52 protein-coding genes, 10 tRNA genes, 4 rRNA genes and 2 other annotated features (2 of these 68 cut by a window edge) are annotated in these 57,671 nt (G+C 53.0%); all 66 genes read left to right on the forward strand.

Going from position 1 to position 57,671, the window contains the following annotated elements:
• On the forward strand, positions 1-664 hold the 3' portion of the coding sequence (locus tag GC56T3_RS00275; RefSeq protein WP_012820445.1) for a ribose-phosphate diphosphokinase. 284 nt of this gene lie to the left of the window's left edge; only the last 664 of its 948 coding nucleotides appear in the window; its start codon lies off the left edge, out of view; the stop codon is at positions 662-664.
• 77 nt (positions 665-741) lie between these two features.
• Positions 742-1,374, forward strand: a complete 633-nt coding sequence (locus GC56T3_RS00280; RefSeq protein ID WP_012820446.1) for a 50S ribosomal protein L25/general stress protein Ctc — start codon at positions 742-744, stop codon at positions 1,372-1,374.
• Between the two features lie 60 nt (positions 1,375-1,434).
• Positions 1,435-1,995, forward strand: a complete 561-nt coding sequence (gene pth / locus GC56T3_RS00285) for an aminoacyl-tRNA hydrolase (protein WP_013143964.1) — start codon at positions 1,435-1,437, stop codon at positions 1,993-1,995.
• A 111-nt stretch (positions 1,996-2,106) separates the two neighbouring features.
• Positions 2,107-2,337 carry an anti-sigma-F factor Fin family protein gene (locus GC56T3_RS00290; RefSeq protein WP_011229562.1) on the forward strand — a complete coding sequence of 77 codons (231 nt, stop codon included), beginning with the start codon at positions 2,107-2,109 and terminating at the stop codon, positions 2,335-2,337.
• 89 nt (positions 2,338-2,426) lie between these two features.
• On the forward strand, positions 2,427-5,960 hold the full coding sequence (mfd, locus tag GC56T3_RS00295) for a transcription-repair coupling factor (protein ID WP_013143965.1): 3,534 nt from the start codon (positions 2,427-2,429) through the stop codon (positions 5,958-5,960).
• Between the two features lie 207 nt (positions 5,961-6,167).
• Entirely contained in the window at positions 6,168-6,704 is a 537-nt protein-coding gene (gene spoVT / locus GC56T3_RS00300) for a stage V sporulation protein T (protein ID WP_011229564.1), read from the forward strand.
• Between the two features lie 273 nt (positions 6,705-6,977).
• The gene (locus GC56T3_RS00305) at positions 6,978-8,528 is read left to right on the forward strand and encodes an oligosaccharide flippase family protein (protein WP_013143966.1); all 1,551 of its coding nucleotides are present in this window, start codon (positions 6,978-6,980) and stop codon (positions 8,526-8,528) included.
• 6 nt (positions 8,529-8,534) lie between these two features.
• Positions 8,535-9,995 carry a nucleoside triphosphate pyrophosphohydrolase gene (gene mazG / locus GC56T3_RS00310; protein ID WP_012820450.1) on the forward strand — a complete coding sequence of 487 codons (1,461 nt, stop codon included), beginning with the start codon at positions 8,535-8,537 and terminating at the stop codon, positions 9,993-9,995.
• Positions 9,996-10,008: 13 nt separating this feature from the next.
• Positions 10,009-10,290, forward strand: coding sequence for an RNA-binding S4 domain-containing protein (locus tag GC56T3_RS00315; protein WP_012820451.1), 282 nt, complete (start codon positions 10,009-10,011; stop codon positions 10,288-10,290).
• A 122-nt stretch (positions 10,291-10,412) separates the two neighbouring features.
• Entirely contained in the window at positions 10,413-10,718 is a 306-nt protein-coding gene (yabP, locus tag GC56T3_RS00320; protein WP_012820452.1) for a sporulation protein YabP, read from the forward strand.
• On the forward strand, positions 10,715-11,347 hold the full coding sequence (yabQ, locus tag GC56T3_RS00325) for a spore cortex biosynthesis protein YabQ (RefSeq protein ID WP_012820453.1): 633 nt from the start codon (positions 10,715-10,717) through the stop codon (positions 11,345-11,347). The genes yabP and yabQ overlap by 4 nt, the downstream gene beginning before the upstream one ends.
• 16 nt (positions 11,348-11,363) lie before the next feature.
• Positions 11,364-11,735, forward strand: coding sequence for a septum formation initiator family protein (locus GC56T3_RS00330; RefSeq protein ID WP_012820454.1), 372 nt, complete (start codon positions 11,364-11,366; stop codon positions 11,733-11,735).
• Positions 11,736-11,853: 118 nt separating this feature from the next.
• On the forward strand, positions 11,854-12,252 hold the full coding sequence (locus GC56T3_RS00335) for a S1 domain-containing RNA-binding protein (protein WP_011229571.1): 399 nt from the start codon (positions 11,854-11,856) through the stop codon (positions 12,250-12,252).
• A 173-nt stretch (positions 12,253-12,425) separates the two neighbouring features.
• Positions 12,426-12,502, forward strand: a tRNA-Met gene (locus tag GC56T3_RS00340).
• A gap of 12 nt (positions 12,503-12,514) precedes the next feature.
• Positions 12,515-12,586 (forward strand) — tRNA-Glu (locus tag GC56T3_RS00345).
• Positions 12,587-12,783: 197 nt separating this feature from the next.
• Positions 12,784-15,264 carry a stage II sporulation protein E gene (gene spoIIE, locus GC56T3_RS00350; RefSeq protein WP_012820456.1) on the forward strand — a complete coding sequence of 827 codons (2,481 nt, stop codon included), beginning with the start codon at positions 12,784-12,786 and terminating at the stop codon, positions 15,262-15,264.
• Between the two features lie 29 nt (positions 15,265-15,293).
• The gene (locus GC56T3_RS00355; RefSeq protein WP_020754013.1) at positions 15,294-16,070 is read left to right on the forward strand and encodes a VWA domain-containing protein; all 777 of its coding nucleotides are present in this window, start codon (positions 15,294-15,296) and stop codon (positions 16,068-16,070) included.
• Positions 16,033-17,007: a serine/threonine protein kinase gene (locus tag GC56T3_RS00360; protein WP_011229574.1), complete on the forward strand. Its 975-nt coding sequence runs from the start codon at positions 16,033-16,035 to the stop codon at positions 17,005-17,007. Before GC56T3_RS00355 ends, GC56T3_RS00360 begins: the two co-directional genes overlap by 38 nt.
• 67 nt (positions 17,008-17,074) lie before the next feature.
• Positions 17,075-18,469: a tRNA lysidine(34) synthetase TilS gene (gene tilS / locus GC56T3_RS00365; protein ID WP_013143967.1), complete on the forward strand. Its 1,395-nt coding sequence runs from the start codon at positions 17,075-17,077 to the stop codon at positions 18,467-18,469.
• Between the two features lie 12 nt (positions 18,470-18,481).
• Positions 18,482-19,027, forward strand: a complete 546-nt coding sequence (hpt, locus tag GC56T3_RS00370; RefSeq protein WP_012820458.1) for a hypoxanthine phosphoribosyltransferase — start codon at positions 18,482-18,484, stop codon at positions 19,025-19,027.
• Positions 19,028-19,121: 94 nt separating this feature from the next.
• Positions 19,122-21,020 carry an ATP-dependent zinc metalloprotease FtsH gene (ftsH, locus tag GC56T3_RS00375; RefSeq protein ID WP_012820459.1) on the forward strand — a complete coding sequence of 633 codons (1,899 nt, stop codon included), beginning with the start codon at positions 19,122-19,124 and terminating at the stop codon, positions 21,018-21,020.
• A gap of 126 nt (positions 21,021-21,146) precedes the next feature.
• The gene (locus GC56T3_RS00380) at positions 21,147-21,923 is read left to right on the forward strand and encodes a type III pantothenate kinase (RefSeq protein WP_011229578.1); all 777 of its coding nucleotides are present in this window, start codon (positions 21,147-21,149) and stop codon (positions 21,921-21,923) included.
• 14 nt (positions 21,924-21,937) lie between these two features.
• The gene (hslO, locus tag GC56T3_RS00385) at positions 21,938-22,822 is read left to right on the forward strand and encodes an Hsp33 family molecular chaperone HslO (protein ID WP_025039044.1); all 885 of its coding nucleotides are present in this window, start codon (positions 21,938-21,940) and stop codon (positions 22,820-22,822) included.
• 86 nt (positions 22,823-22,908) lie between these two features.
• Positions 22,909-23,835, forward strand: a complete 927-nt coding sequence (gene cysK, locus GC56T3_RS00390; RefSeq protein WP_011229580.1) for a cysteine synthase A — start codon at positions 22,909-22,911, stop codon at positions 23,833-23,835.
• Between the two features lie 114 nt (positions 23,836-23,949).
• Positions 23,950-25,371 (forward strand): aminodeoxychorismate synthase component I, encoded by a 1,422-nt coding sequence (pabB, locus tag GC56T3_RS00395; protein WP_013143968.1) that lies wholly within the window; start codon positions 23,950-23,952, stop codon positions 25,369-25,371.
• A gap of 5 nt (positions 25,372-25,376) precedes the next feature.
• Positions 25,377-25,952 (forward strand): aminodeoxychorismate/anthranilate synthase component II, encoded by a 576-nt coding sequence (gene pabA, locus GC56T3_RS00400; protein ID WP_013143969.1) that lies wholly within the window; start codon positions 25,377-25,379, stop codon positions 25,950-25,952.
• Between the two features lie 5 nt (positions 25,953-25,957).
• Complete coding sequence (gene pabC, locus GC56T3_RS00405) at positions 25,958-26,833, forward strand: aminodeoxychorismate lyase (RefSeq protein WP_013143970.1); 876 nt, start codon at positions 25,958-25,960, stop codon at positions 26,831-26,833.
• The gene (gene folP / locus GC56T3_RS00410; protein ID WP_011229584.1) at positions 26,833-27,684 is read left to right on the forward strand and encodes a dihydropteroate synthase; all 852 of its coding nucleotides are present in this window, start codon (positions 26,833-26,835) and stop codon (positions 27,682-27,684) included. Before pabC ends, folP begins: the two co-directional genes overlap by 1 nt.
• Positions 27,647-28,036, forward strand: coding sequence for a dihydroneopterin aldolase (gene folB, locus GC56T3_RS00415; RefSeq protein ID WP_014194586.1), 390 nt, complete (start codon positions 27,647-27,649; stop codon positions 28,034-28,036). Before folP ends, folB begins: the two co-directional genes overlap by 38 nt.
• Positions 28,037-28,564: a 2-amino-4-hydroxy-6-hydroxymethyldihydropteridine diphosphokinase gene (folK, locus tag GC56T3_RS00420; RefSeq protein ID WP_013143972.1), complete on the forward strand. Its 528-nt coding sequence runs from the start codon at positions 28,037-28,039 to the stop codon at positions 28,562-28,564. It abuts the gene before it with no gap.
• Positions 28,516-28,737 carry a helix-turn-helix domain-containing protein gene (locus GC56T3_RS00425; RefSeq protein ID WP_011229587.1) on the forward strand — a complete coding sequence of 74 codons (222 nt, stop codon included), beginning with the start codon at positions 28,516-28,518 and terminating at the stop codon, positions 28,735-28,737. The genes folK and GC56T3_RS00425 overlap by 49 nt, the downstream gene beginning before the upstream one ends.
• A gap of 16 nt (positions 28,738-28,753) precedes the next feature.
• Positions 28,754-29,755, forward strand: a complete 1,002-nt coding sequence (gene dusB / locus GC56T3_RS00430; protein WP_011229588.1) for a tRNA dihydrouridine synthase DusB — start codon at positions 28,754-28,756, stop codon at positions 29,753-29,755.
• A gap of 90 nt (positions 29,756-29,845) precedes the next feature.
• Positions 29,846-31,330: a lysine--tRNA ligase gene (lysS, locus tag GC56T3_RS00435; protein ID WP_011229589.1), complete on the forward strand. Its 1,485-nt coding sequence runs from the start codon at positions 29,846-29,848 to the stop codon at positions 31,328-31,330.
• Between the two features lie 182 nt (positions 31,331-31,512).
• Complete coding sequence (locus GC56T3_RS00440; RefSeq protein ID WP_013143973.1) at positions 31,513-32,145, forward strand: carbonic anhydrase; 633 nt, start codon at positions 31,513-31,515, stop codon at positions 32,143-32,145.
• Positions 32,146-32,353: 208 nt separating this feature from the next.
• Positions 32,354-32,470 (forward strand): 5S ribosomal RNA (gene rrf / locus GC56T3_RS00445).
• 8 nt (positions 32,471-32,478) lie between these two features.
• Positions 32,479-32,554 (forward strand) — tRNA-Val (locus tag GC56T3_RS00450).
• Positions 32,555-32,703: 149 nt separating this feature from the next.
• A tRNA-Lys gene (locus tag GC56T3_RS00455) sits at positions 32,704-32,779 on the forward strand.
• A 10-nt stretch (positions 32,780-32,789) separates the two neighbouring features.
• Positions 32,790-32,874, forward strand: a tRNA-Leu gene (locus tag GC56T3_RS00460).
• An 11-nt stretch (positions 32,875-32,885) separates the two neighbouring features.
• Positions 32,886-32,960 (forward strand) — tRNA-Gly (locus tag GC56T3_RS00465).
• Between the two features lie 16 nt (positions 32,961-32,976).
• Positions 32,977-33,062: transfer RNA gene (locus GC56T3_RS00470), tRNA-Leu, on the forward strand.
• Between the two features lie 3 nt (positions 33,063-33,065).
• Positions 33,066-33,139 (forward strand) — tRNA-Arg (locus GC56T3_RS00475).
• Between the two features lie 4 nt (positions 33,140-33,143).
• Positions 33,144-33,217: transfer RNA gene (locus GC56T3_RS00480), tRNA-Pro, on the forward strand.
• A 12-nt stretch (positions 33,218-33,229) separates the two neighbouring features.
• Positions 33,230-33,302 (forward strand) — tRNA-Ala (locus GC56T3_RS00485).
• Between the two features lie 631 nt (positions 33,303-33,933).
• A 16S ribosomal RNA gene (locus GC56T3_RS00495) occupies positions 33,934-35,491 on the forward strand.
• A gap of 670 nt (positions 35,492-36,161) precedes the next feature.
• Positions 36,162-39,091, forward strand: a 23S ribosomal RNA gene (locus GC56T3_RS00500).
• Positions 39,092-39,332: 241 nt separating this feature from the next.
• Positions 39,333-39,449, forward strand: a 5S ribosomal RNA gene (gene rrf / locus GC56T3_RS00505).
• Together the 16S, 23S and 5S rRNA genes with 8 tRNA genes alongside form the textbook arrangement of a ribosomal RNA operon.
• Before the next feature lie 264 nt (positions 39,450-39,713).
• Positions 39,714-40,175 carry a transcriptional regulator CtsR gene (gene ctsR / locus GC56T3_RS00510; protein WP_011229590.1) on the forward strand — a complete coding sequence of 154 codons (462 nt, stop codon included), beginning with the start codon at positions 39,714-39,716 and terminating at the stop codon, positions 40,173-40,175.
• Between the two features lie 15 nt (positions 40,176-40,190).
• Positions 40,191-40,739 carry a UvrB/UvrC motif-containing protein gene (locus GC56T3_RS00515; RefSeq protein WP_011229591.1) on the forward strand — a complete coding sequence of 183 codons (549 nt, stop codon included), beginning with the start codon at positions 40,191-40,193 and terminating at the stop codon, positions 40,737-40,739.
• Between the two features lie 5 nt (positions 40,740-40,744).
• Positions 40,745-41,836 (forward strand): protein arginine kinase, encoded by a 1,092-nt coding sequence (locus GC56T3_RS00520; RefSeq protein WP_011229592.1) that lies wholly within the window; start codon positions 40,745-40,747, stop codon positions 41,834-41,836.
• Entirely contained in the window at positions 41,833-44,265 is a 2,433-nt protein-coding gene (clpC, locus tag GC56T3_RS00525; protein WP_011229593.1) for an ATP-dependent protease ATP-binding subunit ClpC, read from the forward strand. The genes GC56T3_RS00520 and clpC overlap by 4 nt, the downstream gene beginning before the upstream one ends.
• A 77-nt stretch (positions 44,266-44,342) precedes the next feature.
• Complete coding sequence (radA, locus tag GC56T3_RS00530) at positions 44,343-45,716, forward strand: DNA repair protein RadA (protein WP_013143974.1); 1,374 nt, start codon at positions 44,343-44,345, stop codon at positions 45,714-45,716.
• A 308-nt stretch (positions 45,717-46,024) separates the two neighbouring features.
• Positions 46,025-47,119, forward strand: coding sequence for a PIN/TRAM domain-containing protein (locus GC56T3_RS00535; RefSeq protein WP_012820471.1), 1,095 nt, complete (start codon positions 46,025-46,027; stop codon positions 47,117-47,119).
• Positions 47,120-47,140: 21 nt separating this feature from the next.
• On the forward strand, positions 47,141-47,827 hold the full coding sequence (ispD, locus tag GC56T3_RS00540; protein WP_013143975.1) for a 2-C-methyl-D-erythritol 4-phosphate cytidylyltransferase: 687 nt from the start codon (positions 47,141-47,143) through the stop codon (positions 47,825-47,827).
• Positions 47,828-47,841: 14 nt separating this feature from the next.
• A complete protein-coding gene (ispF, locus tag GC56T3_RS00545; RefSeq protein ID WP_013143976.1) occupies positions 47,842-48,318 on the forward strand; it encodes a 2-C-methyl-D-erythritol 2,4-cyclodiphosphate synthase in 477 nt (158 codons plus the stop codon).
• Between the two features lie 202 nt (positions 48,319-48,520).
• Complete coding sequence (gene gltX, locus GC56T3_RS00550) at positions 48,521-49,993, forward strand: glutamate--tRNA ligase (RefSeq protein ID WP_041468629.1); 1,473 nt, start codon at positions 48,521-48,523, stop codon at positions 49,991-49,993.
• Positions 49,994-50,065: 72 nt separating this feature from the next.
• Positions 50,066-50,301: a binding site (T-box leader), on the forward strand.
• Entirely contained in the window at positions 50,299-51,036 is a 738-nt protein-coding gene (gene cysE / locus GC56T3_RS00555; protein WP_074043608.1) for a serine O-acetyltransferase, read from the forward strand. Its footprint overlaps the feature before it by 3 nt.
• On the forward strand, positions 51,014-52,414 hold the full coding sequence (gene cysS / locus GC56T3_RS00560; RefSeq protein WP_013143978.1) for a cysteine--tRNA ligase: 1,401 nt from the start codon (positions 51,014-51,016) through the stop codon (positions 52,412-52,414). Before cysE ends, cysS begins: the two co-directional genes overlap by 23 nt.
• A 6-nt stretch (positions 52,415-52,420) precedes the next feature.
• Positions 52,421-52,846: a Mini-ribonuclease 3 gene (locus tag GC56T3_RS00565; protein ID WP_012820476.1), complete on the forward strand. Its 426-nt coding sequence runs from the start codon at positions 52,421-52,423 to the stop codon at positions 52,844-52,846.
• The gene (rlmB, locus tag GC56T3_RS00570) at positions 52,846-53,583 is read left to right on the forward strand and encodes a 23S rRNA (guanosine(2251)-2'-O)-methyltransferase RlmB (RefSeq protein WP_011229602.1); all 738 of its coding nucleotides are present in this window, start codon (positions 52,846-52,848) and stop codon (positions 53,581-53,583) included. Before GC56T3_RS00565 ends, rlmB begins: the two co-directional genes overlap by 1 nt.
• Positions 53,584-53,586: 3 nt before the next feature.
• The gene (locus GC56T3_RS00575; RefSeq protein ID WP_012820478.1) at positions 53,587-54,099 is read left to right on the forward strand and encodes an NYN domain-containing protein; all 513 of its coding nucleotides are present in this window, start codon (positions 53,587-53,589) and stop codon (positions 54,097-54,099) included.
• Between the two features lie 36 nt (positions 54,100-54,135).
• The gene (gene sigH, locus GC56T3_RS00580; protein WP_013143979.1) at positions 54,136-54,819 is read left to right on the forward strand and encodes an RNA polymerase sporulation sigma factor SigH; all 684 of its coding nucleotides are present in this window, start codon (positions 54,136-54,138) and stop codon (positions 54,817-54,819) included.
• A gap of 93 nt (positions 54,820-54,912) precedes the next feature.
• Positions 54,913-55,062: a 50S ribosomal protein L33 gene (rpmG, locus tag GC56T3_RS00585; RefSeq protein ID WP_012820480.1), complete on the forward strand. Its 150-nt coding sequence runs from the start codon at positions 54,913-54,915 to the stop codon at positions 55,060-55,062.
• A 40-nt stretch (positions 55,063-55,102) separates the two neighbouring features.
• Entirely contained in the window at positions 55,103-55,285 is a 183-nt protein-coding gene (gene secE, locus GC56T3_RS00590) for a preprotein translocase subunit SecE (RefSeq protein ID WP_012820481.1), read from the forward strand.
• Between the two features lie 112 nt (positions 55,286-55,397).
• The gene (nusG, locus tag GC56T3_RS00595) at positions 55,398-55,931 is read left to right on the forward strand and encodes a transcription termination/antitermination protein NusG (RefSeq protein ID WP_012820482.1); all 534 of its coding nucleotides are present in this window, start codon (positions 55,398-55,400) and stop codon (positions 55,929-55,931) included.
• Positions 55,932-56,166: 235 nt separating this feature from the next.
• Positions 56,167-56,592, forward strand: coding sequence for a 50S ribosomal protein L11 (rplK, locus tag GC56T3_RS00600; RefSeq protein ID WP_011229608.1), 426 nt, complete (start codon positions 56,167-56,169; stop codon positions 56,590-56,592).
• A gap of 181 nt (positions 56,593-56,773) precedes the next feature.
• Entirely contained in the window at positions 56,774-57,475 is a 702-nt protein-coding gene (gene rplA / locus GC56T3_RS00605; protein ID WP_012820483.1) for a 50S ribosomal protein L1, read from the forward strand.
• A 47-nt stretch (positions 57,476-57,522) separates the two neighbouring features.
• Positions 57,523-57,671, forward strand: a sequence feature (ribosomal protein L10 leader region) (it continues 15 nt past the right edge of the window).

Consider the following 57,671-nt stretch of genomic DNA (forward strand, 5'->3'; position numbering starts at 1 on the left):
TTACGGCTATGCCCGTCAAGACCGGAAAGCGCGTTCGCGCGAACCGATTACAGCGAAGCTGGTCGCCAACTTGCTCGAGACGGCCGGAGCGTCGCGCGTCATCACGCTTGATTTGCATGCCCCCCAAATTCAAGGATTTTTCGATATTCCAATCGATCATTTGATGGGTGTGCCCATTTTGGCGGATTATTTCAAAAGCAAACAATTGGAAGATATTGTCGTCGTCTCTCCGGACCATGGGGGTGTCACAAGGGCGCGCAAGCTCGCCGACCGCTTGAAAGCGCCGATTGCCATTATCGATAAGCGCCGGCCGAAGCCGAACGTGGCGGAAGTGATGAACATTGTCGGGCAAGTGGCGGGGAAAACGGCCATTTTGATTGATGACATTATCGATACGGCCGGCACGATTACGCTCGCGGCCAACGCTCTAGCGGAAAGCGGAGCGAAGGAAGTGTACGCGTGCTGCACCCATCCGGTGCTGTCTGGTCCAGCGATCGAGCGCATTCAAAGTTCCAAAATTAAGGAACTGGTCGTCACCAATTCAATTGCCTTGCCAGAAGAGAAAAAAATTGATAAAATTGTAGAGCTGTCGGTGGCTCCGCTTATTGCTGAAGCGATTACGCGCGTGTATGAAATGAAGTCTGTCAGCGTCCTGTTCGACTAACGCAAGAAAACATGTTTAGCCCTTCTTGTTTTAGGATAAAGTAGTCAATAGATTCTAATTCAGGAAGGTGAAGAAACATGGCGATTGTGTTGGAAGCGAAAGAACGCACAGACAAAAAACGTTCGACATTGCGGCGTATTCGTTCGCAAGGCGGCATTCCAGCGATTTTGTACGGCAAAAAAGTCGAAAACAAAATGATTTTCGTCAGCGCCGCTGAGCTGGAAAAAGTGCTTCGTGAAGGCGGACGCACAAGCTTGCTGACGCTGAAAGTCGGCGGCGAGGACTACTCGGTGTTGCTGCGCGAGATGCAGCGCGATCCGTTGCGTGGCGAGCTGCTTCACGCCGATTTTCAAGCGGTTGATCTATCGACAGAAGTTGATATTGACGTTGAAGTTCGCTTAGTGGGCGAGGCGCCTGGCGTGAAGGATGGCGGCGTGTTGCAGCAAAACTTGCATGAGCTGTCCATCCGCGTCCTGCCGGCGAACATTCCTCCAGTGATCGAAGTGGACATTTCCGGACTGCAAGTCGGTGATACCGTCACCGTTGGCGACGTGCAAACGGACGGCAAATTTGAAATCAATCATGAACCCTCCGAAGTGATCGCCACGATCTTGCCGCCGCAACAAGAGGAAGAAATCGATAGCGGCGAACAGCAAGAGGCAGGGCAGCCTGACGCTGCGGAAGGAAGAGAAACGACGCCAGAAGAGTGACAGACGTAACCGTTTCGGTTACGTCTTTTGTAGTATCATGCAAAGAGAGGAGCGCGAGGATTGAAGCTGTTTGTCGGGCTCGGCAATCCGGGCGAGGAGTATGAGCAAACAAGGCACAATGTCGGCTTTTTCGTCATCGACGAACTGGCGAAGCGCTGGAATGTATCGTTAAAAACCGCTAAATTTCGCGGCTTGTTCGGAACGGCGTCCGTTTCTGGCGAAAAAGTAGCATTATGCAAGCCGTTGACATATATGAATTTATCAGGAGAATGTGTTCGCCCACTTATGGATTACTACGACATTGCCATCGATGATGTCATCGTCATTTACGATGACCTCGATCTCCCGCCAGGGAAAATCCGCCTTCGCTTAAAAGGGAGTTCTGGCGGCCATAACGGCGTCAAATCGCTCATTCACCACCTTGGCACTGAGCAGTTTAAGCGCATCCGCATCGGCATCGGCCGGCCGACCGGCGGTCAGCCGGTCACGGACTACGTGCTTGGCCGCTTTACGGAAGAGGAGAAACCGGCGGTGGACAAAGCGGTGCTGCGGGCTGCCAATGCGTGTGAACAGGCGGTGAAGGCGCCATTTATTCAAGTGATGAATGATTTTAACGAGTGAATATTTTCCTCTGAACTGGTGCACAATGTGAGTACGGGAGGCGGTCGAAGCGTCGGCTTCGCCTGCCTTGTGGACGGAACAGCCCGGTGCCCAGTGAGGAGGTTGGCTTGAATGGCGCTACATTACTATTGCCGCCATTGCGGTGCAAAAGTCGGAACGATTGAGCAAATGCCGATATACAGCGAGAAACTGGGATTCCACCACTTAACGGAAGAGGAACGCCTCGAGATGATTTCGTATGAACCGAACGGTGACATTCATGTGAAAACGATTTGCGAAGACTGTCAAGAGGCGTTGGCGCGAAACCCGGAATGGCATCAATACGAAAAATTCATCCATTAAGGGCGGCTTTGGGCGACCAAAGCGTTTTTGCGTTTGCGAAAGAATAGTGAGACGGAAAGAAACTGGCGTTGAGAGGAGGGAGAATAGGGGTGCTTTCGTTGCATCGCTATTTAGCTGAAAACCAAGATGTCCGTACGATCATTGAAGGGCTCCATGTCCGTTTGAAGGAACAGCTTGTCGCCGGGCTGTCCGGATCGGCCCGGTCTGTTTTTATTTCCACGCTTTACAAGGAGACAGGCCGGCCGCTGTTAGTCGTGTCTCACAATTTGTTTCAGGCGCAAAAAATGTATGACGATCTCGTTTCGTTGCTCGGGCCGGAAGACGTGTTCCTTTATTCAATGAACGAAGTGATCGCCGCTGAGATGGCGGTCGCCAGCCCGGAGCTGAAGGCACAGCGCCTAGAGATTATGAACCATTGGGCGCAAGGCGGAAAAGGAGTTGTCGTCTGCCCGGTCGCCGGCTTGCGGCGTTTGTTGCCGCCGCCGTCGCTTTGGAAGCAGTATTTGTTCACCTTCTCCGTTGGACAAGAGTTCGATGTAGAACGTTGTAAACAGAAGTTTGTGCAAATGGGGTACAAACGGGTCGGCACCGTTTCCGCCCCCGGAGAGTTCAGCGTCCGCGGCGGCATCATCGACATTTATCCATTGACCGTTGAGCTTCCGTACCGCATCGAGCTGTTTGATACGGAAATCGAATCGATTCGGACGTTCACTCCTGACGACCAACGTTCGCAAGGGCAAATCGAGCGCATCATGATCGGGCCGGCCGATGAAATCATTCTCGATGGCGAGACGCGGCGCCGAGGAATCGAGCGGATTGAAGCGGGGCTTGCGTCGAGTTTGGAAACGATGAAAGATGAGGCCGCCAAACAGCGGATGTATGAACATATTCACGCTGAGCTTGAGCAATTGCGCGAGGGGCAGGAAATCGAGCAACAATATAAATATATGTCCCTTTTTTATGAAAAGGTTGCGAGTTTGCTAGATTACCTGCCAGAAGACGGCGTGCTGCTCATGGATGAAATGAGCCGGCTGCAAGAGGCGGCGGAACGGTTGGACCGCGAAGAGGCGGAATGGTATACGAGTTTGCTTGACGGCGGGAAAATGATTCATGGCGTGCCGCTTTCGCATTCGTTTTCTGAATTATTGCAAAAACATCGATTCCAGCGGGTATACTTATCGTTGTTTTTGCGCCATGTTCCGTATGCCCACCCACAAAACGTCGTCAATATTACGTGCAAACAGATGCAAAACTTCCATGGGCAAATGGCGCTTCTTCAATCCGAAGTCGAGCGGTGGGAAAAGGCAAACTATGCGGTCGTCTTTTTGGCGCCGAATGCAGAGCGGGTGAAAAAGCTGCAATCATTGCTTCAAGATTATGAGATTGACGCGCTGCCGCTCGCGCGCGATGCGGCTTTGCTGCATGGCAAATGCCAGCTCCTTGAAGGAGATTTAAATACCGGGTTTGAATTGCCGTTGCAAAAAATTGCCGTCATCACAGAAGAAGAGCTGTTCAAAAAACGGGTCAAACGCCCGGTGCGCCGGCAAAAGCTGTCCAACGCCGAGCGGATCAAAAGCTACGCCGAATTGCAAGTCGGCGACTACGTCGTCCATGTCAACCATGGCATCGGGAAATATTTAGGCATCGAGACGTTAGAAATCAACGGGGTGCATAAAGACTATATTCATATCCAGTACCAAGGCGGCGATACGCTGTATGTTCCGGTCGACCAAATCGATCAAGTGCAAAAATACGTCGGCTCGGAAGGGAAAGAACCAAAAATTTACAAACTCGGCGGTTCGGAATGGAAAAAGGTCAAAAAGAAAGTGGAATCATCCGTCCAGGATATTGCTGAAGATTTAATCAAGCTGTACGCCGAGCGTGAGGCAAGCAAAGGATATGCGTTTTCGCCGGACACCGAGATGCAGCGCGAATTTGAAGCGGCGTTTCCGTATCAAGAGACGGAAGATCAGCTTCGGTCGATTGAGGAAATTAAGCGTGATATGGAGAGCGACAAACCGATGGACCGCCTCCTTTGCGGCGACGTCGGCTACGGGAAGACGGAAGTGGCGTTGCGGGCGGCGTTTAAAGCCATTATGGACGGCAAACAAGTGGCCTTTCTTGTGCCGACGACGATCCTAGCCCAACAGCATTACGAAACGGTGCGCGAACGGTTTCAAGGGTTCCCAATCAACGTCGGACTGTTGAACCGCTTCCGGACGAAAAAGCAACAAGCCGAGATCATCAAAGGGCTAAAAGATGGGACGATCGATATGGTCATCGGAACGCATCGGCTGCTGTCGAAAGACGTGAAGTTTAAAGATTTAGGCTTGCTCATTATCGACGAGGAGCAACGGTTTGGCGTGGCGCATAAAGAAAAAATCAAGCAGCTGAAGGCGAACATCGACGTGCTCACCTTAACGGCGACGCCGATTCCGCGTACGTTGCATATGTCGATGATCGGCGTGCGCGATTTGTCGATCATCGAGACGCCGCCTGAAAACCGATTCCCGGTGCAAACGTATGTCATGGAATATACGCCCGAACTCGCCAAAGAGGCGATTGAACGTGAGCTCGCCCGCGACGGGCAGGTGTTTTTCCTTTACAACCATATTGAAGACATCGATTTGAAAGCGGAAGAAATCGCACAGCTTGTCCCGGAAGCGCGCGTCACTTACGTGCATGGCCGCATGTCGGAAACGGAGCTCGAATCGACCATTTTGGCGTTTTTGGAAGGGCAATACGATGTGCTGGTGACGACGACGATCATTGAAACGGGCATCGATATTCCGAATGTCAACACGCTCATCGTCTATGACGCCGACCGGATGGGATTGTCGCAGCTGTACCAGCTGCGCGGGCGCGTCGGCCGCTCCAACCGCGTCGCTTATGCGTATTTCACCTATCGGAAAGATAAAGTGCTCAATGAAGCGGCAGAAAAGCGGCTGCAAGCCATTAAAGAGTTTACCGAGCTCGGCTCTGGTTTTAAAATTGCCATGCGCGATTTGTCGATCCGCGGCGCGGGCAACATTCTCGGCGCCGAACAGCACGGCTTTATCGACTCGGTCGGATTCGATTTGTATTCGCAAATGTTGAAAGAAGCGATCGAGAAACGGCGCGGCATCAAGCGAGAAGACGAGCAGCCGGATGTCGTCATCGATGTCGAAGTCGACGCCTATATTCCGAGCACATACATTGCAGACGAGTTGCAAAAGATCGAGATGTACAAGCGATTTAAGGCAGTGGAGACGCTCGAAGACGTTGAGGCGCTGCGTGAGGAAATGGTCGACCGCTTCGGCGATTATCCAGATGAAGTTGCGTATTTGTTCCAAATTGCTGAGTTGAAGGTGTTGGCCAAGCAGCTTGGCGTCGAATCGATGAAGCAACATAAGCAGCAAATTGACATCTTGTTTACTGAACAGGCATCGAAAACGGTGGAAATCCAGCGTCTATCTGACATCGGACGCCGGCATGGCCGCTTATTCGGGTTTGGCATGGACGGAGCGAAGCTGAAAATTGTGCTCTATATCAAGGAAATGAAGCCGCACGAGTGGCTGATGATTTTAGAGGAGACGCTGCGGCGGCTGTCTGGGGTGGAAAATGAGAAGTCGGTGACGGCATAATCAAGAAAAAGTTTTATGATGTTTATCGTTTCCTGCATGTGGCGATAATGAAGGATGGGCAATTTTATCAAAATGGCCAAAATCACTTTCATCACGTATAGAACGTGGATTGTGAAGGATACTAATGACAACAATGGTGAATTCCCCATTGCAAGGGTTCATCGGAGTATCCTTCAAATCCTAGATGAAAGTGAGGGTATACAAGGCATGAAAGCAACCGGTATTGTTCGTCGCATTGATGATTTAGGGAGAGTTGTCATTCCGAAGGAAATTCGCAGAACGTTGCGCATTCGCGAAGGAGATCCACTCGAAATATTTGTTGACCGCGATGGAGAAGTCATTTTGAAAAAATATTCGCCGATCAGTGAATTAGGCGACTTTGCCAAAGAGTACGCCGAAGCGCTGTTTGACAGCCTCGGCCAGCCTGTGCTCATTTGCGACCGCGATGTATACATCGCTGTCGCCGGCGTTTCGAAAAAAGAGTATATGAACAAAAGCGTCAGCCCGTTGGTGGAAAAAGCCATGGAAGACCGCAATTCCATCCTCCATACGGAGGAAGGGGAAGTCGAGCTCGTTGACGGGATGACGGAAACGTTGAAGTCGTATACGATCGGCCCGATTGTCGCCAACGGCGATCCGATCGGAGCAGTCATCATTTTATCGCGCGAGAAAACGCTTGGTGAAGTGGAGCATAAAGCAGTAGAAACAGCCGCCAGCTTTTTGGCTCGACAAATGGAACAATAGGCGAAACAACAAGGCAGCTTCACAGGCTGCCTTTTTTTCCGCCCGGCAAATGGGGGCGAGATGCCTTGAATCCCGGAATCGCTTCCACATCCTGCTTTTTCGTCCGCCTGGCTTGCGGAACAGCGCATGAAGCCGTGCGAGTTGACCATCACCTTTGTCCAACAGGCGGAAGTTGCGCTATAATATCGAGCGTAGCCATCATGGCGCTTGGCGGCTTCTATCGCCCTCCGGCGTCTAGGTTGAGTGGGTTGTCTATGCGAGGGGAGAAACTGGATGGGAAACGTATGGAAAGGGGCGGCGATCTTAACGGCCGCCGCTTTGGCCGCGAAACTATTAAGCGCTTTGTACCGTGTTCCGTATCAAAATATGGTCGGGGACATTGGTTTTTATATTTACCAACAAGTGTACCCGATTTATGGCATCGTCGTCGCACTCTCGCTGACCGGCTACCCGGTTGCCGTCTCGAAGCTTGTCGCCGAGCGGTTGGCGGGACAGGATGAAGCGGGCGCTGCCGCTAGTGTGCGCGTCGCCTTGTTGGTGTTAAGCGTCCTTGGCGTCATCCTGTTTGCTTCGCTGTATCTAGGGGCGGGGGTGATTGCCTCGGCGATGGGCGATGGACGGCTTACGCCGCTCGTGCGCTTGCTTTCATTTTCGTTTTTGCTGTTTCCGCCCATCGCGTTGTTGCGTGGCTATTTCCAAGGGCGGCATGATATGACGCCGACGGCGGCGTCCCAAGTTGGCGAGCAATTCGTCCGGGTGACGGCGATTTTAGGGCTGTCGTATGGAGCGGTGCAGCGCGGCGCCGACGTCTATGCTTGCGGCATGGCAGCGGTCGCAGGGACGCTAGTAGGCATGGCGGCGGCGCTTTTCATTTTGCTTTTCTTCCTGTCCCGGCGTCGGCGGCTAAAAACGTCGGGCCGCACGCCGCCAGCTTGGGATCGACAGGTGGGCCGGCGTTTATTGACGGCGGGGACGGTCATTTGCTTGACGAATATGGCGTTGACGCTGATTCCACTCGTCGATTCATTTTTATTCGTTCCGCTTCTACAGGAAGCGGGGGCAAGGCTCGATGAGGTGCAGCGGCTAAAAGGAGTGTACGACCGCGGTCAGCCGCTCATTCAGCTCGGCACGGTCGTCGGCACGTCGTTTTCATTGGCGCTTGTTCCACTTCTTTCCGGAGCGCGCCGCCAAGGTGCCGTTTTCGCCTATGGAGCGCTGTCCATCCGGCTTGCCGTTGTCATTGGGCTTGGTGCTTCGTTAGGGCTCATTTGCCTCATTCGACCGATCAATGCGATGTTGTTCGAGAATGACTACGGTTCGTCGGTTCTCGCCGTCTTGTCCTCCTCTGTCTTTTTTACTACGATCGCGTTGACCGCCTCTGCATTATTGCAAGGAATGGGGAGGGAATGGACGGCCGCTGCCGGCGTGGCGTTGGCAGTGGCGGGGAAGGCCGCGCTTATGCATTGGCTTGCTCCGCGGTTTGGAGCGCTTGGCGCCGCCGCGGCGACGACGGGTGCTTATGCGCTCATGGCAGGCTTTTTATGCGCCTTTTTGCCGCGTGAATATCGGACGGCGGGCCGGAAATACATGTACCCAACCGTGAAAGCGGCCGCTATGATGGCCGTCGTCTTGCATGGGTATAGGTGGCTGATGGACAGCTCGAGCGAGGGGCGGCTATGGGCGGCTGCCGAGGCGCTTGGCGGCGTTGCCATCGGTGCTGTCGTTTACCTTGCGTGTATTGTGAAAGGACATGTTTTTTCTGAACAGGAGTTGGCAGCTCTCCCATTGGCTAATAAATTCCGTCTACGATTAGGAGGCAGGTGATCGGCGATGAATACGATTTATGTGTTCGGCCTCGGCGCCGGAGATGTAAAACAGCTGCCGATCGGTGTGTACCGAAAGCTAAAGCGGGCGCATCCGCTCTTTTTGCGGACGAAAGAACACCCGGTGGTCAAATGGCTTACGGAGGAAGGGATTGCGTTTACGTCATTTGATGAAGTGTATGAAAAACACGAGCAGTTTGCTGATGTGTACGCTGACATCGTTGATCAATTGACGGAACAGGCGAAGCGCGGCGATGTGTTTTACGCTGTTCCCGGCCATCCGCTTGTTGCCGAGCGGACGGTGCAGCTTCTTTTCGAAGCTGAGCGGCGCGGCGTCTGCCGAATCGTGATCGAAGGTGGTCAAAGCTTTTTGGATGCGCTGTTTACGGCGGTGCGCATCGATCCAATTGAAGGGTTTCAGTTGCTTGATGCGACGACTTTTCGAGGAGAAGAATGGTCGCCTTCACTGCATGCTGTTTTTTGTCAAGTGTACGATTCGTTTGTGGCCTCGAACGTGAAGCTTTCTTTGATGGAGCAGCTTCCCGACGATTACCCGATCTACATTGTCACCGCGGCAGGCACGAAGGACGAGCAAGTAAAGCGCGTGCCGCTTTATGAGTTGGACCGCGAGACGGGGCTTGACAACTTGACAAGCGTCTACGTGCCGCCGGTGAAGGACGAGCCGTTGCTTTACCACCGGTTTGAGACGCTGCGCCGCGTCATCGCCACGCTGAGAGGGCCGAACGGCTGTCCATGGGATCGGAAGCAGACGCATGCGTCGCTGAAGCGCTATTTGCTTGAGGAGGCGTATGAGCTGCTCGAGGCGATTGACGAGGGTGACGATGATCATATGGTCGAGGAGCTTGGCGACGTATTGCTGCAAGTGATGCTCCATGCGCAAATCGGCGCCGACCGAGGGTTGTTTTCGATCGACGACGTCATCCGCACGCTGACGGCGAAAATGATCCGACGCCACCCGCATGTGTTTGGCGATGTCACGGCCGAGACGGCCGAACAAGTCGTTGCCAACTGGGAGAAGATCAAGGAGAAAGAAAAAGGAGGCGGGCTTTCGGAATCGATTCTTGCCGACATTCCGAAAAGTCTGCCGGGGACGATGCGGGCGTACGAGCTGCAGAAACGAGCGGCGAAAGTCGGGTTTGACTGGGATGATGCCGCGCCGATATGGCAAAAAGTCGAAGAAGAAATGGCCGAGTTTCGAGCCGAAACGTCCGGCGGCCGTCGCGATCGGCTTGTCGGCGAGTTTGGCGATCTATTGTTCGCGCTCATCAACCTTGCCCGTTATTACGGGATTCAACCGGAAGAAGCGTTGCAAATGGCCAACGACAAATTTGCCCGCCGTTTCGCTTATATCGAGGAACAAGTGCGAAAAAGCGGCCGATCGATCACCTCGTTTTCGCTTGCCGAACTCGATCGTTTTTGGGAAGAAGCCAAAGAAAACGAACGGTAAGGGGGATCATGCAATGCGCCTTGATAAATTTTTAAAAGTGTCCCGCCTCATCAAACGCCGCACGTTGGCGAAGGAAATCGCCGATCAAGGGAGAGTGTGGATCAACGGCCATGTCGCCAAAGCGAGCTCCGATGTGAAAGTCGGCGATGAATTGACGATTCAATTTGGGCAAAAGCGGGTAACGGTAAAAGTGACGGATCTAAAAGAAACAACGAAAAAAGAGGAGGCAACCGGGCTGTACGAATTGATCCGCGAAGAACGGACCACCCCGGCGCCGGAACAAGACGACGTCTAATTTGTCCTGCAGGCTTGTTCTAAACCATCCCCCGCTGACATACATATGGTACAAACAACGGATGAGAAAAGGCGGTTGGCCTTGCCGGCTTTCTATACTAAATGGAAATGCGGGGGATGAACATGAGTCGACACGATGAATTTGGCGGAAGCACGAACAAAGGTCCGGTCCAGGAACATGATGTGATCATGCGCGGCCGGCGCCTTCTTGACATCACCGGGGTGAAACAAGTCGAGAGCTTTGACAACGAGGAGTTTTTGCTTGAGACGGTCATGGGCTTTTTGGCCATCCGCGGGCAAAACTTGCAGATGAAAAACTTAGATGTCGACAAAGGCGTTGTTTCGATTAAAGGGCGCATTTTCGACCTCGTTTATTTAGATGACCATCAGGAGAAGGCTAAAGGATTCTTTAGCAAGTTGTTCAAATGAATGTCAGCATACAGCTGTACACCATGCTGGCGATGATTGGCATGGGCGGCTGGCTTGGCCTGGCGTGGGATACGTACAGCCGGATGTTGAAACGGCATGAGCGGGCGCACTGGCTCGTCTTTGTGAATGACGTGCTGTTTTGGGCGGTGCAGGCGCTCATCGTGTTTTATGTGCTTCTTTTCGTCAATGAAGGCGAGCTTCGCTTTTATTTGTTTCTCGCGCTTTTATGCGGATATGCCGCTTATCAAAGCTTGCTCCGCTCCTTTTATGTTCGGGTGCTCGAGTGGTTCATTGGGCTGGCGGTAAGACTCGGACAGACGCTCGTTCAGCTGTTCCGCCTCATGGTCATGCGCCCGCTCATCCTCCTTGGGCAAATGGCGCTGGCACTTCTATTGTTCGCTTGGCGGCTTTTGTTGTGGATCGTTCGGTTTGTGCTGCTGGCTGTTTGGAAGATGATCCGCCTTTTGCTTGCTCCGCTGCGTTGGACGGGCATCATGATTTGGCGGCGGGTGCCGCCGCAAAGACGAGCCGGGGTGGAAAAATTTTTTCGACGTTTAAAAGGATTTGCTGGACAAATCAAGAATACAAAAGAGAAAATAAGCATGTGGTTTGCGAAATGGCGCGAGTAAAAGAGGTGTAAACGCGATGAACGTGCCCCGGAGAACGAATGTGACGAAGCTGTCGTCGACGTACATAGCTGAGCATGAGGAGAAAAAGCAGAAGGCGGCGAGAAGACGGCGGGCTGTCGCTGTCCGTTTGGTTGTCTGGTCGTTGTTGTTTGCGATGTTCGCCTCCGCTCTTGTCTACACCTTGCACTCGCAAGCGAAGGCGATCGATGCAAAAACGGCGGAACAGCAAAAGCTGAAAGAGCAGCTTGCGGAGCTTAAACGGAAGGAAAAGCAACTGAAAGAGGAAATGAAAAAGTTGCATGATGATGACTATATCGCCGAGCTGGCGCGGAAAAAATATTACTTATCGAAAGATGGAGAAATTATTTTCGTCTTGCCGGAAAAATAATTTTGCCTGCGAATGCCCGTTTTCTATGGGCATTCGTCATATTGACACGCATTTTTTTCATTCGCTATAATAAAAAAAACACCATCTTTAAAGCGTTTTAAGGAGGAGCACTTTTTTTATGTCGATTGAAGTAGGCAGCAAGTTACAAGGCAAGGTCACGGGCATTACGAAATTTGGAGCGTTTGTGGAGCTGCCGGAGGGGGTCACAGGACTCGTTCACATTAGCGAGGTAGCCGATAACTATGTCAAAGACATCAACGATCATCTGAAAGTCGGCGATATGGTGTATGTCAAAGTCATCAACGTCGGTCAAGATGGAAAAATTGGCCTGTCCATTCGCAAAGCAAAAGACACGCCTTCTTCGCAGCGGCCGCGCCATCGGACAAACGACCGCTCCGCGGCGGACAGCTTAGAACAAAAAATCAGCCGATTCTTAAAAGAGAGTGAAGACCGATTGGCATCGCTGCGCCGTCATACGGAGTCGAAGCGGGGAGGTCGTGGAGCGAGACGGGGGTAACTTGCTGCTGAAAGATTGTTTGAAGGATGACAAATTAGGAAACAAGCATCCGTCGCTATGGATGCTTTTTTGTTTCTGTATGGAATAAGAGGATATATTTCCCCTCTGCATTTTCCGCCTATATGTATTGACAATCGTCATCTCCTCCGTTATGATATAAACTGTTGTCACACGGCGGTGTAGCTCAGCTGGCTAGAGCGTACGGTTCATACCCGTGAGGTCGGGGGTTCGATCCCCTCCACCGCCACCAACAATCAAAAATGGCCCGTTGGTCAAGTGGTTAAGACACCGCCCTTTCACGGCGGTAACACGGGTTCGAATCCCGTACGGGTCATCGCAAACGAGCATGCGCCATCAAGCGACATGCTCGTTTTTCTTTTTTGTCTCTTTCTGTCGGAACAAGCCTGTTGACCGCGTTTTGCCGTGGAAAACGTCGAACGATTTTTTATTTTTCTCTGTGGTTTTGACAAATTTCTGACAATTCAAGCTATATAATAGGGGGTAATAGAAAGGTAAAGGAGAGGATCGGGAATGGAAAGAGTAGAAAGAGGGACGGTGCGCCGCAGCATTTCGGAAGTGCCGATTCATGACACGCAAGCAACGGTGTCGCGCTGGATGCGCCATGTGAAGCTGCGCCTTGGTCATCTGTTCATCCATCAAGGCTTTTTGCTTCTTCTTGTCGGCTTTTTGCTTGGACGAGCGTTGATTTTATCGAAGCTGACCCCGTTCGCTTTGCCATTTTTCGTTTCGGTCTATATGCTGCGCCGCGACAAGGCCGCTTTTGCGTTGATCTCGCTGTTGGCCGGTGCTTTGACGCTGTCGCTTGATGTGGCGCTGTTTGTCGGCATTTCCATTTTTGGCTTTCTCTTTATTTACGGATGGGTGCGGAGGGTGATCAGTGAGTCACTGAAAATCGTTCCATTTGTTGTGTTTGTGCTGTCTCTTTCCGCCAAATGGCTGATCTCCTATTATTGGCTCGGAGAGCGATCGGTCTACGGCGCCGCCATGGCGGTCGTCGAAGCCGGGCTGTCGCTTGTATTGACCTTGATTTTTATGCAAAGCATCCCGTTGTTGACAGTGCAGAAGCATAAACATGCGTTGCGAGCGGAAGAGATCATTTCGTTGATCATTTTGCTCGCCTCGATGTTGACCGGGATGATCGGTTGGGCTGTGTACGGTTTGTCGCTTGAGCATGTGATGTCGCGCTACCTCGTTTTGTTGTTCGCGTTTGTCGCCGGGGCGGCGACCGGCTCCACCGTCGGCGTTGTCACCGGGCTTGTACTGAGCTTGGCAAATGTCGGCAACTTGTCGGAAATGAGTTTGCTTGCTTTCGCCGGGCTGCTTGGCGGGTTGCTGAGGGAAGGGAAAAAACTTGGGGTGGCGTTCGGCCTCCTCGTCGCGACGCTGTTGCTTGGTTTATACGGCGAAGGGAAGAGTGAGCTTGTGCCGACGTTGCTTGAATCCGGCATCGCAATTATGCTGTTTTTTGGTACATCCCGTTCACTGACGGAGAAAATCGCCAAATACATTCCCGGCACGGCAGAATATATCAATGAGCAACAACAATACGTCCGGAAAATCCGCGATATGACGGTGCAACGCGTCTCGCAGTTTTCCAACGTCTTTCAGGCGCTGGCGGAAAGCTTTTCGCCCGAACCGCTTCCGGATGCCAATGAATACAGCGACCGTGAAGTCGACTATTTTTTGAGCGACATCACGGAAAAAACGTGCCAAACGTGCTTTAAGAAGACGCAATGCTGGGCGGACAACTTTCGTACAACCTATGCGTACATGAAGCAAATGATGGGCGAGGCGGACGAAAAAACATTGTCGCAAAACCATCAGTTGCTGCGCGAGTGGGAGCGGTATTGCGTCAAGGCCGGCAAAGTCGTCGACGCGATTGAAAAAGAGATGGTTGCTTATCAAGCAAACCGCAAGCTCAAACGGCAAATCCACGAAAGCCGGAAGCTTGTCGCTGAACAGCTGTTGGGCGTTTCGCAAGTGATGGACGATTTCGCCAAAGAAATGCAGAAAGAACAGGAAAACCATTATTTGCAGGAAGAACAAATTTACCATGCGCTACAAGAGTTTGGCATCGAAGTGGGCCATGTCGACATTTACAGTTTGGAAAAAGGAAATATCGATATTGAAATGAGCATTCCTTACTGCGAAGGGCGGGGTGAGTGCGAAAAACTGATCGCGCCGATGCTGTCAGATATTTTAGGAGAGACGATCGTCGTCAAGCGCGAAGAGTGCGCCGCCTACCCGAACGGCTACTGCCGCGTCGCCTTCGGCTCGACGAAAGCGTTCGTCGTCGAAACGGGCGTCGCGTTTGCCGCCAAAGGAGGGGGGTTCATTTCTGGCGACAGTTATGCAACGATTGAACTTGCTACCGGCAAGTACGCCGTTGCCATCAGCGATGGCATGGGCAATGGGGAGCGGGCGCATGACGAAAGCCGCGAGACGCTGCGCCTGTTGCAAAAGATTTTGCAGACGGGAATGGACGAGTCGATTGCCATCAAATCGATCAATTCGATTTTGGCATTGCGGACGACAGAAGACATGTATGCGACGCTGGATTTGGCCATCATCGACTTGCAAAACGCGGCGACGAAGTTTTTGAAAATCGGATCGACGCCAAGCTTTATTAAGCGCGGTGACAAGGTGATGAAAGTGGAAGCGAGCAACTTGCCGATGGGCATCATTAAAGAAGTGGAATTTGACGTTGTCACCGAGCAGCTGAAATCGGGCGACTTGCTCATTATGATGAGCGATGGTGTGTTTGAAGGGCCGATGAACGTCGAAAACCATGATGTTTGGATGAAGCGGAAAATTCAAGAATTAAAGACGAACGACCCGCAGGAAGTCGCCGATTTGATCATGGAAGAAGTGATCCGCCAATGCGGCGGCGAGATTGAAGACGATATGACCGTCGTTGTCGCCAAAGTTCGGCACAATACGCCGAAATGGGCGACGATTCCGGCATACATGTATATGAAAAAGGCGCAATAGCTAGCGTATAAAAACGTTCCCCTGCGGCGATGATGGTAATACATTCGCCAAGGAGGGGAACGAACGTGCGAAAGGGAACGTTGCGGCAAATTTTGCTCATTACCGATGGCTGCTCCAACCATGGTGAGGACCCAGCCGCCATGGCGGCGCTAGCCCGTGAGCAAGGCATTACGGTGAACGTGATCGGCATCTTGGACCAAGGTGCGATGGATGAAAACGGACGGCGGGAAATTGAAGCGATCGCCGCGGCTGGCGGCGGGATGAGCCAAGTCGTGTACGCGAAACAGCTGTCGCAAACCGTGCAAATGGTGACGCGCCAAGCGATGACTCAGACGTTGCAAGGGCTCGTCAATCGCGAGTTGAAACAAATCTTTGGTTCTGACGTTTCGCTTGAGGACTTGCCGCCGGACAAGCGCGGCCAAGTGATGGAAGTCGTCGATGAACTCGGGGAAACGGTTGCCCTTGATGTGCTCATTTTGATCGATACGAGCGGGAGCATGAAAACAAAACTGCCGACCGTCAAAGAGGCGCTCATCGATTTATCGCTCAGCTTAAATGCGCGCATGGGCGAAAACCGCTTTTCGGTGTTCATCTTCCCGGGAAAACGGGCGCACGCCGAAAAAATGATCGACTGGACGCCAAGGATTGAAGAGTTGTCCACCATCTTTCCGAAATTGGCGTCGGGCGGGCTGACGCCGACCGGACCGGCGCTGCGTGAGGCAATCGCCTATTTTGAGCGTAAACGGTCGTTAAGGAGCTGGATCGGCGATGGCGATGAGCCATACATCGAAGAATCGTCTTTGTAATTTGCCGCCTGGTACGGTCATCACTGGGAAATGGCACGGCCGTTCCTACCGGCTGCTGCGGCGGCTTGGCAGCGGGGCGAACGGCGTCGTCTATTTGGCGGAGAACGGCCGGACTCGCGTCGCCGTCAAGTTGAGCGATGACTATGCGTCATTGGCATCGGAAATGAATATATTGCGCCGTTTTGCTAAGGTCCAGGGAGCCGCCCTCGGGCCTTCTTTGCTGGAAGCCGATGACTGGCAAAGCCCGTTTGCGCGGGAGACGATCCCGTTTTATGTGATGGAGTATATTGAAGGGGAGAATTTCGCTGCTTTCATCCGCCGCCGTGGAAAAGAATGGGCGCCCGTGCTCGTGATGCAGCTGTTGTCGGTGCTTGATCGGCTTCATCAAGAAGGATGGGTATTTGGGGATTTAAAGCCGGATAATTTGATCGTTACCGGGTCGCCGCCGTCGGTTCGGTTGCTTGATGTGGGCGGGACGACGCTGCAAGGAAGGGCGGTAAAAGAGTTTACTGAGCTGTATGACCGCGGCTATTGGGGGCTTGGATCGCGCAAAGCGGAGCCATCTTACGACTTGTTTGCGGCGGCGATGGTGATGATTTCTTCTTGCTGCCCGGGGCCGATTGAGAAAAAGGGTGACGGTCGGGCGCAGCTGTTGTCCATCATCGAAACGGACCGCTTTTTAACCCGATACAAGGAGGTGCTGCAAAAGGCGCTTGACGGCCGATATCGAAAGGCGGCCGATATGCGTCGCGACTTATTGGCCGCCTCTTCCCGCCATACATCGGCGGAAAACGAAAGAAAGGCAGTGCCAAGCCGTCGGTCGGGGCGGCAGGTGAAACGGCGCCGCCAAGCGAGAGGGATTGTCGAAACGGTGGTCATCGCCGCCGCATTGCTGGGCGCCTATGCCTTTTATATATATTGGCAGCTGGCGATGTAATTTTTTTGAGAAAACAGGGCGGACGTGTTACGATGAAGCTGAAAGAAACGCAAAGAGGTTGGCTCGGATGATCGACAAAGTGCGCGCCTTTATCCACAGGCATCAACTGCTTTCAGAAGGAGCGGCCGTCATCGTTGGCGTCTCCGGAGGCCCGGATTCGCTTGCGTTGCTGCACGTTTTTTTGTCGCTGCGCGACGAATGGAAGCTTCAGGTCATAGCGGCCCATGTTGACCATATGTTTCGTGGGCGGGAGTCAGAAGAAGAGATGGAGTTTGTGAAACGTTTTTGCGTGGAGCGCCGTATTTTATGTGAGACTGCGCAAATCGACGTCCCGGCCTTTCAGCGCAGCGCAGGTCTCGGCGCCCAAGAGGCGGCGCGGATCTGCCGCTACCGCTTTTTTGCCGAACTGATGGAAAAGCATCAAGCGGGGTACGTCGCCGTAGGCCATCATGGCGACGATCAAGTCGAGACGATTTTAATGCGGCTTGTGCGCGGCAGCACAAGCAAAGGATACGCTGGTATCCCCGTCAAACGGCCGTTTCACGGCGGCTATCTCATCCGTCCGTTTTTGGCTGTCAGCCGGGCGGAGATTGAAGCGTATTGCCGGCAGATGGGGCTGTCTCCACGCCGCGATCCGAGCAATGAAGAAGACGATTATACGCGCAACCGGTTCCGCCATCATATTGTCCCGTTGCTGCGGCAGGAAAATCCGCGCCTGCACGAGCGGTTTCAGCAATACAGCGAAATGATGGCGGAAGATGAGCAATTTTTGGAGGAATTAGCCGCGGACGCGCTGAATAAAGTAATGGAAAAACAACATCGCGATGCGGCGCTTTCCATCGGACCATTTTTGGCGCTGCCGCGACCGCTGCAGCGCCGGGTGCTGCAGCTGTTGCTTCTCCGTCTTTATGACGGCGTTCCGCCGACATTGACTTCCGTACATATCGGCCATATACTGATGCTTTGTGAGCGCGGCCGCCCTTCCGGAATGATCGATTTGCCAAAAGGGCTCAAAGTGATTCGCTCGTACGACCGCTGTTTGTTTACTTTTGACGCAGAAAGCGGCGAGAAAGGCTATTGGTTTGAACTGCCGGTTCCGGCGCTATTGCCCCTCCCAAACGGCTATGCAATCATCAGTGAATTTGGGGAACACTATCCAAGAAAGCAGGCCGGGAATGATTGGTTCGTCGTGGATCCTGCTTCCGTCTCCTTGCCGCTTCGCGTGCGGACGCGTCGGCGCGGCGACCGGATGGTGCTCAAGGGGACGGGAGGCACGAAAAAATTGAAAGAAATTTTCATTGAAGCAAAAATTCCGCGGATGGAAAGGGATCGCTGGCCGATTGTCGAAGATGCCGACGGTCGCATCCTTTGGGTGCCTGGCTTGAAAAAATCGGCTTTCGAAGCGCAAAACCGTGGGCAAGCTCGCTATATTTTGCTGCAATATCAGGCGATGAACAGCTAGGAGGAAAAAAAGATGGGGATGAAAGACGATATTCAAAAAGTGTTGATCACTGAAGAGGAAATTCAGGCAAAAGTCAAAGAACTCGGCGGTTTGTTAACGAAAGAATATGAAGGCCGTTTTCCGCTCGCTGTCGGCGTTCTCAAAGGGGCGATGCCGTTTATGGCCGACTTGCTCAAACATATTGATACATATTTAGAAATGGATTTTATGGACGTATCAAGCTATGGCAATGCGACCGTTTCATCCGGCGAAGTGAAAATCGTCAAAGACTTGAACACATCCGTCGAAGGACGGGATATTTTGATCATTGAGGATATTATTGACAGCGGGCTGACGCTCAGCTATTTGGTCGACTTGTTTCGCTACCGGAAGGCGAATTCGATCAAAATCGTCACGCTTCTTGACAAGCCGTCTGGACGGAAGGCGGACATTCAAGCCGATTACACCGGATTTACCGTCCCGGATGAATTCGTCGTCGGCTATGGGCTCGATTACGCGGAAAAATACCGCAACCTCCCGTTTATCGGCGTCTTAAAGCCGGAAGTGTACCAAAAGTAGAACGGTTGCTGGGCGACGGCCGAATTGTTTGTATTGAAACAAATTTCTATGATAGTATTGAGTATAGTGTGTTTCATATGGGAGGAGGCAAGAAATGAACCGGATTTTCCGCAATACCATCTTTTATTTGCTGATTTTCCTCGTCGTGATCGGCGTCGTCAGCTTTTTTAACGGCACGAACCAGCGAACGGAGCCGATGACGTACGATGCGTTCATCACTCATCTGGAAAACGGGGATGTCAAGTCGTTTTCCATTAAGCCGGAGCGCGGCGTATATGAAATCAAAGGCCAGTTGAAAACATATAGCGAAGGGCAGTACTTTTCCACCTACGTCATGAACAGTGACAAAGTGCTTGACCGCATCGATGCGGCGGCGGCGCGGACGCGGGTGGAAGTCGTGCCAGCGGACGAAACGAGCGGATGGGTGACGTTTTTCACTTCCATCATCCCATTTGTTATTATTTTTATTTTGTTCTTCTTCCTTTTGAACCAGGCACAGGGCGGCGGCAGCCGGGTGATGAATTTCGGCAAAAGCCGGGCGCGGCTGTATACGGATGACAAGCGGAAAGTCCGCTTCCGCGATGTGGCTGGGGCAGATGAGGAAAAGGAAGAGTTGGTGGAAATCGTCGAGTTTTTAAAAGATCCGCGCAAGTTTGCGGAACTTGGCGCCCGCATTCCGAAAGGGGTATTGCTCGTTGGGCCGCCCGGAACCGGGAAAACGCTGTTGGCGCGCGCGGTTGCCGGAGAAGCGGGCGTGCCGTTTTTCTCGATCAGCGGGTCGGATTTCGTGGAAATGTTCGTCGGGGTCGGGGCATCGCGGGTGCGCGACTTGTTTGAAACGGCGAAAAAAAATGCCCCGTGCATCATCTTCATTGATGAGATCGACGCCGTCGGCCGCCAGCGCGGCGCCGGCCTTGGCGGCGGCCATGACGAGCGTGAGCAGACGCTCAACCAACTGCTTGTCGAAATGGACGGCTTTAACGGCAACGAAGGGATCATTATTATCGCGGCCACCAACCGGCCGGACATTTTAGACCCGGCGCTGTTGCGCCCGGGTCGCTTCGACCGGCAGATTACCGTCGACCGCCCGGACGTCAAAGGGCGCGAAGCGGTGCTGCGCGTGCATGCCCGCAACAAGCCGCTCGATGAATCGGTTGACTTGAAGACGATCGCGATGCGGACGCCTGGATTTTCCGGCGCCGACTTGGAAAACTTGCTGAATGAGGCGGCGCTCGTTGCAGCGCGCCGCAACAAAAAGAAAATTGATATGAGCGACATCGACGAGGCGACGGACCGGGTGATTGCCGGACCGGCGAAAAAAAGCCGCGTCATTTCGGAAAAAGAACGGCGCATCGTCGCGTTTCACGAAGCTGGGCATACGGTCATCGGCATGGTGCTCGCCGATGCGGAAATGGTGCATAAAGTGACGATTGTGCCGCGCGGCCAAGCCGGAGGCTATGCGGTCATGCTGCCGAAAGAAGACCGCTACTTTATGACGAAAGCCGAACTGATGGATAAAATCACCGGACTGCTCGGCGGGCGCGTTGCCGAGGAAATCGTGTTCAATGAAGTGAGTACAGGGGCCCATAACGATTTTCAGCGGGCGACAAACATCGCGCGCCGGATGGTGACGGAGTTTGGCATGAGCGAAAAGCTTGGTCCGCTTCAATTCGGCCAACCGAGCGGGCAAGTGTTTTTAGGACGTGACTTACACAACGAGCAAAACTACAGCGACAAAATCGCCTATGAAATTGACTTAGAGATTCAGCGCATCATTAAAGAGTGCTATGAAAAAGCGAAACAAATTTTGACCCAACATCGGGACAAATTGGATTTGATCGCCAACACGCTGTTAGAAGTCGAGACGCTCGATGCGGAGCAAATTAAACATTTGTTCGAACATGGCACGCTGCCCAAAGACCGGAACGGGCGCGAGGAGGCCGGCAAAAGCGACGGCGATGTGAAAATCAACATCCAAAAGAAAGAGGAGTAATCGATGTCTCTGTTCGGAGGCATCTTTTTTTTGCCGGCGGCCCAGGGAAAGAAGGACAGTTTTTTTCCCGTAAGTATGATATGATAAAGAATGGGAATTTATCGAGGAAAAGCGAGGAATGAAGCGATGATTTTTGTATTGGACGTCGGCAATACAAACACGGTGTTAGGGGTGTATGACGGGGACGAACTGAAACATCATTGGCGCATTGAAACAAGCCGCTCGAAAACGGAAGACGAATACGGCATGATGATCAAAGCGCTCTTGAACCATGTCGGCTTGCAGTTTTCCGACATTCGAGGCATCATCATTTCCTCGGTCGTGCCGCCGATTATGTTTGCTCTTGAACGCATGTGTCTAAAATATTTCCATATCAAACCGCTCATCGTCGGTCCGGGCATTAAAACCGGGCTCGACATCAAATATGACAATCCGCGTGAGGTGGGTGCCGACCGGATTGTCAACGCGGTCGCCGGCATCCATTTGTACGGCAGTCCGCTGATTATCGTCGATTTTGGCACGGCGACGACGTATTGTTATATTAATGAACATAAACAATATATGGGAGGGGCCATTGCCCCGGGAATTATGATCTCGACAGAGGCTCTGTTTGCGCGGGCGGCGAAATTGCCGCGCATTGAAATCGCCCGCCCGGATGATATCATCGGCAAAAATACGGTCAGCGCCATGCAAGCCGGTATTTTATACGGTTATGTCGGACAAGTGGAAGGCATCGTGTCGCGAATGAAGGCGAAAAGCAAAATCCCGCCGAAGGTGATTGCTACTGGCGGTTTGGCTCCGCTCATTGCCAGCGAATCGGACATCATCGATGTCGTTGATCCGTTTTTGACGCTGACTGGCTTAAAATTGTTGTACGAGAAAAACACCGAGAAAAAAGGATGAAAGGCTTGATGAAGATGGGAGACTACTTAGTCAAAGCACTCGCTTACAATGGACAAGTGAGAGCGTATGCCGCAAGAACGACGGAAACGGTCGCCGAGGCGCAACGCCGCCACCAAACATGGCCGACCGCCTCAGCGGCCCTTGGTCGAGCGTTGACCGCCGGTGTTATGATGGGAGCGATGCTGAAAGGCGAGGAAACGTTGACGATTAAAATTGACGGCGGCGGCCCGATCGGCGTCATTTTGGTCGACAGCAACGCCAGAGGGGAAGTGCGTGGCTATGTAACGAATCCGCATGTGCATTTTGAGCTGAACGAGCACGGGAAACTTGATGTGGCACGGGCGGTCGGCAAAAATGGGATGTTGACGGTTGTGAAGGATCTTGGGCTGCGCGACTTTTTCACCGGACAAGTGCCGCTTATCTCCGGGGAGCTTGGCGATGATTTTACGTATTATTTTGCTTCGTCCGAACAAATTCCGTCATCGGTTGGCGTCGGGGTGCTCGTCAATCCCGACCATACCATCCGAGCCGCCGGAGGATTTATTATCCAGTTGATGCCCGGGACGGAGGAGAACACGATCACTCGCATTGAAGAGCGGCTGAAACAGATTCCGCCCGTGTCGCGCATGATCGAAAGAGGGCTCAGCCCGGAACAGCTGCTCGAACAACTGTTGGGAGATGGAGGCGTCCGTGTGCTCGAGACGATGCCGGTGTCATTCGTCTGCCGCTGTTCGCGCGAGCGGATCGCTGATGCCCTTATCAGCCTAGGGCCCGAGGAAATCCAAGACATCATCGACAAAGAAGGGCAGGCGGAAGCTTCGTGCCATTTTTGCAATGAAACGTACCATTTCGACAAAGCGGAGCTGGAACAGTTGAAACAACTCGCAAAAAAAGAATGAAAACAGTAAAATGATTGACAATTACGCCAATAGTTGATACATTGGAGACAAAGTCGATAAAATTAATGGGGATTAGAGGTGGAACAATGGCACGCACAGTCAACTCGATAACCGAATTGATCGGCGATACGCCGGCCGTGAAACTGAACCGCATCGTTGATGAAGACAGCGCGGATGTGTATTTGAAACTGGAATTTATGAACCCGGGCAGCAGCGTCAAAGACCGGATTGCGTTGGCGATGATTGAAGCGGCGGAAAAAGCGGGCAAGCTGAAGCCGGGCGACACGATCGTTGAGCCGACAAGCGGCAACACTGGGATCGGATTGGCGATGGTCGCGGCGGCGAAAGGATATAAGGCTGTATTGGTCATGCCGGATACGATGAGCTTGGAGCGCCGCAACCTGCTGCGGGCGTATGGAGCCGAGCTTGTGCTCACACCGGGTGCACAAGGGATGCGCGGAGCAATCGCAAAGGCGGAAGAGCTCGTCCGCGAGCACGGCTACTTTATGCCGCAGCAATTTAAAAACGAGGCGAACCCGGAAATCCATCGCTTGACGACCGGGAAAGAGATCGTGGAGCAAATGGGCGACCAGCTTGATGCGTTTGTTGCCGGCGTTGGCACGGGCGGAACGATCACCGGAGCAGGCAAAGTGTTGCGCGAAGCTTACCCAAACATTAAAATTTACGCCGTTGAACCGGCCGATTCCCCGGTCTTGTCGGGAGGAAAACCGGGCCCGCACAAAATCCAAGGGATCGGCGCTGGCTTTGTTCCAGATATTTTGGATACGAGCATTTACGATGGGGTTATTACGGTAACGACGGAAGAAGCGTTTGCGGCGGCCCGCCGCGCGGCTCGCGAGGAAGGCATTCTCGGCGGCATTTCGTCCGGCGCTGCGATTCATGCGGCATTGAAAGTGGCGAAAGAGCTCGGCAAAGGGAAAAAAGTGCTCGCCATCATCCCGAGCAACGGCGAACGTTATTTGAGCACGCCTCTTTACCAATTTGAAGACTAAGCAGACTTTTTCGGCAGGGGCAACCCTGTCGAATTTTTTTACGAGGATGGTGACCCAGACGGACAATCATTGTACAATAAAAATAACTATGGACATCGTAAGGAGCTGACGAGGATGGAACAGCGGCGCAGGCGACTGAAACGAACTATCGATTATCGCGGACGGGATTGGTTCCGCCAGTACGAACAGCTGGCCTATAGCCGGCCTCATCATGTGTTGCTTGAGAGCGGCCAAGGGGGAAGGTACAGCATTATCGGCCTTGACCCGATCGGAGTGATCCGCGCTGACGAGCGGCGGCTCATCATCAAGCAGCGCGGGGTTGAAACGGTGCTGGATGGCTCGCCGCTCGAAGGGCTCCGGCAATGGCTTCGGTGTTTCGCCGTGCCGGATGAGGGGGAGTCGTTGCCTTGCCAAGGCGGGCTGATCGGTTTCATTAGCTATGATGCGGTTCGCTATCTGGAACGGCTCCCGGTGCTCGCGCAAGATGATTTGCGGCTGCCGCTCATGTATTTTCTCCTCTTTGACGACGTAGCGATTTATGATCACCAAACTGAACAGCTTCATTTGCTTGCCTACGCGAATGAAGGGGAGGAAAGCGAAGCAAACCGGCGGCTTGCGCGGCATGCACGGATGTGGCTCGAGGATCGGAATGAAGCGCTGGTCTGGCCGCTTGCTGCCTCGACAGCTGCGCCGTCTGTTTCAATGACAAAAGAGAGGTTTATGGATGCGGTTCGCCGCGTGCAACGCTATATTGCGGCGGGCGATGTGTTTCAAGTCAACTTATCGGTGCGTCAGTCGCAGCCGCTGGTGACGCATCCATTTGCCGTCTACAAGCAGTTGCGGATGCTGAATCCGTCCCCTTACATGGCGTATTTGCATACCCCGGAATTTCAAGTCGTCAGCGGCTCGCCGGAGTTGCTCGTCCGCAAGCGGGGATGGCGTCTTGAGACGCGGCCGATTGCCGGCACACGTTCGCGCGGTCGGACGGCGGCAGAGGATGAACAAATTGCTCGCAAGTTGCTTGCGAGTGAAAAGGAGCGGGCCGAGCACGCCATGCTCGTTGATCTTGAACGGAATGACCTTGGGCGCGTCTGTGCATACGGGACGGTTCGAGTTGACGAATGGATGACCGTCGAAAAGTATTCTCATGTGATGCATATCGTTTCTCACGTATCCGGCACCATGACGACGGAGCACGATGCGTTTTCCGTCATTCGCGCCATGTTTCCCGGCGGGACGATCACCGGCGCTCCGAAAGTGCGAACAATGGAAATTATTGAAGAGTTGGAACCGGTCCGCCGCGGCTTGTACACGGGCTCGATCGGTTGGATCGATTTTCAAGGAAACATGGAGCTAAACATCGCCATTCGAACGATGGTCGTCAAAGACGGATTGGCGCATGTACAGGCAGGAGCGGGCATCGTCATCGATTCCAACCCAGAGCATGAGTACAAGGAATGTTTAAAGAAAGCGGCTGCCCTTTGGAAAGCGAAAGAGCTGAGCGAAGCAGAGGCATTATTTCCGAGCATGAGGTGAGAATGATGATCGTCATGATTGATAACTACGATTCATTTACGTACAATTTGGTGCAATATTTGGGCGTGTTGGGAGAAGAGCTGATTGTCAAACGGAATGATGAAATTACGGTGGCTGAAATCGAACGACTCCGCCCTGATTTTATTATGATTTCCCCCGGTCCATGCACACCGAATGAGGCAGGGGTCAGCCTGGAAGTCATCGATCGCTTTGCCGGCCAAATTCCGATTTTCGGCGTCTGCCTCGGGCATCAAGCCATCGCCCAGGCGTTCGGCGGCCGCGTTGTCCGCGCTCCAAGGCTGATGCACGGGAAAACATCGTCCGTCTACCATGATGGGGAGACGATTTTCCGCGGCGTGCCGAACCCGTTTACGGCAACGCGCTACCACTCCCTTATCGTCGAGAAAGAGACGCTTCCGGACTGTTTCGTCGTGTCGGCTTGGACGGAAGAGGATGAAGTGATGGCGATTCGCCATAAAACGCTGCCGGTGGAAGGCGTGCAGTTTCACCCGGAATCGATTATGACAAGCCATGGGATGCAGCTGTTGAAAAACTTTATCAACACGTATAAAAAGGCGTGACAGTCATGTACGTGTATATCAACGGCGCGGTCGTTCCGCGCGAAGAAGCGCAGTTATCAGCGTTTGATCACGGCTTTTTATATGGGCTCGGCTTATTTGAAACATTCCGCACGTATAGCGGCCACCCTTTTTTGCTTGACGATCATTTGGCCCGATTGAACAAAGGGCTGTCTGAGCTTCACATCGAAAGGCAGTTCGGCCGCGCCGAAGTGGTGGCGATCATCGAGCAGTTGCTCGAGGCCAATGGCTTGCGCGACGCTTATGTGCGCTTCAATGTATCGGCCGGGGTCGGCGATCTCGGCTTGCCGATCGAACGTTACCGAAACCCGACCGTCATCGTCTATATGAAGCCGCTTCCGCCGCCCGTCCCTCCGGAAGGAAAAGAAGGGGTGGTGCTCGCGGCAAGGCGAAACAGCCCGGAAGGCAATGAGCGACTAAAGTCGCACCATTATTTAAACAATATGATTGGGAAATGGGAGCTCGGACATCGACCTCATGCGGAAGGAATTTTTTTGAATTCAGATGGTGCGGTAGCGGAGGGGATCGTTTCCAATATTTTTTGGGTGAAAGACGGCATCGTCTACACGCCAGCGCCGGCTGTCGGCATATTAAACGGCATCACAAGACAATTCATCATTGCTTTGCTCAAGCAGTTGCGCATCCCAGTTGAAGAAGGGGTATATCCGCTGTCCCATTTGTTGCAGGCTGATGAAGCATTTATCACCAACTCTGTGCAGGAAATTGTACCCCTTTGCCGCATTGGCCATTGCGTTTACCAAGGAAAAAATGGTCCGGTGGTCCGGGCCTTGCAGCACCATTACCGACGCTTGACCCATCGGCTATGGACGAGGAACGAATTGGCAGAAAGGATGAACGACTGATGACAACATCGATGCGCCCTCTTCGGCTTCAATGCCGCGGGCATGAGCTTGACTTAAACAAAAAAACGTTGATCATGGGCATTGTCAACGTCACGCCCGATTCGTTTTCCGACGGCGGCCGGTTTTACGACGTGGAAAACGCGGTCAAGCACGCGAAGCGGCTCGTGGCGGAAGGAGCAGACATCATTGACATCGGCGGTGAATCAACTCGTCCGGGGGCGGATCCAGTGCCGCTTGATGAAGAATTGCGCCGCGTCATTCCGGCGGTAAAAGCGATTGCTAAGGCGGTGAGTGTGCCGATCTCAATTGACACGTACAAAGCGGAAGTGGCGCGGCAAGCCATGGAGGCTGGGGCGCACATCATCAACGACGTTTGGGGAGCCAAGGCGGACCCTGATATGGCCCGCGTCGCCGCCACGTACGGCGCGCCGATCATTTTAATGCACAACCGCCGCGATATGGCCTATCGCGATTTGATTTCCGACATGATCGCCGATTTGAAAGAAAGCATTCGCATTGTCAAAGAGGCGGGTGTGAAAGATGAGAACATTATTTTAGATCCAGGGATCGGCTTCGCCAAGACGGTCGAGCATAACTTGGAGGTGATGCGGCGCCTTGATGAATTTGCCGCTCTCGGCTATCCGCTTTTGCTTGGCACGTCGCGCAAACGATTTATCGGCCATGTGCTCGGCGTGCCTGTCGAGGAGCGGGTCGAAGGAACAGGAGCGACCGTTTGTCTCGGCATCATGAAAGGGGTGCACATCGTCCGAGTCCATGATGTATTGCCGATTGCCCGCATGGCCAAAATGATGGATGCTATGCTTGGGAAGGGAGAGAGCGGTCATCGATAAAATTTATGTGCAAGGCATGGAGTTTTACGGCTACCACGGGGTGTTTCGCGAAGAAAACATCCTCGGCCAGCGATTTTTGGTCGATGTGACGTTGGAGCTCGACTTGCAGCCCGCCGGGCGGAGCGATTGTCTTGAGTATACCGTCAACTACGCCGATGTGTACGAGCGCTGCCGGGCGATCGTTGAGGAGCGGACGTTCGCCTTGATCGAGGCGGTCGCTGAAGCGATCGCCGCCGACTTGCTCGCTGCCTTTCCTGTTGTCGAGCGCTGCATTGTCAAAGTGACGAAGCCGAATCCGCCGATTCGCGGCCATTATCAACATGTCGCAGTCGAAATTGATAGGGGTCGTTAAATGGAAAACATCGCATATCTCGCTTTAGGCTCCAACCTCGGAGATCGTGTTTCCTATTTGCGTTCTGCCATTGAAGCGCTCCATCATCATCAGGAAATTTTTATCACATCGAGCTCATCGATTTATGAAACCGATCCGGTCGGCTATGTCAACCAAGGCAAGTTTTTAAACATGGTGATCGAGGTGGCGACGACGTTGTCGCCGTTTGCCTTGCTTGACGTGACCCAGCAAATCGAACGACGTCTTGGGAGAAAAAGGGAAATTCGCTGGGGACCACGGACGTTAGACCTTGACATTTTGCTGTATAATCATGAAAATATTGAAACAGAGCAGCTGACGATCCCGCATCCGCGCATGGCGGAGCGGGCGTTCGTGCTCATCCCGTTGTTTGAAGTCAACTCCCACGTGGCAATACCGAACCTTTCCGAGCCGTTAATCGACATCATTGGCCGACTACCTGACAAAAAAGGAGTTCATGTATGGAAGCGGAAAGATGGGGAAGACGTATTCGCGCTTTTCGAAAGTTGAAAGGATATACGCAAGAAAGACTGGCGAAAGAACTAGGCATTTCCGTATCGATCCTTGGTGAAATTGAACGGGGGAACCGGATGCCGTCCGATTCGCTCGTTGGACAAATCGCCGAACGGCTGAATATATCGGTGGAAGAACTGGCGCCGCCGAAACTCGAATCGAACAAGTAGAAAGGAGGCATCTGCGATGTTTCGCATTGGCGATGTCGAAATTAAAAACCGCGTCGTGCTCGCTCCGATGGCAGGCGTATGCAACTCCGCGTTCCGCCTGACCGTCAAAGAATTCGGCGCCGGGCTTGTATGCGCCGAGATGGTAAGCGACAAAGGAATCGTATACAACAACGAAAAGACGTTAAACATGTTATATATTGATGAACGGGAAAAGCCGATCAGCTTGCAAATTTTCGGCGGCGAGAAAGAAACGCTCGTCAAAGCAGCGAAATTTGTCGATAAAAATACGAATGCAGATATCATCGACATCAACATGGGTTGCCCAGTGCCGAAAATTACGAATTGCGACGCTGGAGCGAAATGGCTGCTTGACCCGAATAAAATCTATGATGTCGTTGCCGCGATCGTCGATGCCGTTGAAAAACCGGTCACGGTGAAAATGCGGATCGGTTGGGATGAAAAGCACATTTACGCCGTCGAAAACGCTCAAGCCGTTGAGCGCGCCGGCGGGAAGGCCGTCGCCGTCCACGGACGGACAAGGGTGCAAATGTATGAAGGAAAAGCGGACTGGAACATCATCAAGCAAGTGAAAGAAGCCGTCAACATCCCGGTTATCGGCAACGGAGATGTCAAAACGCCGCAAGATGCAAAGCGGATGCTTGAAGAAACAGGGGTCGACGGCGTCATGATCGGACGGGCGGCGCTTGGAAACCCTTGGATGATCTATCGCACTGTCCGTTATTTAGAAACTGGAGAGCTCATCCCGGAACCGACGCCGAGGGAAAAAATCGATGTCTGCCTGCTGCATTTAGACCGATTAATTGCCTTAAAAGGCGAGTATATCGCCGTCAAAGAAATGCGTAAACACGCTGCTTGGTATTTAAAAGGCATTCGCGGCGCAGCGAAAATCCGCAACGCCATCAATGAATGTGAAACGCGGGACGAACTGGCCGCACTGTTGCTTCGCGTGGCGGAGGAAGCGGAAGTCCAAGCAGCGGCGAACGCCGAAGCCGTTTAAACAACGGAGATGACGTTCATGCAACGGAGGACTGCCAGCGAGCGCTGGCAGTATTTTTCGTAAAAAATCGCTAAATGGAGTGAATGAGGTATGAGTCATGAAGAATTGAACGACCAACTGCGCGTCCGCAGGGAAAAGCTGAAAAAAATTGAGGAATTGGGTGTCGACCCGTTTGGCAAACGGTTCGAGCGCACTCATAAAGCGCAAGAACTGTTCGAACTGTACGGCGATTTGTCGAAAGAGGAACTTGAAGAAAAGCAAATTGAAGTCGCCGTCGCCGGCCGCATCATGACAAAGCGCGGCAAAGGAAAAGCCGGGTTCGCCCATATCCAGGATGTCACCGGGCAGATTCAAATTTACGTCCGTCAAGACGATGTTGGCGAACAGCAGTACGAACTGTTTAAAATCTCTGACCTTGGCGATATCGTCGGCGTGCGCGGCACAATGTTTAAAACAAAAGTTGGTGAACTTTCCATCAAAGTGTCGTCGTACGAATTTTTGACGAAAGCGTTGCGTCCGCTGCCGGAAAAATACCATGGTTTGAAAGACATAGAGCAACGCTATCGCCAGCGTTATCTCGATTTAATTATGAATCCGGAGAGCAAAAAGACGTTCATCACCCGCAGTTTAATCATCCAATCGATGCGGCGGTATCTCGACAGCCGTGGCTATTTGGAAGTTGAAACGCCGATGATGCACGCCGTTGCTGGCGGCGCTGCGGCGCGCCCGTTCATTACGCATCATAACGCATTGGATATGACCCTTTATATGCGAATCGCCATCGAGCTCCATTTAAAACGGCTCATCGTCGGCGGTTTGGAAAAAGTGTATGAAATCGGCCGCGTTTTCCGGAACGAAGGCATTTCCACCCGCCATAATCCGGAGTTTACGATGCTCGAATTGTACGAGGCGTACGCCGATTTCCGCGACATCATGGAACTAACGGAAAACTTGATCGCCCACATTGCCACTGAAGTGCTTGGAACGACGAAAATTCAATACGGCGAGCATGTCGTCGACTTAACGCCCGAGTGGCGGCGCCTGCATATGGTCGATGCGATCAAGGAATATGTCGGCGTCGACTTCTGGCGGCAGATGAGCGACGAAGAGGCGCGGGAGCTGGCGAAAGAACATGGAGTGGAAGTTGCTCCACATATGACGTTTGGCCATATTGTCAACGAATTTTTTGAACAAAAAGTCGAGTCTCACCTCATTCAGCCGACGTTCATTTATGGCCATCCGGTTGAAATTTCACCGTTGGCCAAGAAAAATCCGGACGACCCGCGTTTTACCGACCGATTTGAGCTGTTTATCGTCGGGCGCGAACATGCCAACGCCTTTACCGAATTGAATGATCCGATCGATCAGCGCCAACGCTTTGAGGCGCAGCTGAAAGAGCGTGAACAAGGAAACGATGAAGCACATGAAATGGACGAAGACTTCCTTGAAGCGCTCGAGTACGGCATGCCGCCAACAGGCGGGCTTGGCATCGGCGTCGACCGTCTGGTCATGCTGCTGACGAACTCGCCGTCGATCCGCGACGTGTTGCTTTTCCCGCAAATGCGTCATAAATAGCAATGATCGTCCCCTGCCGCGAACAGCGGCAGGGGACAGTTCGTTATGGGATACCGATTCAAGAAAAAAGCCGGCCGCTTACCAACCCCTAGAAAGAAGATCAATACCATTGGACAGTTGACCTGCATATATTAACGGAGGACTCGGAAGTAAAAAACATAAAGGTGAAAGGAGCGGTTCTGTTGCTTTCCTATCCGATCCTCTATCGCAATCCTCCTGTGGCTGAGGCCGCGCAGATCAGCGCCCCGAAAATCAGCCCCAAAGCGGTCATCGGCGTCGATTCGATGATCATCGGCGACATAACGATTGCTGATGATGTGTTTATCGGCTTTAAGAATTTGTTGCGGGCGGATTCGGGTTATCCGTATTATGTCGGTCCTTATACGAATATCCAAGATTATGTGCTTATGCATGTACATCCTGGACGCGAGCATGTGAACGTGAACGGCCGAAAATGGGGCGTTTACCTCGAAGGGGAAAACAGCGTCCTGCACCATGCGGCCGTGCATGGCCCCCTGTTCGTCGGGCGGAATACATTTATCGGGCAACACACCAATATTTATGACGCCATAATCGGCAGAAACTGCGTCATCATGCATGGGGCGACCGTAACCAACGGCGTGAAAGTCCCCGACAACCGGTTCGTCGCTCCAGGAGAGACGGTATGGCAGCAGGAACAGGCCGACCGATTGCCGACTGTCCCGGACAAATGGAAAGACTTGAACCGAAAGATCGTCGATCATTACTACCGTCTCGGCAAATCATATTTGCATCATACACCGCTGGCATTTTCCTACGGTGCACATCGACACTAACTTTCATTTGACTATTGACTTTTAGTCATAGGATATATATAATATAAAAATTTGCTTTTAATAATAAAACAAAAAACGAAATAAGTTGACAAACCTCCTTCAGTGTGCTATATTATGATAGCACGCGGATGCGTCAACAATGATATTCAAAAAGTATTGACAAACAAACACGTTCGATTATAATATTACTTGTCTGTTATGTTGACTGTCTAGTGATGATAGCGGAGGGGAAACACCCGTTCCCATCCCGAACACGGAAGTTAAGCCCTCCAGCGCCGATAGTAGTTGGGGCCAGCGCCCCTGCAAGAGTAGGTCGTCGCTAGGCAATCCCGTGGAGGATTAGCTCAGCTGGGAGAGCACTTGCCTTACAAGCAAGGGGTCGGCGGTTCGATCCCGTCATCCTCCACCATCACCTATTATGAGCCATTAGTTCAGTAACGAGTATTACATCTTTGAATCTACTTCGAGTTGCCTCGACGCACTTGGCATCTTTGAATCGGCTGGGAGAGGAAGAGGCAGGTAGAGTGAAACGAAGCTGTAGAGTGTTATCCTAACCATGAGCCATTAGCTCAGTAGGTAGAGCATCTGACTTTTAATCAGAGGGTCGGAGGTTCGAGTCCTCCATGGCTCACCACAATTGATTTGCGGGTGTGGCGGAATTGGCAGACGCGCTAGATTCAGGGTCTAGTGCCCTTTACGGGCGTGGGGGTTCGAGTCCCTTCACCCGCATGTTGATTCGAGCGGAAGTAGTTCAGCGGTAGAACACCACCTTGCCAAGGTGGGGGTCGCGGGTTCGAGTCCCGTCTTCCGCTCCATTTATTTGCCCATTTAGCCGGGGTGGCGGAATTGGCAGACGCACAGGACTTAAAATCCTGGGGTAGGTCACTACCGTGCCGGTTCGAGTCCGGCCCTCGGCACTTGCGCTCGTAGCTCAATTGGATAGAGCATCTGACTACGGATCAGAAGGTTAGGGGTTCGAATCCTCTCGAGCGCGTTGGCGGGAAGTAGCTCAGTTTGGCAGAGCACATGGTTTGGGACCATGGGGTCGCAGGTTCAAATCCTGTCTTCCCGATAGCGGATATATGGGGCCTTAGCTCAGCTGGGAGAGCGCCTGCTTTGCACGCAGGAGGTCATCGGTTCGATCCCGATAGGCTCCACTGTTGCTTTATGTCTGTGCCTGCCGCTTGCAAGGGAATTTGAAGACGTGAGGTTCCTCGGTAGGATTACAGAGAAGCAAACTAAAGTAGCAACCTTGTGTCCTGCAAGTGAATGGAGAGAAGCGGGATTCTTCGACGAAAACCAGCAGAGAAGTTGTTTCAATGCAGCAACTTTGCGCCTGTGTCTTCTAGTGAATTCGGGGGGGATTGGGTTCCTCGGCGCAAGACTGCAACGAAGCAAGTTCAAGAAGAGGTCTCGTTCCTTGAAAACTGAACGAAACGAAGCGCGACGAAAAGCGGAGGTCCGATATTTCGCCTAACAGCAGCCCGCGTCCTGCGGGCAACGGCGAAATATCGCCATCCTGGCGATCGCGACGGGCAAATGTTCTTCACCCGCAGGGGTGCTTGCACCCCGAGGGGGAAGGTTATTTGACCCCGAGCGGCGGCGGACCGAAGCTGGACAATTCGAAAAGCTGAGGCCGCTTGCCTATCGGCGAAACGCGCTGAGAGGCCCGCGAGGAGGCTGTCGCCGCCGCAGCGGGACACGAAGCGTCGCAAGCCGATAGCGGCCGAAGCTAGACAATCCGAAAAGCGGAGGCCGCTTTGGCCAAAGCAAAAGCCAATCAACTTTCTTTTGGAGAGTTTGATCCTGGCTCAGGACGAACGCTGGCGGCGTGCCTAATACATGCAAGTCGAGCGGACCAAATCGGAGCTTGCTCTGATTTGGTCAGCGGCGGACGGGTGAGTAACACGTGGGCAACCTGCCCGCAAGACCGGGATAACTCCGGGAAACCGGAGCTAATACCGGATAACACCGAAGACCGCATGGTCTTTGGTTGAAAGGCGGCCTTTGGCTGTCACTTGCGGATGGGCCCGCGGCGCATTAGCTAGTTGGTGAGGTAACGGCTCACCAAGGCGACGATGCGTAGCCGGCCTGAGAGGGTGACCGGCCACACTGGGACTGAGACACGGCCCAGACTCCTACGGGAGGCAGCAGTAGGGAATCTTCCGCAATGGGCGAAAGCCTGACGGAGCGACGCCGCGTGAGCGAAGAAGGCCTTCGGGTCGTAAAGCTCTGTTGTGAGGGACGAAGGGGCGCCGTTCGAAGAGGGCGGCGCGGTGACGGTACCTCACGAGGAAGCCCCGGCTAACTACGTGCCAGCAGCCGCGGTAATACGTAGGGGGCGAGCGTTGTCCGGAATTATTGGGCGTAAAGCGCGCGCAGGCGGTCCCTTAAGTCTGATGTGAAAGCCCACGGCTCAACCGTGGAGGGTCATTGGAAACTGGGGGACTTGAGTGCAGGAGAGGAGAGCGGAATTCCACGTGTAGCGGTGAAATGCGTAGAGATGTGGAGGAACACCAGTGGCGAAGGCGGCTCTCTGGCCTGCAACTGACGCTGAGGCGCGAAAGCGTGGGGAGCAAACAGGATTAGATACCCTGGTAGTCCACGCCGTAAACGATGAGTGCTAAGTGTTAGAGGGGTCACACCCTTTAGTGCTGCAGCTAACGCGATAAGCACTCCGCCTGGGGAGTACGGCCGCAAGGCTGAAACTCAAAGGAATTGACGGGGGCCCGCACAAGCGGTGGAGCATGTGGTTTAATTCGAAGCAACGCGAAGAACCTTACCAGGTCTTGACATCCCCTGACAACCCAAGAGATTGGGCGTTCCCCCTTCGGGGGGACAGGTTGACAGGTGGTGCATGGTTGTCGTCAGCTCGTGTCGTGAGATGTTGGGTTAAGTCCCGCAACGAGCGCAACCCTCGCCTCTAGTTGCCAGCATTCAGTTGGGCACTCTAGAGGGACTGCCGGCGACAAGTCGGAGGAAGGTGGGGATGACGTCAAATCATCATGCCCCTTATGACCTGGGCTACACACGTGCTACAATGGGCGGTACAAAGGGCTGCGAACCCGCGAGGGGGAGCGAATCCCAAAAAGCCGCTCTCAGTTCGGATTGCAGGCTGCAACTCGCCTGCATGAAGCCGGAATCGCTAGTAATCGCGGATCAGCATGCCGCGGTGAATACGTTCCCGGGCCTTGTACACACCGCCCGTCACACCACGAGAGCTTGCAACACCCGAAGTCGGTGAGGCAACCCGCAAGGGAGCCAGCCGCCGAAGGTGGGGCAAGTGATTGGGGTGAAGTCGTAACAAGGTAGCCGTACCGGAAGGTGCGGCTGGATCACCTCCTTTCTAAGGAGAAAAGCGAAGGCGAGCGTTTCGCCGCGATGGGCAAATGTTCTTCGCCTGGAGGGATTTACAATCCCGAAGGCGAAGGTTATTTGACCCCGAGCGGCGGCGAGCCGAAGCTAGACAGAGAGAAAAGCGGAAGCGGCGCGTTTGGCTCTCGAAGCCAAATGTTCTTCACCCGCAGGGGTGCTTGCACCCCGAGGGGGAAGGTTATTTGGCAGAAGAGAGCCAGGCGCTGGAGCTAGACATCAGTCGTTATTCAAAGCAAAACGCGCTTCTGTTTCGTTCGGTTTTGAGGGAATGAGAAATTCCTTCACTTGTTTTGCGCCTGCGTCTTCTAGCAGATTCAAGGAAGATGGATTCCTCGGCGCAAAGCTGCAAGGAAGCAGACTCAAGGCAGTCGCTTCGTTCAGTTTTGAAGGAATGAAAAGTTCCTTCAAAAGCGCCTGTGCCTGCGTCTGCTAGCAGGTTCAGGGAAGCAAGATTCCTCGGCACAAGACTGCAGAGAAGTGAATTCAATGAAGTAGTCTCGTTTGCGTCTGCGTCTACAAGCGGATTCGGAGAAGCCGAATTCCTCGACGCAAACCAGCGAAGAAGCGAATTCAAAGGAGCTACTTCGTTCCTTGAAAACTAGATAACCGATTAACATAAGGAAGAAGCCGAGAGCGCAATAGGTTAAGCTGGAAAGGGCGCACGGTGGATGCCTTGGCACTAGGAGCCGATGAAGGACGGGGCAAACGCCGAAACGCTTCGGGGAGCTGTAAGCAAGCGTTGATCCGGAGATGTCCGAATGGGGGAACCCACTGTCCGTAATGGGGCAGTATCCATGCCTGAATCCATAGGGCATGGAGGGCACACCCGGGGAACTGAAACATCTTAGTACCCGGAGGAGAAGAAAGCAACCGCGATTCCCTGAGTAGCGGCGAGCGAAACGGGAACAGCCCAAACCAAGAGGCGTGTCCTCTTGGGGTTGTAGGACCGCTCACGATGGGAGTGAGAAAGGGACGGGGTAGACGAACCGGTCTGGAACGGCCGGCCAGAGAAGGTGAGAGCCCTGTAGTCGAAACTTCGTTCCCTCCCGAGCGGATCCTGAGTACGGCGGGACACGAGGAATCCCGTCGGAAGCAGGGAGGACCATCTCCCAAGGCTAAATACTCCCTAGTGACCGATAGTGCACCAGTACCGTGAGGGAAAGGTGAAAAGCACCCCGGGAGGGGAGTGAAAGAGAACCTGAAACCGTGTGCCTACAAGTAGTCAGAGCCCGTTGATGGGTGATGGCGTGCCTTTTGTAGAATGAACCGGCGAGTGACGATGGCGTGCGAGGTTAAGCCGGAGAGGCGGAGCCGCAGCGAAAGCGAGTCTGAACAGGGCGTGTGAGTACGTCGTCGTCGACCCGAAACCAGGTGATCTACCCATGTCCAGGGTGAAGGCCGGGTAACACCGGCTGGAGGCCCGAACCCACGCACGTTGAAAAGTGCGGGGATGAGGTGTGGGTAGGGGTGAAATGCCAATCGAACCTGGAGATAGCTGGTTCTCCCCGAAATAGCTTTAGGGCTAGCCTCGGGTTTAGGAGTCTTGGAGGTAGAGCACTGATTGGGCTAGGGGCCCAAAACGGGTTACCGAACCCAGTCAAACTCCGAATGCCAATGACTTATGCCCGGGAGTCAGACCGCGAGTGATAAGATCCGTGGTCGAGAGGGGAACAGCCCAGACCGCCAGCTAAGGCCCCGAAGTGCACGTTCAGTGGAAAAGGATGTGGAGTTGCCGAGACAACCAGGATGTTGGCTTAGAAGCAGCCACCATTTAAAGAGTGCGTAATAGCTCACTGGTCGAGTGACTCTGCGCCGAAAATGTACCGGGGCTAAACGTGCCGCCGAAGCTGCGGGATGACCGTTGGTCATCGGTAGGGGAGCGTTCTAAGGGCAGAGAAGCCAGACCGGAAGGACTGGTGGAGCGCTTAGAAGTGAGAATGCCGGTATGAGTAGCGAAAACAGAGGTGAGAATCCTCTGCGCCGAAAGCCTAAGGGTTCCTGAGGAAGGTTCGTCCGCTCAGGGTTAGTCGGGACCTAAGCCGAGGCCGAAAGGCGTAGGTGATGGACAACAGGTTGAGATTCCTGTACCACCTTCTTCCCGTTTGAGCGATGGGGGGACGCAGGAGGATAGGGCGAGCAGGCGGCTGGAAGAGCCTGTCCAAGCCGCAAGGCTGATCCGCAGGCAAATCCGCGGATCATAAGGCCAAGCGGTGACGGCGACGGATGGATCCGGAAGTCCCCGATTTCACACTGCCAAGAAAAGCCTCTAGCGAGGGAAGAGGTGCCCGTACCGCAAACCGACACAGGTAGGCGAGGAGAGAATCCTAAGGCGCGCGGGAGAACTCTCGTTAAGGAACTCGGCAAAATGACCCCGTAACTTCGGGAGAAGGGGTGCTCTTTGGGGTGAAGAGCCCTGAAGAGCCGCAGTGAAAAGGCCCAAGCGACTGTTTATCAAAAACACAGGTCTCTGCGAAGCCGAAAGGCGACGTATAGGGGCTGACACCTGCCCGGTGCTGGAAGGTTAAGGGGAGCGCTTAGCGGAAGCGAAGGTGCGAACCGAAGCCCCAGTAAACGGCGGCCGTAACTATAACGGTCCTAAGGTAGCGAAATTCCTTGTCGGGTAAGTTCCGACCCGCACGAAAGGTGTAACGACTTGGGCGCTGTCTCAACGAGAGACCCGGTGAAATTATACTACCTGTGAAGATGCAGGTTACCCGCGACAGGACGGAAAGACCCCGTGGAGCTTTACTGCAGCCTGATATGGAATTTTGGTATCGCTTGTACAGGATAGGTGGGAGCCTGGGAAGCCGGAGCGCCAGCTTCGGTGGAGGCGACGGTGGGATACCACCCTGGCGGTATTGAAATTCTAACCCGCACCCCTTAGCGGGGTGGGAGACAGTGTCAGGTGGGCAGTTTGACTGGGGCGGTCGCCTCCCAAAAGGTAACGGAGGCGCCCAAAGGTTCCCTCAGAATGGTTGGAAATCATTCGGAGAGTGCAAAGGCACAAGGGAGCTTGACTGCGAGACGGACAGGTCGAGCAGGGACGAAAGTCGGGCTTAGTGATCCGGTGGTTCCGCATGGAAGGGCCATCGCTCAACGGATAAAAGCTACCCCGGGGATAACAGGCTGATCTCCCCCAAGAGTCCACATCGACGGGGAGGTTTGGCACCTCGATGTCGGCTCATCGCATCCTGGGGCTGTAGTCGGTCCCAAGGGTTGGGCTGTTCGCCCATTAAAGCGGTACGCGAGCTGGGTTCAGAACGTCGTGAGACAGTTCGGTCCCTATCCGTCGCGGGCGGAGGAAATTTGAGAGGAGCTGTCCTTAGTACGAGAGGACCGGGATGGACGCACCGCTGGTGTACCAGTTGTCCCGCCAGGGGCACCGCTGGGTAGCTATGTGCGGACGGGATAAGCGCTGAAAGCATCTAAGCGTGAAGCCCCCCTCAAGATGAGATTTCCCACCGCGTTAGGCGGGTAAGATCCCTCGAAGATGACGAGGTCGATAGGTCCGAGGTGGAAGCGTGGCGACACGTGGAGCTGACGGATACTAATCGATCGAGGGCTTGACCTAGCAAGAAAAGCGGAGGCGAGCGGGTCGCCGCGATGGGCAAATGTTCTTCACCCGCAGGGGTGCTTGCACCCCGAGGGGGAAGGTTATTTGACCCCGAGCGGCGGCGAGCCGGAGCTGGACAACGAAAAGCGGAAGCGCCGCGGCTTCTTCCGACGGTTATCTAGTTTTGAGGGAATGAACATCCTGTTGACAAATCCAACAGGATGGATATAATAATTACTGTCCAAGATGATAACCATTGCCTAGTGGCTATGGCGGAGGGGAAACACCCGTTCCCATCCCGAACACGGAAGTTAAGCCCTCCAGCGCCGATGGTAGTTGGGGCCAGCGCCCCTGCAAGAGTAGGTCGCTGCTAGGCAAAATGGAAAGCACGTCTTTTCTTTCCTTGGAAGAAAAGGCGTGCTTTTTCATTTATTCGGCTGCTTGACGTTTTATTGTCCAAAAAAACGGATATTCTATAGTTAGTTTTCCTTCTTTGGTCACTCTTGAAATTTTCCGTAATACATTGTATAGTAAGAGTAAGGTCAAATATAGTCAAAGTCAACAAATAGGCAGTGGGGTGTCCTTGTCAGCGGACGGCCCATCGCCAGGCAGCTTGGTTGTAAGGAAGGTGGTAGGTAGAGTGCCGAACATTTCCGACATCATTGAGCAATATTTAAAGCAAGTGCTCAATATGAGCGACCAAGATATCGTTGAAATTAAACGAAGCGAAATCGCTAATAAATTCCAATGTGTTCCGTCGCAGATCAACTATGTCATCAATACGAGGTTTACCCTTGAAAGAGGGTACATCGTCGAAAGCAAGCGCGGTGGCGGTGGGTATATCCGCATTATGAAAGTGAAGACAAAGAGTGAAGCACAGCTTATTGACCAGCTGCTCGAGCTTGTCGGCCACCGCATCAGCCAATCGAATGCTGAAGATGTGGTAAAACGTCTCGTTGAAGAAAAGGTAATTTCGGAGCGGGAAGCGAAAATTATGTTAAGCGCTATGGATCGTTCTGTTTTATATATCGATTTGCCCGAGCGGGACGAACTGCGGGCCCGCATGTTAAAAGCGATGCTGACGTCGCTGAAATACAAATAGGGGGAGGGGGAGGCATTGATTTGCCAAGAATGCAAGCAGCGGCCGGCCACGATGCACTTTACAAAAATTGTAAACGGAGAGAAAACGGAGTTCCATCTTTGCGAGCAATGCGCCAGAGAGCATGGCCATATGTTTACGTTCTACGGCAATGATGATTTTTCACTCAACAACTTGTTGGCGGGGCTTCTTAACTTTCAAGCGCCGATGAAAGAGATGACGGCGAACGCGTTTCCGAACCCGGATGTACTTCAATGTGAGACGTGCCAAATGACATACCATCAATTCACACAAATCGGGCGGTTCGGCTGCGCTAACTGCTACCGGACGTTTGCACGCTACTTGCCGCCGATTTTGAAACGGCTCCATAGCGGCAATACCGCTCATTCAGGAAAAATTCCGAAGCGAAAAGGCGGCGTTCTCCATTTGCGCAAGCAACTTGCTATGTTGAAACAAAAGCTTCAGGAGCTCGTCGCTCGTGAGGAATTCGAGCGGGCGGCCGAGGTGCGCGACCAAATCCGCTCGTTGGAGGATGAACTGCGTCGACGCGGAGAGGGGGATATGTAAGCGGTATGTCGTTCGAGAAGTTTTTCAATACGGCGGTCAGCGCGTGGATGAGCCAAGAGGGGCCGGATTCGGACATCGTCTTAAGCAGTCGCATCCGACTGGCGCGCAACATCGTTGACTTTCGTTTTCCAACGCTGTTTAGCAGTGAAGAAGCGATGCAAATCGTCGCGTTGTTTGAACGGACGTTCGCCCATCGTTCTTACGGAGGGGCAGGCCGCTTCGAGTTGTTGAAAATGTCGGAGCTTCAGCCGATTGAAAAACGGGTATTGGTAGAAAAACACTTAATTAGTCCGCATCTGGCTGAGGATTCGCCGTTTGGCGCTTGTCTGCTTTCGGAAAATGAAGAAATCAGCATCATGATCAACGAGGAGGATCATATCCGCATCCAATGCCTATTCCCGGGGTTGCAGCTTGCTGAGGCTCTCGAGGCGGCGAGCGAATTGGACGATTGGATTGAAGGGTATGTCAACTATGCCTTTGACGAGCGGCTTGGTTATTTAACGAGCTGCCCGACCAATGTCGGGACGGGATTGCGGGCTTCGGTGATGATGCATCTTCCGGCGCTTGTGCTGACGCAACAAATTAACCGTATTATTCCTGCCATCAACCAGCTTGGGCTTGTTGTCCGTGGAACATACGGTGAAGGGAGTGAAGCGTTGGGAAATATATTCCAAATTTCCAACCAGATCACGCTTGGGAAATCGGAGGAAGACATTGTTGCTGATTTGCATACGATCGTTCAGCAGCTGATCGCCCAAGAAAGAGCGGCTCGTCAGGCATTAGTGAAAACTTTGGGCATACAATTAGAAGACAAGGTGTTCCGTTCATACGGCATACTGGCCAACTGTCGCGTCATCGAATCGAAAGAAGCGGCGCAATGTCTGTCCGATGTTCGCTTAGGGATTGATCTAGGATATATCAAGAACATCTCGCGCAACATTTTAAATGAGCTGATGATTTTGACGCAGCCGGGATTTTTGCAGCAATATGCCGGCGGGGCGCTTCGCCCTGAAGAACGGGACGTCCGCCGCGCGGCGCTGATCCGGGAGCGTTTAAAGATGGAGGAACGAAGAAAGATGGAGGGGGATGAACGATGATGTTTGGCAGATTTACGGAACGGGCGCAAAAAGTGCTGGCGCTGGCGCAGGAAGAAGCCATTCGCCTCGGCCATAACAATATCGGCACAGAACATATTTTGCTCGGCCTCATCCGCGAGGGCGAGGGGATCGCGGCTAAGGCGCTCATGGCGCTTGGGCTCGGCCCAGATAAAATCCAAAAAGAAGTCGAATCGCTCATCGGCCGTGGCAGTGAAGTGTCGCATACGATCCACTATACACCGCGGGCGAAAAAAGTAATTGAGCTGTCGATGGATGAAGCGCGGAAGCTCGGCCATTCATACGTCGGCACAGAACATATTTTGCTTGGGTTGATCCGCGAAGGCGAAGGGGTGGCCGCCCGCGTGCTGAACAACTTGGGAGTAAGCTTGAACAAAGCGCGCCAGCAAGTGTTGCAGCTGCTTGGCAGCAATGAGTCGATGTCAGGCCATGGCGGCGGCGCGTCGCATGTGAGCACTCCGACGCTTGACAGCCTCGCCCGCGATTTGACAGCGATTGCCCGCGAAGGGCGGCTGGACCCGGTCATCGGCCGCAGTAAAGAAATTCAGCGCGTCATTGAAGTATTAAGCCGGCGGACGAAAAATAATCCGGTGTTGATCGGCGAGCCGGGCGTTGGGAAAACGGCCATTGCTGAAGGGTTAGCCCAACAAATCGTCAATAACGAAGTGCCGGAAACGCTGCGCGACAAGCGGGTCATGACGCTCGATATGGGGACGGTCGTCGCCGGAACAAAATACCGGGGGGAATTTGAAGACCGACTGAAAAAAGTGATGGATGAAATTCGTCAAGCGGGCAACATCATCTTGTTCATCGATGAGCTGCATACATTAATTGGCGCCGGTGGGGCGGAAGGAGCGATCGACGCGTCGAACATTTTGAAACCGGCGTTGGCGCGCGGGGAGCTTCAATGCATCGGCGCGACAACGCTCGATGAATACCGGAAATATATTGAAAAAGACGCCGCGCTTGAACGCCGCTTTCAGCCGATTTACGTTGATGAACCGACAGTGGAAGAATCGATCCAAATTTTAAAAGGGTTGCGCGATCGGTATGAAGCGCACCACCGCGTTTCGATTTCCGACGAGGCGATCGTGCAAGCCGTCAAGTTGTCCGACCGCTACATTACCGACCGTTTCTTGCCGGATAAGGCGATCGATTTGATCGACGAGGCTTGCTCGAAAGTGCGCCTTCGTTCGTTCACCGCACCGCCGAAATTGAAAGAACTTGAACAAAAGCTCGAGGAAGTGCGGAAAGAAAAAGACGCGGCCGTGCAAAGCCAAGAATTTGAAAAAGCGGCGTCGCTGCGCGATATGGAACAGCGGCTGCGCGAAGAACTGGAGGAAACGAAACGTGCGTGGAAAGAAAAACAAGGCCAAGAAAATTTGGAAGTGACGGTCGAAGACATCGCCGCGGTCGTCTCGAGTTGGACCGGCATTCCAGTATCGAAGCTCGCTGAGACGGAAACGGAGCGGCTGCTCAAGCTGGAAGAAATTTTGCATTCGCGTGTCGTCGGCCAAGACGAGGCGGTCAAAGCGGTCGCCAAAGCGGTGCGCCGCGCCCGTGCTGGCCTGAAAGACCCGAAACGCCCGATCGGTTCGTTCATTTTCCTTGGTCCGACCGGCGTTGGGAAAACGGAGTTGGCTCGAGCCTTGGCAGAAGCGATGTTTGGCGATGAAGACGCCCTCATTCGCATCGATATGTCCGAGTATATGGAAAAACACTCGACATCGCGGCTCATCGGGTCGCCGCCGGGGTATGTCGGTTATGAAGAAGGCGGCCAGCTGACGGAAAAAGTGCGCCGCAAGCCGTATTCGGTTGTCCTGTTAGATGAGATGGAAAAAGCGCATCCGGACGTGTTCAATATTTTGCTGCAAGTGTTGGAAGATGGGCGGCTGACTGACTCGAAAGGGCGGACGGTCGACTTCCGCAACACGATCATCATCATGACGTCCAACGTCGGCGCCGATGCGCTGAAACGGAATAAGTACGTTGGCTTCAACATTCAAGACGGGAACCAGCAATACAAAGATATGAAAAGCAAAGTGATGGATGAGCTGAAAAAAGCATTCCGTCCAGAGTTTTTAAACCGGATCGACGAAATCATCGTCTTCCATTCGCTCGAAAAAGACCATCTGAAACAAATCGTCCGATTGATGGCCGATACGCTCGTGAAGCGGCTGAAAGAGCAAGACATTGATCTTGAGCTGACGGAGGCCGCCATTGAGAAAATCGCCGCCGAAGGGTTCGATCCAGAATACGGTGCCCGCCCGTTGCGCCGCGCCTTGCAAAAGCATGTTGAAGACCGTTTGTCCGAAGAATTGTTAAAAGGCACGATCGCCAAAGGGCAAAAAGTCGTCGTGGATGTCAAAGACGGGGAGTTTGTCGTATTGTCGAAACAGGCGGTCGTGTGAGGGAAGAAAAGGCATGCGGCAGCTTCCTGCCCATGCCTTTTTTTCGTTGGAAAACGTTACAGAAAGGGTTAAGATCGATGGCGAAGAAGAAAACGAAGTTCGTTTGCCAAGAGTGTGGATATGAGTCGGCCAAATGGCTTGGACGCTGTCCGGGATGCCAAACATGGAATTCGCTTGTTGAGGAAATTGAGCAGGAGAAACCGACTGTGCGCGGCGCATTTCTTCATTCGGAGCGGGCGGGTTCGGCCAAACCGGTCCCGATTACAGCCGTGGAGGCGGTGCAAGAGCCGCGCATGAAAACGAACAGCGCGGAGCTCGATCGCGTGTTGGGCGGTGGAATCGTCAAAGGTTCGCTCGTTTTGATCGGCGGCGACCCTGGCATTGGCAAATCAACGTTGCTTTTGCAAACATCGGCGCAGCTGGCCGCCGCTGGGCATCAAGTGCTGTATGTCTCCGGTGAGGAATCGGTCAAACAAGTAAAGCTGCGCGCTGGACGCCTTCGTGCGGAGTGCGATCGGCTGTACGTGTTGGCGGAAGCAGATTTGGAATACATTGTGGCAGCGGTTGAAACGGTTCAACCTGCTTGTGTCATCATTGATTCGATTCAGACGGTGTATCGCACCGATATTTCCTCTGCACCGGGCAGCGTCGCCCAAGTGCGCGAATGCACGGCCGAGCTGATGAAGCTGGCGAAAACAAAAGGCATTGCCATTTTTATCGTCGGTCATGTGACGAAGGAAGGGGCGATCGCCGGGCCGCGCCTGCTCGAACATATGGTGGACACCGTTCTCTATTTTGAAGGGGAGCGACACCATACGTATCGCATTTTGCGAGCGGTGAAAAACCGTTTTGGCTCAACGAACGAAATCGGCATTTTTGAGATGCGCGACATTGGGCTGAAGGAAGTGGAAAACCCATCAGAAGTGTTTTTAGAAGAACGGTCGCGCGGAGCGGCTGGCTCGACGGTCGTGGCGGCGATGGAAGGGACGCGGCCGGTGCTCGTGGAAATCCAGGCGCTCGTCTCGCCGACGAGCTTCGGCAACCCGAGACGGATGGCAACCGGCCTTGACCATAACCGTGTGTCGCTTTTGATGGCCGTGCTCGAAAAGCGGGTTGGGCTGCTGTTGCAAAACCAAGATGCTTATTTGAAAGTGGCGGGCGGCGTGAAGCTTGATGAGCCGGCAATTGACTTGGCGGTCGCTGTCAGCATCGCCTCGAGCTTTCGCGATCGGCCGACGAATCCGGCGGATGTCATTATCGGCGAAGTCGGCTTAACTGGAGAGGTGCGCCGCGTCTCGCGCATCGAACAGCGCGTGCAGGAGGCGGTAAAATTAGGCTTTTCCCGCATCATTGTGCCAAAAAACAATTTAGCTGGCTGGCAGCCGCCAAAAGGTGTGCAAGTGATCGGTGTTTCGCATGTGGCCGAGGCGCTTGAGCATACAATGTGTTAATCGCTCTTTCACCTGCGCAACCCGCTTCTTCGCGCCCAAGGGGATATGAGCAATCAAAAATTCATCGCCTCTTCATTCTTAAGTGTTCAAGCAGAGGCATAAACAGCCTAAAAGGATTGAACCTTTTCGCTCTGATGTACGTAAAAAATAGTAGGGTGATCCGAAACAACTATGGCGTTTGGCCGGCGTTTTCCGCTATTGTTACAAGCAGATGTCGAATGTTCAAAAACGATTAAAAATTGCCTTCCAATTGGTTTCAAACATTGGAAACTGTTTATAATGTTAAATAGGGAGGTGAAGATGGGCTGATGGTCAAACGCATTGTGCAATTATTTTTCCTCGCCGTGGGCGGAACGTTAGGCGCCATGTTTTTTCCTGACTTGCTTAAGCTGATGAATGTGAGCGGCATGCCGCTTCTCAATAATTCTTATACGCTGGCGGTGCTGGGGGCAGTCGTTTTCTTTTTGTTGACGTTTTGGCTTGTCGATTATGTGGTCGACATGATTCGCTGGGTGGAGGAAACGCTCGTGAAGGCGCCGGCCGCCGACGTGCTGTTTGGCAGTCTCGGGCTGATTTTCGGTCTTATTATCGCGTTTTTCGTTGTCATGCCGTTGCAGTCGTTTCACATTCAAGTGTTGAATACGGTGTTGCCGATTTTTTTGACGGTGTTGCTTGGCTACTTAGGGTTTCGCGTCGGTTTAAAGAAACGGAATGAGTTGATGAACTTATTTTCCTTGTCCAACCGCATGGCGAAGAAAAAAGGTGGAGAAGCGGAAAACGAACCGTCAAAGGGCGGTGCTGTGAAAATTTTGGATACGAGCGTCATCATCGACGGGCGGATCGCAGACATTTGCCAAACCGGGTTTTTGGAAGGGCCGCTTGTCATTCCGCGGTTTGTGCTCGAAGAATTGCAGCATATCGCCGATTCGTCCGATGTGCTGAAACGGAACCGCGGCCGCCGCGGCTTGGATATTTTGAACCGCATCCAAAAAGAAATGGCGATGAAAGTGGAAATCCATGAAGCGGATTTCAGCGACGTCCAGGAAGTCGACAGCAAACTCGTCAAGCTGGCGAAGCAACTTCAAGGCGTTGTCGTGACGAACGATTTCAATTTAAACAAAGTATGTGAGCTGCAAAACGTGCGTGTTTTGAATATCAACGATTTAGCGAATGCCGTCAAACCGGTCGTGCTGCCAGGCGAGGAGCTGAACGTACACGTCATTAAAGATGGGAAGGAGCATAACCAAGGCGTGGCCTATTTGGACGACGGGACGATGATCGTCGTCGAAGATGGCAAAGAATATATCGGCAAACGGGTTGACGTTTTAGTCACCAGCGTGTTACAAACATCTGCGGGGAGAATGATTTTTGCCAAATTGAAACTGCTGCAAAAAGCGTTGTAAAACGAATAGGGGAAACGGCCAATGAATTACGAAGCGATTGTCTTGGCGGCCGGGCGGGGAAAGCGGATGAACGCCGGCATGAACAAGCAATTCCTTGAGCTTGGCGGTGAGCCGCTCATCGTTCGGACGCTGAACGTGTTTGAGCGTGATGAGCGGTGCACCCGCATCGTGCTCGTCGTCAACCCAGCCGAGCGAAGCCGATTTGAGCAGCTGCTCGCCCGCTTTCGCATTCGAAAAGTCGCCGCGCTTACCGACGGCGGCGAGGAGCGGCAGCATAGCGTCTACAACGGATTGCAGGCGCTCGCGGGGGAGGAGATTGTTCTCATCCATGACGGCGCCCGCCCATTTGTCCGCGTCCATCATTTGCACGAGCTAGTGAACGCCGCTGTTCAGTACGGGGCGGCGATCCCGGCAGTGCGGGTGAAAGATACGATCAAAAAAGCGAACGGTTTGTTTGTCGAACAGACGATTGATCGTTCCAGCTTGTGGGCGGTGCAGACGCCACAAGCTTTTCGTCTGTCTTTGATCATGGAAGCGCACGAAGCGGCGAAACAGGCTGGCTATCTCGGCACGGATGACGCCGGCCTTGTGGAGCGAATCGGCAAGCCGGTGAAGATCATTGAGGGGGATTATCGCAATATTAAGCTGACGACGCCGGAGGACCTTTTGTTTGCTGAGGCGATTTTGGCAAGCCGGATGGCCGAATAGATGGGGGTGGAGAGATGTTTCGCATTGGACAAGGGTTTGACGTCCATCAGCTTGTTGAAGGGCGTCCGCTGATCATTGGCGGCGTCACCATTCCGTATGAAAAGGGGCTGCTCGGCCACTCAGATGCCGACGTGCTGCTTCATGCGGTGGCGGACGCATGCCTTGGGGCGATCGGCGCCGGCGATATCGGCCGGCATTTTCCGGACACAGATCCGCGCTTTAAAGATGCCGACTCGGCTGAGCTGTTGGCGCACGTATGGGCGCTCGCTCGGCAGGAAGGGTATAGGCTCGTGAACGCCGACTGCACGATCATCGCACAAAAGCCGAAGATGGCGCCGTATATTGAAGAAATGAGGGCGGTGATCGCTCGGTTGCTGGAAGCCGAGCGCTCGCAAGTCAATGTGAAGGCAACGACGACGGAGAAGCTTGGATTCACTGGGCGGGAGGAAGGCATTGCCGCCCAGGCGGTCGTCTTGCTGCAAAAAAGCTAATGGAGCGGCCTTTGGCAACATCATTTGGGAAGAACCTCGTTCTTTAATACATAAGCGCTTTGTTCGCCGTCCTGGCTAGGAGGTGTAAAGGGGGGCGTCGGCGGTGTGGTGCGGCTTAGGCGAGAGCTGTCTGTTTTGAACTTTGCTGCGATAAACGGTACAATAATAGCACAAGCTTTGATGGAAGTGGAGGGTTTGGATGATGGCAAAAGAGGTGCGCGTGCGCTATGCGCCGAGCCCAACCGGCCATTTGCATATCGGCGGGGCGCGGACAGCGCTGTTTAACTATTTGTTTGCCCGCCATCACGGTGGAAAAATGATCGTCCGCATCGAGGATACGGATATTGAACGGAACGTCGAAGGCGGCGAAAAGTCGCAGCTCGAAAACTTAAAATGGCTCGGCATTGATTATGATGAATCGATTGATCAAGATGGCGGCTACGGGCCGTATCGGCAAACGGAGCGGCTCGATATTTACCGAAAATATGTGAATGAATTGCTTGAGCAAGGGCATGCGTACAAATGTTTTTGCACGCCGGAAGAGCTCGAGCGCGAGCGGGAGGCGCAGCGGGCGGCCGGCATCGCCGCTCCGCAGTACAGCGGCAAATGCCGCCATTTGACGCCAGAGCAGGTCGCGGAGCTCGAGGCGCAAGGGAAGCCGTATACGATCCGCCTGAAGGTGCCGGAAGGGAAAACGTACGAGTTTTACGATTTAGTGCGCGGCAAAGTGGTGTTTGAATCGAAAGATGTCGGCGGCGATTGGGTGATTGTCAAGGCGAATGGCATTCCGACATACAATTTCGCTGTTGTCATCGACGACCATTTGATGGAAATCAGCCATGTGTTTCGCGGTGAGGAACATTTGTCCAATACGCCGAAGCAGCTCATGGTATACGAGTATTTCGGCTGGGATCCGCCGCAGTTCGCGCACTTGACGTTGATCGTCAACGAGCAGCGGAAAAAGCTGTCTAAGCGCGATGAATCAATCATTCAGTTCGTCTCGCAATACAAAGAACTTGGCTATTTGCCGGAAGCGATGTTCAACTTTTTCGCTTTGCTTGGCTGGTCGCCGGAAGGAGAGGAAGAAATTTTTACGAAAGACGAACTGATCCGCATGTTCGATGTCTCCCGGCTGTCAAAATCCCCGTCCATGTTTGATACGAAAAAGCTGACATGGATGAACAACCAATATATCAAAAAGCTTGATCTTGACCGGCTTGTCGAGCTGGCCTTGCCGCATTTAGTGAAAGCCGGGCGCCTGCCGGCGGATATGACGGACGAACAGCGGCAATGGGCGCGCGATTTAATTGCTTTGTATCAAGAGCAAATGAGCTACGGGGCGGAGATCGTCCCGCTGTCTGAGCTGTTCTTTAAAGAAGAAATCGACTACGAGGACGAGGCGCGTCAAGTGCTTGCTGAAGAGCAAGTGCCGGCTGTGCTTTCCACCTTCCTTGAGAGCGTGCGTGAGCTTGAGCCGTTTACGGCAGACGAGATTAAAGCGGCCATTAAAGCGGTGCAAAAGGCGACCGGGCAAAAAGGGAAAAAGTTGTTTATGCCGATCCGCGCGGCGGTGACGGGACAAACGCACGGACCGGAGCTGCCGTTTGCCATTCAGTTGCTCGGCAAAGAAAAAGTGATCGAGCGGCTGGAGCGGGCGTTGCAAGAAAAATTTTAATCGGCCTCTATGCACGTTTGCATGATGGATGTGGTATAATAATATAAAGTTTCGATGGAACAAGCGCATAAAGAAAAAGCGTTGACGAGGAGAAGTAGGAAGCATCGGCATCCCAGAGAGAGCCGCCTTGGCTGAAAGCGGCTTATGTTCGGTGCTGTCTGAAGTGCGCCTCGGAGTCTCCTTTCGAACCGGAACAGAGACGTTCTGCAGTAGAGGGGAGCGGAGCATCTCCGTTATCGGAATCGAGTGAGCGAAACGGCGCCCCGTTTCGCTAAACAGAGTGGAACCGCGCCAAAAGCGTCTCTGTGTCTTCGGCACAGGGACGCTTTTTTATTCAAGACAACTTAGAGGGATGGAGGGAGGACATTATGTTTAAAACGTTAAAAGAGGATATTGAGGTCATTTTTGAGCAAGACCCGGCGGCGAGAAGCTATTTGGAAGTCATTTTAACATATTCCGGCCTGCATGCCATCTGGGCGCATCGGATCGCCCATGCGCTTTACAAGCGGAAATTTTACTTTCTTGCCCGCTTGATTTCGCAAATCAGCCGCTTTTTCACTGGCATTGAAATCCATCCGGGCGCGAAAATCGGCCGCCGCTTTTTCATCGACCACGGCATGGGCGTGGTGATCGGCGAAACGTGTGAAATCGGCGACAATGTCACCGTCTATCAAGGGGTCACATTAGGCGGGACAGGGAAAGAAAAAGGGAAGCGGCACCCGACGATCAAAGACAACTGTTTGATCGCTGCCGGCGCGAAAGTGCTCGGTTCGATTACGATCGGGGAAAACTCGAAAATCGGCGCTGGGTCGGTCGTGTTAAAAGACGTGCCGCCCAATTCGACCGTCGTTGGCATTCCGGGCCGCGTCGTTGTGCGCGACGGGGTGAAAGTGAAGAAAGATTTAAACCATACCGACCTTCCTGACCCGATCGCCGACCGGTTTCGGGAGCTTGAAGAGGAAATCGCCCGGCTGAAAAGCGAGCTTGAGGCATTGAAACAACAAGAAAGGAAGAACGAGTATGAGCAGCATCCGGCTTTATAATACGCTGACGCGAAAAAAAGAACCGTTTGAGCCGTTGGAGCCGAATAAAGTGAAAATGTATGTGTGCGGCCCGACCGTCTATAATTATATTCACATCGGCAATGCTCGGGCCGCCGTCGTTTTTGACACGATCCGCCGCTATTTGGAGTTCCGCGGCTATGATGTGACGTATGTATCGAACTTTACCGATGTTGATGACAAGTTGATCAAAGCGGCCCGCGAGCTCGGCGAGAGCGTGCCGGCGATTGCTGAGCGGTTTATTGAGGCGTATTTTGAAGACATTCAGGCGCTTGGCTGCAAAAAAGCGGACATCCATCCGCGGGTGACCGAAAACATTGATGCGATTATCGAATTCATTCAGGCGCTCATTGACAAAGGATATGCCTACGAAGTCGACGGCGACGTGTATTACCGGACGCGCAAGTTCCGCGAATACGGCAAGCTGTCTCATCAATCGATCGATGAGCTGCAAGCTGGGGCGCGCATCGAAATTGGGGAGAAAAAAGACGATCCACTTGATTTCGCCCTTTGGAAAGCAGCGAAGGAAGGAGAAATTTGTTGGGACAGTCCATGGGGGAAAGGGCGGCCTGGTTGGCATATCGAATGCTCGGCGATGGCGCGCAAATATTTGGGCGATACGATCGATATCCACGCCGGCGGCCAGGACTTGACATTCCCGCACCATGAAAACGAAATCGCCCAGTCGGAGGCGCTGACCGGCAAACCGTTCGCGAAATATTGGCTGCACAATGGGTATTTAAATATTAACAACGAAAAAATGTCCAAGTCGCTTGGCAATTTCGTGCTCGTTCACGATATCATCCGGGAGATCGACCCGCAAGTGCTGCGTTTTTTCATGCTATCGGTGCATTACCGCCATCCGATCAACTACAGCGAGGAACTGCTTGAGAGTGCGCGGCGCGGACTCGAGCGCCTGAAGACGGCGTACAGCAATTTGCAGCATCGCCTGCAGGCAAGCACGAACTTAACGGACAATGACGAGGAATGGGTTTCGCGCATTGCCGACATCCGCGCCTCGTTCATCCGTGAAATGGACGACGATTTCAACACGGCGAACGGCATTGCCGTATTGTTTGAACTGGCGAAGCAGGCCAACTTGTACTTGCAGGAAAAAACGACATCCGAGAAGGTCATTCACGCGTTTTTGCGCGAGTTCGAACAGCTGGCGGACGTACTTGGACTCACCTTGAAGCAGGATGAGCTGCTTGATGAGGAAATCGAGGCGTTGATCCAAAAGCGCAATGAAGCGCGGAAAAACCGCGATTTTGCGCTGGCCGACCGCATTCGCGACGAGTTGAGAGCGAAAAACATTATTTTGGAAGACACGCCGCAAGGAACGAGATGGAAACGGGGATAGCACGCGATGATGGCGGAGTTTGAAACGGTCAACGATGTGAAGCAGTTAAATGGACTGGCGCTTGCCTATATTGGCGACGCCGTGTACGAGGTGTATGTGCGACGCCATTTGCTTGCTGGCGGCAGCGTGCGGCCGCATGAGCTGCATCGGCGGGCGGTCCGCTATGTGTCGGCGCGGGCGCAAGCGCGAGTGATTTTGGCGTTGCTTGACGAGGGCGTCCTGACCGAGGAGGAAAAGGACATCGTCCGCCGCGGCCGCAATGCCAAATCAGGCACAATCCCGAAAAATACGGATGTGCAAACATACCGGCATAGCACGGCCTTTGAGGCGCTCATCGGTTATCATTTTTTGGTTAATAATGAAAAGCGGGTTGATGAGCTGATCGGCCGTTCGTTTGCCATTATTGAAAGGGAAGAAAGGGCGTTGGAATGATGGACTACATTATCGGCAAAAATCCGGTCATTGAAGCGCTCAAAGCCGGGCGCGACATCAATAAAATTTGGATCGCGGAAGGGGCGCAGCGCCATACTGTCGAACCTGTGCTTGAATGGGCAAAGCGGCGGGGCGTGCTCGTCCAATATGTCCCGAAGCGCAAGCTTGATCAGATGGCTGAAGGAGCTCATCAAGGGGTGATCGCTCAGGCGGCGGCTTACCGCTACTATGAAATCGATGACTTGTTCGCTCGCGCCGCCGAGCGGGGCGAGGCGCCGTTTTTTCTCATCTTGGACGAGCTTGAGGATCCGCATAATTTAGGGGCCATCATGCGCACCGCTGATGCGGTCGGGGCGCACGGCCTCATTATTCCGAAGCGGCGTTCGGTCGGGCTGACCCAAACGGTGGCGAAGGCGTCGACCGGGGCGATTGAGCACGTTCCGGTCGCGCGTGTGACAAACTTGGCGCGGACGATTGACGAGCTGAAAGAGCGCGGAGTGTGGGTAGCCGGAACGGATGCATCGGCTCAAGACGACTACCGCTCGCTCGATGGCACGATGCCGTTGGCGCTCGTAATCGGGAGCGAAGGAAAAGGGATCAGCCGCCTAGTGCTTGAAAAGTGCGATTTCTTGTTCCGGTTGCCGATGCGCGGCCATGTCACCTCACTCAATGCCTCTGTCGCCGCCAGCCTGCTCATGTACGAGGTGTACCGGAAGCGGTATCCGTTGGGAGAATAGCGAATGAACATTTTGATTGTCGACGGCTATAACATCATCGGAGCGTGGCCGGAGCTGCGCCGGCTGAAAGAAGAGGGCGATCTGGCAGCGGCAAGGGATTTATTGATTGAAAAAATGGCTGACTACAAAGGATTCACCGGGGACCATGTCGTGATCGTATTCGATGCCCACCTCGTGCAAGGAAACGAGAAAAAGTATAAACATTACGACGTCGATGTCATTTTTACAAAGGAACATGAGACGGCCGATGAGCGAATTGAACGGTTGGCGAAAACATTGATGAATGCGCGCACAAAAGTGTATGTCGCTACCTCCGACTACACCGAACAATGGACGGTGTTCGGCCAAGGCGCCCTGCGCAAGTCGGCGCGCGAGCTATTGGATGAAGTCGAGACGGTTGAGCGGGACATTTCCCAAAAAGTAAAAGCGATGCGGCAGCGCACTCCGATCTCCAAAGTTCCGCTAAATGATAGAATTGCTGAAATTTTTGAAAAATGGCGAAGAGGAGAAAAATGAGCGGTTGACGCTGTAAAAATTTGTCCTGTATAATACATGTTAGCGATTGATGCGGTCGGGGGGATCAGCGTGGGGGAATGCTTGAAAGCAATGAAAGGGAAAGATTATCATCAGCTGGACGATGAGCAGCTTGTTGCGCTCGTTCACGAAGGGGATGGGGAAGCACTTGATTTTTTAATCCATAAATATCAAAACTTTGTGCGCGCCAAAGCTCGCTCCTATTTTTTAGTCGGAGCTGATCGGGAAGATATCGTGCAGGAAGGAATGATCGGTCTGTATAAGGCCGTCCGTGATTTTAAGGGGGACAAGCTTTCCTCATTTAAAGCGTTTGCAGAACTTTGCATCACAAGGCAAATGATTACCGCGATTAAAACGGCGACCCGCCAAAAGCATATTCCGCTCAACTCTTACGTTTCCTTGGATAAGCCGATTTATGACGATGAATCTGACCGGACGCTGATGGATGTGTTGTCCGGCACGCAGGTGACGGACCCGGAACAATTGATTGTCAACCGCGAGGAAGTCGATGATATTGAACTAAAGATGGCGGAACTGCTCAGCGACCTCGAGCGGAAAGTGCTCGCTTTGTATTTGGATGGACGCTCATACCAGGAAATTTCCGAAGAGCTGAACCGCCATGTCAAGTCGATCGACAACGCGTTGCAACGCGTCAAGCGGAAGCTCGAGAAATATTTGGAATACCGCGAGATCAGTTTGTAGGCATCGCGCCGCCGCATCAAAAGATGTCATTGACAGCGAAACAGCCAATATGATAAATTTTTATGGACATCTCGAAGGAACGGTGGAATGCTGATGCGCCAAAAAGTGACGCTGGCTTGCGCGCAGTGCGGAAGCCGAAACTATACGGCAGCAAAACAAATACGTCGCCTTGGTGAGCGCCTTATGGCCAACAAGTTTTGCTCAACATGCAACAAACATACAATCCATCGTGAAACGAAATAGACGGTGGAGATAGTTTTGAACGATGATGGAGGTACGAGTGATGCAGCGAGTAATCAACTTTTTAAAAGAAGTCGTACGCGAGCTGAAAAAAGTGAGTTGGCCAAACCGGAAGGAGTTAGTGAACTACACGGCGGTCGTGTTGGCCACGGTGGCGTTTTTCACCGTCTTTTTTGCCGTTGTGGACCTCGGCATTTCTGAGTTGATTCGCCTCGTGTTTGAATAAGCGGACGAAGGATATGTTATAATGAAAGATAATCGTGCGCGTATGGAACCCGGCAACGGGTTTTTGTTTTGCGCAAAAAACAAAACGAAAACCGCCTTGGGGAGGCTTGTTGATGGAGAAAAACTGGTATGTTGTCCATACATATTCGGGATATGAAAACAAAGTGAAAGCCAATTTGGAAAAACGCGTCGAATCGATGGGAATGCAAGATAAAATTTTTCGCGTCGTCGTTCCGGAAGAGACGGAGACGGACGTCAAAAACGGAAAACGGAAAACGACGAAAAAGAAAGTGTTCCCTGGCTATGTGCTCGTTGAGATGGTCATGACGGATGACTCATGGTATGTCGTGCGCAACACGCCGGGCGTCACTGGATTTGTCGGCTCAAGCGGAGCTGGTTCGAAACCGACGCCGCTTATGGAGGAAGAAGTAAAAATGATCTTGAAGCGGATGGGCATGCCGCTTGCCGAGGTTGACGTAGACTATGAGGTAAATGAAACGGTGCGGATCAAAGAAGGTCCGTTTGCGAACTTTACAGGGAAAATTGAAGCGATTGACCCGGATAAACATAAAGTGAAGCTGCTTGTCGATATGTTTGGGCGCGAAACACGGGTGGAGCTTGAGTTTTCGCAAATAGAAAAAATCTAATGGATAAAGAACTTGCAATTGATAGGGAAAAGTGATACTATTTTAAAGTCAGTATGTCTCTTAAACGGAGACATATGGCGGTGAACTTATACACTGTGTATAAGGGAGCCGTTTTGTTTTTACGCTGATCCTCTCAACTGAACGGGAGATAGGAAAACGGCTCAGTAGACCGGAGCCGGATGAGTGGGAGGGGCAATCCCTAATACCACATCACGGACTTAAGGAGGTGTGTCTCGTGGCGAAAAAAGTAATCAAGGTTGTCAAACTGCAAATTCCTGCAGGGAAAGCGAATCCGGCGCCGCCAGTAGGTCCTGCGTTGGGTCAAGCCGGTGTCAATATTATGGCGTTTTGCAAAGAGTTTAATGCCCGCACGGCGGACCAAGCAGGGTTGATCATTCCGGTTGAAATTACGGTTTTTGAAGACCGTTCATTTACATTCATCACGAAAACGCCGCCAGCCGCTGTATTGCTGAAAAAAGCGGCGGGCATTGAATCGGGCTCCGGCGAACCGAACCGCAACAAAGTGGCGACAATTAAACGCGACAAAGTGCGTGAGATCGCTGAGCTGAAAATGCCGGATTTGAATGCGGCGAGCATTGAGGCGGCCATGCGCATGATCGAAGGCACGGCCCGCAGCATGGGCATTGTGATTGAAGACTAAAGCCGGTGCGTCGTTTGTAGGGGAGGTTGCGTCATTGGGCAACCTCTCTCTCCATGAACAAAAACAGCAAGACGGGCCCGATGAATGGGCATCCGTCCGCTTCTTCGTTTTTGAAAGAAGCGAAGAACGTTCAATGTGGGAGGTTTTTCCGCTAAAACCACAACCGAGGAGGATTTTTCACATGCCGAAAAGAGGAAAGAAATACTTAGAAGCATTGAAACTCGTCGACCGCTCCAAAGCATACCCGATTGCTGAAGCAATCGAGCTCGTGAAAAAAACGAACATCGCGAAATTCGATGCCACGGTGGAAGTGGCGTTCCGTTTGGGCGTCGACCCGAAAAAAGCGGACCAACAAATTCGCGGCGCCGTCGTCCTGCCGCACGGCACAGGGAAAGTGGCGCGCGTGTTGGTGTTCGCGAAAGGGGAAAAAGCGAAAGAAGCAGAAGCGGCTGGCGCTGACTATGTCGGCGATACAGAATATATCAACAAAATCCAGCAAGGTTGGTTTGACTTTGATGTCGTTGTTGCTACGCCGGACATGATGGGTGAAGTCGGGAAACTCGGCCGCATTTTAGGGCCGAAAGGGTTGATGCCAAACCCGAAAACCGGAACAGTCACGTTTGACGTAGCAAAAGCGGTGCAAGAAATCAAGGCTGGTAAAGTGGAATACCGCGTCGACAAAGCGGGCAACATCCACGTTCCGATCGGCAAAGTGTCGTTTGACAACGAGAAATTGGCTGAAAACTTCGCAGCCGTCTATGAAGCAATTTTGAAAGCCAAACCGGCGGCGGCAAAAGGGACGTACGTGAAAAACGTCACGATTACATCCACAATGGGCCCTGGCATCAAGGTTGACCCGTCCACGGTTGCTGTTGCACAATAACCGTTGACTTTTGTTTGTCCGTCTGTTAAAATGCCATTTGGCTGAACAAATGAATATCATTTGTACCGTAGACAGTAGGTGCCTGTTTGAGGCTTAATTTCCTACCGAGGTATGTGGACGATAGAACAGCGCGCCCTGCGTCGGGGACGAGCGGCGGTGCGTTGAACGACACCTCCATGTCTACGCGGCATGGAGG

Source organism: Geobacillus sp. C56-T3 (genome assembly GCF_000092445.1).
GTDB lineage: Bacteria > Bacillota > Bacilli > Bacillales > Anoxybacillaceae > Geobacillus > Geobacillus thermoleovorans.

What these genes read in the sequence shown, in the direction of transcription:
- yabQ (WP_012820453.1), top strand. Translation starts at nt 10,715, where the DNA reads ATGAATGTCAGCATACAGCTGTACACCATGCTGGCGATGATTGGCATG.
- gltX (WP_041468629.1), top strand. Translation starts at nt 48,521, where the DNA reads ATGGCAAAAGAGGTGCGCGTGCGCTATGCGCCGAGCCCAACCGGCCAT.
- mazG (WP_012820450.1), top strand. Translation starts at nt 8,535, where the DNA reads ATGAATACGATTTATGTGTTCGGCCTCGGCGCCGGAGATGTAAAACAG.
- cysS (WP_013143978.1), top strand. Translation starts at nt 51,014, where the DNA reads ATGAGCAGCATCCGGCTTTATAATACGCTGACGCGAAAAAAAGAACCG.
- hpt (WP_012820458.1), top strand. Translation starts at nt 18,482, where the DNA reads ATGGGGATGAAAGACGATATTCAAAAAGTGTTGATCACTGAAGAGGAA.
- GC56T3_RS00380 (WP_011229578.1), top strand. Translation starts at nt 21,147, where the DNA reads ATGATTTTTGTATTGGACGTCGGCAATACAAACACGGTGTTAGGGGTG.
- GC56T3_RS00335 (WP_011229571.1), top strand. Translation starts at nt 11,854, where the DNA reads ATGTCGATTGAAGTAGGCAGCAAGTTACAAGGCAAGGTCACGGGCATT.
- nusG (WP_012820482.1), top strand. Translation starts at nt 55,398, where the DNA reads ATGGAGAAAAACTGGTATGTTGTCCATACATATTCGGGATATGAAAAC.
- spoVT (WP_011229564.1), top strand. Translation starts at nt 6,168, where the DNA reads ATGAAAGCAACCGGTATTGTTCGTCGCATTGATGATTTAGGGAGAGTT.
- sigH (WP_013143979.1), top strand. Translation starts at nt 54,136, where the DNA reads ATGTTAGCGATTGATGCGGTCGGGGGGATCAGCGTGGGGGAATGCTTG.
- yabP (WP_012820452.1), top strand. Translation starts at nt 10,413, where the DNA reads ATGAGTCGACACGATGAATTTGGCGGAAGCACGAACAAAGGTCCGGTC.
- ispF (WP_013143976.1), top strand. Translation starts at nt 47,842, where the DNA reads ATGTTTCGCATTGGACAAGGGTTTGACGTCCATCAGCTTGTTGAAGGG.
- pabC (WP_013143970.1), top strand. Translation starts at nt 25,958, where the DNA reads ATGTACGTGTATATCAACGGCGCGGTCGTTCCGCGCGAAGAAGCGCAG.
- radA (WP_013143974.1), top strand. Translation starts at nt 44,343, where the DNA reads ATGGCGAAGAAGAAAACGAAGTTCGTTTGCCAAGAGTGTGGATATGAG.
- rpmG (WP_012820480.1), top strand. Translation starts at nt 54,913, where the DNA reads ATGCGCCAAAAAGTGACGCTGGCTTGCGCGCAGTGCGGAAGCCGAAAC.
- dusB (WP_011229588.1), top strand. Translation starts at nt 28,754, where the DNA reads ATGTTTCGCATTGGCGATGTCGAAATTAAAAACCGCGTCGTGCTCGCT.
- rplA (WP_012820483.1), top strand. Translation starts at nt 56,774, where the DNA reads ATGCCGAAAAGAGGAAAGAAATACTTAGAAGCATTGAAACTCGTCGAC.
- GC56T3_RS00575 (WP_012820478.1), top strand. Translation starts at nt 53,587, where the DNA reads ATGAACATTTTGATTGTCGACGGCTATAACATCATCGGAGCGTGGCCG.
- GC56T3_RS00520 (WP_011229592.1), top strand. Translation starts at nt 40,745, where the DNA reads ATGTCGTTCGAGAAGTTTTTCAATACGGCGGTCAGCGCGTGGATGAGC.
- GC56T3_RS00280 (WP_012820446.1), top strand. Translation starts at nt 742, where the DNA reads ATGGCGATTGTGTTGGAAGCGAAAGAACGCACAGACAAAAAACGTTCG.
- tilS (WP_013143967.1), top strand. Translation starts at nt 17,075, where the DNA reads ATGATCGACAAAGTGCGCGCCTTTATCCACAGGCATCAACTGCTTTCA.
- ftsH (WP_012820459.1), top strand. Translation starts at nt 19,122, where the DNA reads ATGAACCGGATTTTCCGCAATACCATCTTTTATTTGCTGATTTTCCTC.
- GC56T3_RS00425 (WP_011229587.1), top strand. Translation starts at nt 28,516, where the DNA reads ATGGAAGCGGAAAGATGGGGAAGACGTATTCGCGCTTTTCGAAAGTTG.
- lysS (WP_011229589.1), top strand. Translation starts at nt 29,846, where the DNA reads ATGAGTCATGAAGAATTGAACGACCAACTGCGCGTCCGCAGGGAAAAG.
- folB (WP_014194586.1), top strand. Translation starts at nt 27,647, where the DNA reads ATGCTATGCTTGGGAAGGGAGAGAGCGGTCATCGATAAAATTTATGTG.
- folK (WP_013143972.1), top strand. Translation starts at nt 28,037, where the DNA reads ATGGAAAACATCGCATATCTCGCTTTAGGCTCCAACCTCGGAGATCGT.
- spoIIE (WP_012820456.1), top strand. Translation starts at nt 12,784, where the DNA reads ATGGAAAGAGTAGAAAGAGGGACGGTGCGCCGCAGCATTTCGGAAGTG.
- GC56T3_RS00535 (WP_012820471.1), top strand. Translation starts at nt 46,025, where the DNA reads ATGGTCAAACGCATTGTGCAATTATTTTTCCTCGCCGTGGGCGGAACG.
- GC56T3_RS00290 (WP_011229562.1), top strand. Translation starts at nt 2,107, where the DNA reads ATGGCGCTACATTACTATTGCCGCCATTGCGGTGCAAAAGTCGGAACG.
- rlmB (WP_011229602.1), top strand. Translation starts at nt 52,846, where the DNA reads ATGGACTACATTATCGGCAAAAATCCGGTCATTGAAGCGCTCAAAGCC.
- GC56T3_RS00330 (WP_012820454.1), top strand. Translation starts at nt 11,364, where the DNA reads ATGAACGTGCCCCGGAGAACGAATGTGACGAAGCTGTCGTCGACGTAC.
- pabA (WP_013143969.1), top strand. Translation starts at nt 25,377, where the DNA reads ATGATCGTCATGATTGATAACTACGATTCATTTACGTACAATTTGGTG.
- GC56T3_RS00355 (WP_020754013.1), top strand. Translation starts at nt 15,294, where the DNA reads ATGATGGTAATACATTCGCCAAGGAGGGGAACGAACGTGCGAAAGGGA.
- cysK (WP_011229580.1), top strand. Translation starts at nt 22,909, where the DNA reads ATGGCACGCACAGTCAACTCGATAACCGAATTGATCGGCGATACGCCG.
- folP (WP_011229584.1), top strand. Translation starts at nt 26,833, where the DNA reads ATGACAACATCGATGCGCCCTCTTCGGCTTCAATGCCGCGGGCATGAG.
- GC56T3_RS00565 (WP_012820476.1), top strand. Translation starts at nt 52,421, where the DNA reads ATGATGGCGGAGTTTGAAACGGTCAACGATGTGAAGCAGTTAAATGGA.
- GC56T3_RS00315 (WP_012820451.1), top strand. Translation starts at nt 10,009, where the DNA reads ATGCGCCTTGATAAATTTTTAAAAGTGTCCCGCCTCATCAAACGCCGC.
- secE (WP_012820481.1), top strand. Translation starts at nt 55,103, where the DNA reads ATGCAGCGAGTAATCAACTTTTTAAAAGAAGTCGTACGCGAGCTGAAA.
- GC56T3_RS00305 (WP_013143966.1), top strand. Translation starts at nt 6,978, where the DNA reads ATGGGAAACGTATGGAAAGGGGCGGCGATCTTAACGGCCGCCGCTTTG.
- pabB (WP_013143968.1), top strand. Translation starts at nt 23,950, where the DNA reads ATGGAACAGCGGCGCAGGCGACTGAAACGAACTATCGATTATCGCGGA.
- ispD (WP_013143975.1), top strand. Translation starts at nt 47,141, where the DNA reads ATGAATTACGAAGCGATTGTCTTGGCGGCCGGGCGGGGAAAGCGGATG.
- hslO (WP_025039044.1), top strand. Translation starts at nt 21,938, where the DNA reads ATGGGAGACTACTTAGTCAAAGCACTCGCTTACAATGGACAAGTGAGA.
- clpC (WP_011229593.1), top strand. Translation starts at nt 41,833, where the DNA reads ATGATGTTTGGCAGATTTACGGAACGGGCGCAAAAAGTGCTGGCGCTG.
- GC56T3_RS00360 (WP_011229574.1), top strand. Translation starts at nt 16,033, where the DNA reads ATGGCGATGAGCCATACATCGAAGAATCGTCTTTGTAATTTGCCGCCT.